The organism is Streptomyces sp. NPDC048643, assembly GCF_040650615.1.
Classification (GTDB): domain Bacteria; phylum Actinomycetota; class Actinomycetes; order Streptomycetales; family Streptomycetaceae; genus Streptomyces.
Map to the genome: position 1 here is coordinate 1 of NZ_JBEZHO010000045.1, position 56,220 is coordinate 56,220.

54 protein-coding genes and 1 pseudogene (1 of these 55 only partly in view) are annotated in these 56,220 nt (G+C 69.5%); 35 read left to right on the top strand and 20 right to left on the bottom strand.

Going from position 1 to position 56,220, the window contains the following annotated elements; all coding sequences use genetic code 11:
* Nucleotides 1-454: 454 nt before the first annotated feature.
* Entirely contained in the window at nt 455-2,878 is a 2,424-nt protein-coding gene (locus AB0C62_RS32105; protein ID WP_362979168.1) for an ABC transporter permease, read from the bottom strand.
* Entirely contained in the window at nt 2,875-3,567 is a 693-nt protein-coding gene (locus AB0C62_RS32110; RefSeq protein WP_362979170.1) for an ABC transporter ATP-binding protein, read from the bottom strand. The genes AB0C62_RS32105 and AB0C62_RS32110 overlap by 4 nt, the downstream gene beginning before the upstream one ends.
* A gap of 359 nt (nt 3,568-3,926) precedes the next feature.
* Between AB0C62_RS32110 and AB0C62_RS32115 the strand changes: the two genes are divergently transcribed.
* Together AB0C62_RS32115 and AB0C62_RS32120 are read left to right on the top strand one after the other, a co-directional pair.
* Entirely contained in the window at nt 3,927-5,165 is a 1,239-nt protein-coding gene (locus AB0C62_RS32115; RefSeq protein WP_362979172.1) for a histidine kinase, read from the top strand.
* Nucleotides 5,162-5,848 carry a response regulator transcription factor gene (locus AB0C62_RS32120; protein ID WP_362979174.1) on the top strand — a complete coding sequence of 229 codons (687 nt, stop codon included), beginning with the start codon at nt 5,162-5,164 and terminating at the stop codon, nt 5,846-5,848. Before AB0C62_RS32115 ends, AB0C62_RS32120 begins: the two co-directional genes overlap by 4 nt.
* A 98-nt stretch (nt 5,849-5,946) precedes the next feature.
* Here the strand turns inward: AB0C62_RS32120 and AB0C62_RS32125 are convergent, their stop codons facing one another.
* Entirely contained in the window at nt 5,947-7,065 is a 1,119-nt protein-coding gene (locus AB0C62_RS32125) for an FAD-dependent oxidoreductase (protein WP_362979176.1), read from the bottom strand.
* A gap of 269 nt (nt 7,066-7,334) precedes the next feature.
* Here AB0C62_RS32125 and AB0C62_RS32130 point away from each other — a divergent pair, with 269 nt between their 5' ends.
* On the top strand, nt 7,335-7,841 hold the full coding sequence (locus AB0C62_RS32130) for a cupin domain-containing protein (protein ID WP_362979178.1): 507 nt from the start codon (nt 7,335-7,337) through the stop codon (nt 7,839-7,841).
* A gap of 94 nt (nt 7,842-7,935) precedes the next feature.
* Nucleotides 7,936-9,024, top strand: coding sequence for an AI-2E family transporter (locus tag AB0C62_RS32135; protein WP_362979180.1), 1,089 nt, complete (start codon nt 7,936-7,938; stop codon nt 9,022-9,024).
* 53 nt (nt 9,025-9,077) lie between these two features.
* Here AB0C62_RS32135 and AB0C62_RS32140 read toward each other — a convergent pair whose 3' ends face one another.
* Complete coding sequence (locus AB0C62_RS32140; RefSeq protein WP_362979182.1) at nt 9,078-10,148, bottom strand: biotin/lipoate A/B protein ligase family protein; 1,071 nt, start codon at nt 10,146-10,148, stop codon at nt 9,078-9,080.
* 172 nt (nt 10,149-10,320) lie between these two features.
* Nucleotides 10,321-10,983 carry a lysophospholipid acyltransferase family protein gene (locus AB0C62_RS32145; RefSeq protein ID WP_362979296.1) on the bottom strand — a complete coding sequence of 221 codons (663 nt, stop codon included), beginning with the start codon at nt 10,981-10,983 and terminating at the stop codon, nt 10,321-10,323.
* Between the two features lie 371 nt (nt 10,984-11,354).
* On the opposite strand from AB0C62_RS32145, the gene AB0C62_RS32150 reads away from it, so the two are divergent.
* Nucleotides 11,355-11,573 (top strand): hypothetical protein, encoded by a 219-nt coding sequence (locus tag AB0C62_RS32150; RefSeq protein WP_362979184.1) that lies wholly within the window; start codon nt 11,355-11,357, stop codon nt 11,571-11,573.
* A gap of 58 nt (nt 11,574-11,631) precedes the next feature.
* On the opposite strand, the gene AB0C62_RS32155 is transcribed toward AB0C62_RS32150, so the two are convergent.
* Complete coding sequence (locus AB0C62_RS32155; RefSeq protein ID WP_362979186.1) at nt 11,632-12,645, bottom strand: pyridoxamine 5'-phosphate oxidase family protein; 1,014 nt, start codon at nt 12,643-12,645, stop codon at nt 11,632-11,634.
* 223 nt (nt 12,646-12,868) lie between these two features.
* On the opposite strand from AB0C62_RS32155, the gene AB0C62_RS32160 reads away from it, so the two are divergent.
* The 3 genes from AB0C62_RS32160 (at nt 12,869) to AB0C62_RS32170 (ending at nt 14,891) form a co-directional block, all read left to right on the top strand.
* On the top strand, nt 12,869-13,489 hold the full coding sequence (locus tag AB0C62_RS32160; protein WP_362979188.1) for a CGNR zinc finger domain-containing protein: 621 nt from the start codon (nt 12,869-12,871) through the stop codon (nt 13,487-13,489).
* Nucleotides 13,490-13,567: 78 nt separating this feature from the next.
* Complete coding sequence (locus AB0C62_RS32165) at nt 13,568-14,209, top strand: hypothetical protein (RefSeq protein WP_362979190.1); 642 nt, start codon at nt 13,568-13,570, stop codon at nt 14,207-14,209.
* Nucleotides 14,210-14,264: 55 nt separating this feature from the next.
* Nucleotides 14,265-14,891 carry a TMEM175 family protein gene (locus AB0C62_RS32170; RefSeq protein ID WP_362979192.1) on the top strand — a complete coding sequence of 209 codons (627 nt, stop codon included), beginning with the start codon at nt 14,265-14,267 and terminating at the stop codon, nt 14,889-14,891.
* Between the two features lie 80 nt (nt 14,892-14,971).
* Here the strand turns inward: AB0C62_RS32170 and AB0C62_RS32175 are convergent, their stop codons facing one another.
* Nucleotides 14,972-15,463 (bottom strand): hemerythrin domain-containing protein, encoded by a 492-nt coding sequence (locus AB0C62_RS32175; protein WP_362979194.1) that lies wholly within the window; start codon nt 15,461-15,463, stop codon nt 14,972-14,974.
* A gap of 357 nt (nt 15,464-15,820) precedes the next feature.
* Complete coding sequence (locus AB0C62_RS32180) at nt 15,821-16,642, bottom strand: AraC family transcriptional regulator (RefSeq protein WP_362979196.1); 822 nt, start codon at nt 16,640-16,642, stop codon at nt 15,821-15,823.
* 80 nt (nt 16,643-16,722) lie between these two features.
* Between AB0C62_RS32180 and AB0C62_RS32185 the strand changes: the two genes are divergently transcribed.
* From AB0C62_RS32185 to AB0C62_RS32195, 3 genes are all read left to right on the top strand, one after another.
* On the top strand, nt 16,723-17,331 hold the full coding sequence (locus AB0C62_RS32185) for a TIGR03086 family metal-binding protein (RefSeq protein ID WP_362979198.1): 609 nt from the start codon (nt 16,723-16,725) through the stop codon (nt 17,329-17,331).
* A gap of 95 nt (nt 17,332-17,426) precedes the next feature.
* The gene (locus AB0C62_RS32190; protein ID WP_362979200.1) at nt 17,427-17,909 is read left to right on the top strand and encodes a DUF2809 domain-containing protein; all 483 of its coding nucleotides are present in this window, start codon (nt 17,427-17,429) and stop codon (nt 17,907-17,909) included.
* A 357-nt stretch (nt 17,910-18,266) separates the two neighbouring features.
* Nucleotides 18,267-19,388 (top strand): PP2C family protein-serine/threonine phosphatase, encoded by a 1,122-nt coding sequence (locus AB0C62_RS32195; protein WP_362979202.1) that lies wholly within the window; start codon nt 18,267-18,269, stop codon nt 19,386-19,388.
* A 75-nt stretch (nt 19,389-19,463) separates the two neighbouring features.
* Here the strand turns inward: AB0C62_RS32195 and AB0C62_RS32200 are convergent, their stop codons facing one another.
* On the bottom strand, nt 19,464-20,024 hold the full coding sequence (locus tag AB0C62_RS32200) for a helix-turn-helix domain-containing protein (RefSeq protein ID WP_362979204.1): 561 nt from the start codon (nt 20,022-20,024) through the stop codon (nt 19,464-19,466).
* 148 nt (nt 20,025-20,172) lie between these two features.
* Here AB0C62_RS32200 and AB0C62_RS32205 point away from each other — a divergent pair, with 148 nt between their 5' ends.
* Nucleotides 20,173-21,081, top strand: coding sequence for an NmrA/HSCARG family protein (locus tag AB0C62_RS32205; RefSeq protein WP_362979206.1), 909 nt, complete (start codon nt 20,173-20,175; stop codon nt 21,079-21,081).
* 72 nt (nt 21,082-21,153) lie between these two features.
* Here the strand turns inward: AB0C62_RS32205 and AB0C62_RS32210 are convergent, their stop codons facing one another.
* Nucleotides 21,154-21,732, bottom strand: a complete 579-nt coding sequence (locus AB0C62_RS32210) for an ATP-binding protein (protein WP_362979209.1) — start codon at nt 21,730-21,732, stop codon at nt 21,154-21,156.
* A gap of 311 nt (nt 21,733-22,043) precedes the next feature.
* On the opposite strand from AB0C62_RS32210, the gene AB0C62_RS32215 reads away from it, so the two are divergent.
* The 5 genes from AB0C62_RS32215 to AB0C62_RS32235 all read left to right on the top strand — a co-directional run bounded on the left by AB0C62_RS32215 (nt 22,044) and on the right by AB0C62_RS32235 (nt 27,458).
* Nucleotides 22,044-23,144, top strand: coding sequence for an LLM class flavin-dependent oxidoreductase (locus tag AB0C62_RS32215; RefSeq protein WP_362979211.1), 1,101 nt, complete (start codon nt 22,044-22,046; stop codon nt 23,142-23,144).
* Nucleotides 23,141-24,541, top strand: coding sequence for an NtaA/DmoA family FMN-dependent monooxygenase (locus AB0C62_RS32220; RefSeq protein ID WP_362979213.1), 1,401 nt, complete (start codon nt 23,141-23,143; stop codon nt 24,539-24,541). The genes AB0C62_RS32215 and AB0C62_RS32220 overlap by 4 nt, the downstream gene beginning before the upstream one ends.
* Before the next feature lie 451 nt (nt 24,542-24,992).
* Entirely contained in the window at nt 24,993-26,201 is a 1,209-nt protein-coding gene (locus tag AB0C62_RS32225) for a S8 family peptidase (RefSeq protein ID WP_362979215.1), read from the top strand.
* Between the two features lie 92 nt (nt 26,202-26,293).
* Entirely contained in the window at nt 26,294-26,992 is a 699-nt protein-coding gene (locus tag AB0C62_RS32230; protein ID WP_362979218.1) for an HAD-IB family phosphatase, read from the top strand.
* Between the two features lie 7 nt (nt 26,993-26,999).
* Complete coding sequence (locus AB0C62_RS32235; RefSeq protein WP_362979220.1) at nt 27,000-27,458, top strand: PPOX class F420-dependent oxidoreductase; 459 nt, start codon at nt 27,000-27,002, stop codon at nt 27,456-27,458.
* Nucleotides 27,459-27,502: 44 nt separating this feature from the next.
* On the opposite strand, the gene AB0C62_RS32240 is transcribed toward AB0C62_RS32235, so the two are convergent.
* Nucleotides 27,503-28,090, bottom strand: coding sequence for a hypothetical protein (locus tag AB0C62_RS32240; RefSeq protein ID WP_362979302.1), 588 nt, complete (start codon nt 28,088-28,090; stop codon nt 27,503-27,505).
* Between the two features lie 624 nt (nt 28,091-28,714).
* A pseudogene (locus AB0C62_RS32245) lies at nt 28,715-29,065 on the bottom strand (helix-turn-helix transcriptional regulator); the annotation flags it as partial.
* 57 nt (nt 29,066-29,122) lie between these two features.
* On the opposite strand from AB0C62_RS32245, the gene AB0C62_RS32250 reads away from it, so the two are divergent.
* Nucleotides 29,123-29,581, top strand: coding sequence for a hypothetical protein (locus AB0C62_RS32250; protein ID WP_362979222.1), 459 nt, complete (start codon nt 29,123-29,125; stop codon nt 29,579-29,581).
* A 272-nt stretch (nt 29,582-29,853) separates the two neighbouring features.
* Here AB0C62_RS32250 and AB0C62_RS32255 read toward each other — a convergent pair whose 3' ends face one another.
* A complete protein-coding gene (locus AB0C62_RS32255; protein ID WP_362979224.1) occupies nt 29,854-30,672 on the bottom strand; it encodes an SAM-dependent methyltransferase in 819 nt (272 codons plus the stop codon).
* 185 nt (nt 30,673-30,857) lie between these two features.
* Complete coding sequence (locus tag AB0C62_RS32260) at nt 30,858-31,598, bottom strand: metallophosphoesterase (protein WP_362979226.1); 741 nt, start codon at nt 31,596-31,598, stop codon at nt 30,858-30,860.
* A 173-nt stretch (nt 31,599-31,771) separates the two neighbouring features.
* On the opposite strand from AB0C62_RS32260, the gene AB0C62_RS32265 reads away from it, so the two are divergent.
* From AB0C62_RS32265 to AB0C62_RS32280, 4 genes are all read left to right on the top strand, one after another.
* A complete protein-coding gene (locus AB0C62_RS32265) occupies nt 31,772-32,419 on the top strand; it encodes a CGNR zinc finger domain-containing protein (RefSeq protein ID WP_362979228.1) in 648 nt (215 codons plus the stop codon).
* Nucleotides 32,420-32,671: 252 nt separating this feature from the next.
* Nucleotides 32,672-34,048 (top strand): ice-binding family protein, encoded by a 1,377-nt coding sequence (locus AB0C62_RS32270; protein ID WP_362979230.1) that lies wholly within the window; start codon nt 32,672-32,674, stop codon nt 34,046-34,048.
* 299 nt (nt 34,049-34,347) lie between these two features.
* Entirely contained in the window at nt 34,348-34,905 is a 558-nt protein-coding gene (locus AB0C62_RS32275) for a DUF5819 family protein (RefSeq protein WP_362979232.1), read from the top strand.
* A complete protein-coding gene (locus AB0C62_RS32280; RefSeq protein ID WP_362979234.1) occupies nt 34,895-36,115 on the top strand; it encodes an HTTM domain-containing protein in 1,221 nt (406 codons plus the stop codon). The genes AB0C62_RS32275 and AB0C62_RS32280 overlap by 11 nt, the downstream gene beginning before the upstream one ends.
* Here the strand turns inward: AB0C62_RS32280 and AB0C62_RS32285 are convergent.
* The 6 genes from AB0C62_RS32285 to AB0C62_RS32310 all read right to left on the bottom strand — a co-directional run bounded on the left by AB0C62_RS32285 (nt 36,093) and on the right by AB0C62_RS32310 (nt 43,301).
* A complete protein-coding gene (locus AB0C62_RS32285) occupies nt 36,093-36,965 on the bottom strand; it encodes a helix-turn-helix transcriptional regulator (RefSeq protein ID WP_362979236.1) in 873 nt (290 codons plus the stop codon). The two genes, AB0C62_RS32280 and AB0C62_RS32285, sit on opposite strands and share 23 nt — an antisense overlap.
* A gap of 331 nt (nt 36,966-37,296) precedes the next feature.
* Entirely contained in the window at nt 37,297-38,076 is a 780-nt protein-coding gene (locus AB0C62_RS32290) for a hypothetical protein (RefSeq protein WP_362979238.1), read from the bottom strand.
* 470 nt (nt 38,077-38,546) lie between these two features.
* Complete coding sequence (locus AB0C62_RS32295; RefSeq protein WP_362979240.1) at nt 38,547-39,761, bottom strand: helix-turn-helix domain-containing protein; 1,215 nt, start codon at nt 39,759-39,761, stop codon at nt 38,547-38,549.
* A gap of 222 nt (nt 39,762-39,983) precedes the next feature.
* Complete coding sequence (locus AB0C62_RS32300; RefSeq protein WP_362979242.1) at nt 39,984-40,934, bottom strand: hypothetical protein; 951 nt, start codon at nt 40,932-40,934, stop codon at nt 39,984-39,986.
* Nucleotides 40,935-40,993: 59 nt separating this feature from the next.
* Entirely contained in the window at nt 40,994-42,553 is a 1,560-nt protein-coding gene (locus AB0C62_RS32305; RefSeq protein ID WP_362979244.1) for a DUF6801 domain-containing protein, read from the bottom strand.
* 115 nt (nt 42,554-42,668) lie between these two features.
* Nucleotides 42,669-43,301 carry a hypothetical protein gene (locus AB0C62_RS32310; RefSeq protein ID WP_081224133.1) on the bottom strand — a complete coding sequence of 211 codons (633 nt, stop codon included), beginning with the start codon at nt 43,299-43,301 and terminating at the stop codon, nt 42,669-42,671.
* 736 nt (nt 43,302-44,037) lie between these two features.
* On the opposite strand from AB0C62_RS32310, the gene AB0C62_RS32315 reads away from it, so the two are divergent.
* From AB0C62_RS32315 to AB0C62_RS32375, 13 genes are all read left to right on the top strand, one after another.
* A complete protein-coding gene (locus AB0C62_RS32315) occupies nt 44,038-45,048 on the top strand; it encodes an ATP-binding cassette domain-containing protein (protein WP_362979246.1) in 1,011 nt (336 codons plus the stop codon).
* Between the two features lie 26 nt (nt 45,049-45,074).
* Nucleotides 45,075-45,806: an ABC transporter permease gene (locus AB0C62_RS32320; RefSeq protein ID WP_081224556.1), complete on the top strand. Its 732-nt coding sequence runs from the start codon at nt 45,075-45,077 to the stop codon at nt 45,804-45,806.
* A 6-nt stretch (nt 45,807-45,812) separates the two neighbouring features.
* Nucleotides 45,813-46,619 (top strand): ABC transporter permease, encoded by an 807-nt coding sequence (locus AB0C62_RS32325; protein WP_326841161.1) that lies wholly within the window; start codon nt 45,813-45,815, stop codon nt 46,617-46,619.
* A gap of 100 nt (nt 46,620-46,719) precedes the next feature.
* Complete coding sequence (locus tag AB0C62_RS32330; RefSeq protein WP_362979298.1) at nt 46,720-47,928, top strand: MCE family protein; 1,209 nt, start codon at nt 46,720-46,722, stop codon at nt 47,926-47,928.
* Nucleotides 47,925-48,980 (top strand): MCE family protein, encoded by a 1,056-nt coding sequence (locus AB0C62_RS32335; RefSeq protein WP_362979248.1) that lies wholly within the window; start codon nt 47,925-47,927, stop codon nt 48,978-48,980. Before AB0C62_RS32330 ends, AB0C62_RS32335 begins: the two co-directional genes overlap by 4 nt.
* A complete protein-coding gene (locus AB0C62_RS32340) occupies nt 48,977-50,068 on the top strand; it encodes an MCE family protein (RefSeq protein ID WP_362979250.1) in 1,092 nt (363 codons plus the stop codon). Before AB0C62_RS32335 ends, AB0C62_RS32340 begins: the two co-directional genes overlap by 4 nt.
* Nucleotides 50,068-51,087, top strand: coding sequence for an MCE family protein (locus AB0C62_RS32345; RefSeq protein WP_362979252.1), 1,020 nt, complete (start codon nt 50,068-50,070; stop codon nt 51,085-51,087). Before AB0C62_RS32340 ends, AB0C62_RS32345 begins: the two co-directional genes overlap by 1 nt.
* Complete coding sequence (locus AB0C62_RS32350) at nt 51,087-52,331, top strand: MCE family protein (RefSeq protein WP_362979300.1); 1,245 nt, start codon at nt 51,087-51,089, stop codon at nt 52,329-52,331. Before AB0C62_RS32345 ends, AB0C62_RS32350 begins: the two co-directional genes overlap by 1 nt.
* Nucleotides 52,328-53,626 carry an MlaD family protein gene (locus AB0C62_RS32355; RefSeq protein ID WP_362979254.1) on the top strand — a complete coding sequence of 433 codons (1,299 nt, stop codon included), beginning with the start codon at nt 52,328-52,330 and terminating at the stop codon, nt 53,624-53,626. Before AB0C62_RS32350 ends, AB0C62_RS32355 begins: the two co-directional genes overlap by 4 nt.
* Nucleotides 53,623-54,162 carry a hypothetical protein gene (locus AB0C62_RS32360; RefSeq protein ID WP_362979256.1) on the top strand — a complete coding sequence of 180 codons (540 nt, stop codon included), beginning with the start codon at nt 53,623-53,625 and terminating at the stop codon, nt 54,160-54,162. Before AB0C62_RS32355 ends, AB0C62_RS32360 begins: the two co-directional genes overlap by 4 nt.
* Nucleotides 54,159-54,950: a hypothetical protein gene (locus AB0C62_RS32365; protein ID WP_362979258.1), complete on the top strand. Its 792-nt coding sequence runs from the start codon at nt 54,159-54,161 to the stop codon at nt 54,948-54,950. Before AB0C62_RS32360 ends, AB0C62_RS32365 begins: the two co-directional genes overlap by 4 nt.
* 26 nt (nt 54,951-54,976) lie before the next feature.
* Entirely contained in the window at nt 54,977-55,516 is a 540-nt protein-coding gene (locus tag AB0C62_RS32370; RefSeq protein WP_362979260.1) for a hypothetical protein, read from the top strand.
* A gap of 47 nt (nt 55,517-55,563) precedes the next feature.
* Nucleotides 55,564-56,220, top strand: the 5' portion of a protein-coding gene (locus AB0C62_RS32375) for a hypothetical protein (RefSeq protein ID WP_362979262.1). The gene runs 153 nt beyond the window's last position; 657 of the gene's 810 nt are visible here — the first part of the coding sequence; the start codon lies at nt 55,564-55,566; its stop codon lies off the right edge, out of view.

The window sequence follows — 56,220 nt, forward strand, 5'->3', positions numbered from 1 at the left end:
TCCCCAACATCATCCACCCACCCATCCTCACCACCCTCAACCTCACCCCCCAACGCGGAGCCACCACCTACCACGAAATCCAAAACAACCAAACCAACGACAGCAGCAGCACCGACACCACTGCCACTGCCTAAACCAGCACCAACTGACATCCCCGGCACCGGTTCACCGGTGCTGACCACGGCAACAAGTCGATGAGAGTGAGCTGTTCCGCGTCCGGCGCTCCCTCGTGTGACGGCGGAGACGCACGACGACATACGTCGCTGCCGAAGCCGGCACGAACCGGCGGACCCGACAGAAGAAGCGGTGTTCGCTGTCCACCCAGGTTGTCGCCGCCTGCCACCCGTACGGGAGAACCGAAGCGGCCAGGCTCCTTGCCGCCGTCGCGTGACCATCCCGTCCGCTGTCTCAAGACCCTTACCCTTCGTGCGAGTACCGCACAGCATCAGTGCCCTCACTCGGTCCGCAGCGCCGTAGCCGTACGGACCCTCGCCGCCCAACCCGCCGGAACCAACGCCCCCACAAGAGCGACGAGCACCCCGGCCAGACCCAGCAGCAGTAGTTGCCCGGTGCCGTACACATCGAGGACGGACGGCGGCAAACCAGTGCCCGCGGCCTCACCCATGACCGGCAACACGTAACCGTGCAGGGCAAACCCGGCCGGCACCCCCATCAGCCCACCGAACACACCGACCACGACCACCGAAGCCAGAACAAGACTCACCGTCTGGCGCGGAGACATGCCCAGCGCCTTGCACACTCCGAGATCGTGGGCGCGTTCCCTGGTGTCCAGGACAACGGAGTTGAGCACTCCAAGGCCCGCCACGGAGACCAGCATCAGGGTCAGCAACGCGGCCATCGCCTCCAGCACGAGGATCATGTTCTCCCCTTGCGAGGCCGATTCGGCGAGGACGTGGTCGCCGAACGGCTCGACCACGTCGTTGAGTTCGCGGGCATAGGTGGCCGGGGAGACACCCGGCTCGACCTCGATGTGGAAGACCTCGGGTTGCGCCGTGGTGAAGCTGGCCAGGTCGGCGTGGATCCGCATGCCGTCGTCGGAGGTGTCGAACGCCTCGCCGACGATCCGCAGGCGCTCCGTCTCCTTCTCCATGGTCACGCTCACGCTGTCGCCGATCTTGGTGTCGGTCGCCTCCAGGAAGTGCGTGGGAACCACGACCTGACCGCGGCCGGTGATCCAGTGGCCGGCGATCATCTCGTAGCTGCCGGCGCGTGAATCGCCCTGGTAGAGGCTGGCCCGTACCGTGCCGGAGACTCCGGACACCGTGGCGTCCCCCTGTGCCATGCCGTAGTAGAAGGCGGTGCCCGGCTGTGCCGCGATGGCGGTACGCAGCCGCTTCGCGTCGGCCGACGCGTCCTTATGAGCCGCCCCCGCCGCGGCGGGCTCTCGTTCCGGGCCGGCCGAGGACTGCTCCTGGTTCGGCCCTGCCCGGCGCGGTCCGTTGCCCGATGACGACATGCCGGTGATGGCGGTGACGTCGGCGCGTTCCTCGGGATCCTGCGCGCCGGCCACCGCGTTGAGGGACTGCGTCAGACCCACCGCGAACGTCGCGGCTGCCGTTCCGAAGGCCACCGCGAGGACCATCGCGATCGCCCGCACGGGGTGGGCGAAGGGGCTGGCAAGGCCGTACGTCAAAGGTCGTGGCAGCGGCAGCCGCCCCGCGACCCGGTGCGCCCACTGACCGCGTGCGGTGCGGGGCGCCCTGCCGACGGCGATGGCTTCGACGGTGTGCAGCCGGCCCGCCCGCAACGCGGGCACCAGCGCCGCGACGGCGACCACGAGCAGCGCGGCGGCGGGCACCAACACATCCACCCACCAGGCCACCGAGAGGGACACGGTGCCGTACACCGATTCGGTGTCCTCCAGCAGTGGCACGGCCAGCAGGTTGCCCAGGACGACTCCCAGCGCGATACCGGCGCCGGCCGGGATCAACGCCTGGGCCACATAAGCCCGTACGACCTCGCTCGGAGTGAAGCCGATGGCCTTCAGGATGCCGATGCGGCGCAGGCCGGTGCCGACGGCGCCGCTGATCACACTGCCGACGATGATCACCGACATCACGATGCCGAGGACGCCGAACGCGATCAGGAACGGAATCGTGGCCGCCGCTCCCTGATCGGCAGCACGTTTGGTGTCCAGCCAGGACTGGGTACCCACCAGCGCGCCGGAGGGCAGGGCGGCTGCAAGACTCTTGCGGTCACCGGCGATCTGCGACTTCGTGGCCGCGGAGTCGAAGCGGTAGAGCATCTGGGTCGTGAGGCGGCTGTCTCCGGTCGCCAGTGACCTGACCTGGGACGGCATCGCCCAGAGGTCGGCGCTCTCACTGGCCGACAGGGCGAAGCCGACGACGGTCAGGGTCTGGCCCTTGGCGGTGTCGGAACTGGTCAGCGTGGAGCCGAGTTTGAGGAACTCGCCGGCGAACGACGCGGACAGCACGATCTCTCCGGGCTTTCGCGCCCAGCGGCCCGACTTGAGCTCCAGTGCGTCGACGTCGCTCGACGGGCCGGACCGTCCGACCAGGGTCAGCGCGGGCAGGTGCCCGCCATGACCGTCAACCGGGCTGATCGAGGTGGCGGGGAAGGGGCCCGCGCTCGCCGTGACCCCGTCGACCCGGCCGGTGGCCCTCAGGTGGGCGGCGTTCGCCCGGGCGGGGTCGACGTCCGCGGTGAGGTGTGCGCCGCGCTGCTGGGCGAAGGCACGGTCGAAGGGGGCGTTCGTGGCGATGAGGAGGGAACCGGCGACCACCGCCGAGGCCACCGCCATCATCGTGGCCACGGCGATCACCAGGGTCTGGACGCGTCGTCTGCCGACCCCTGAGCGCACAACCCGCCCCAGCGGACCGCTGCCGAGCCGGATCATCGGACGGCCTGCGCACGCGTGTCGGCGGCGATGAGGCCGTCCACGAGATGGATGGTGCGCTGCGCGCAGGCCCGTGCCAGTTCCAGGTCGTGCGTGACCAGGACGACGGTCTGCCCGCCGCGGTGCAGATCCACGAGCAGTTCCCGCACCTCCTGTCCCGATGCGGTGTCCAGTGCGCCGGTCGGCTCGTCGGCGAGCAGCAGGGCGGGCTTGTTGACCAAGGCCCGCGCCACCGCGACGCGTTGGCGTTCGCCGCCGGACAGCCGGCCCGGGTAGGCGCGGGCATGCTTGTGGATGCCCAGCACCTCCATCAGTTCTCCGGCGCGGGATGCCGCGGTTCGGCGGGCGGCGCCGGTCAGTTGGGCAGGAAGCTGGATGTTGTCGGCGACGGTGAGGTCGTCGAGGAGGTTGAAGAACTGGAAGACCATGCCGATCCGTTCGCGGCGGAACCGGGCCAGTGCGTGCTCGCCGAGTCGGTCGACGCGCTGCCCGGCGACGGTCACGGTGCCTTCGCTCGGCCGGTCGAGTCCGGCGACGAGGTTGAGCAGGGTGGACTTGCCGCTGCCGGAGGGGCCCGTCACTGCCAGGGCCTCGCCCTCGGCCACTGCGAGGTCGAGCGGTCCGAGCGCCGCGGTGTCGGTGCCGCCGTACCGCTTGGCCACGCCCTGCAGTTCGATCACCTGAGTCATGGGGGTGTCCGTCCTTCGTGGTGGGAAAGCCGCTGTGCTGTGCGCGCCCGGCGAACGTACGGGCCGGCGTCGGCACGGCGCGTCGACCGCGGCACCGACATCGGGCCCTCCCCGCGGATGACCCGGCCGAGGGGTCATCCCCGAGGAGTACTCCTGGCGGACCGGAACCATGGCCGTGCAGGTGGAGGCGGACGCGTGTCGCGGGGCCGCACAATGTGCGGATGAAGACGGAGGACCCCGGCGGGCGGCCGTGTGAGGCGCGGTCGGCGAACATATGGCGGGAGCGGGTCAGGGACGTACTGCGACCGTGGACGTGGTGGGCGTATGTTCGCGACGCGTTGCGACCGGAGGGTGAGCCGGTGCCGCTGTCGCGGCGTGCGATCTGGGTGGACGCGACGCTGGCGGTCGTGCTGACCGTCGTCGCGCTGGTCGTGGCAGCGCGCTATCCCGGCGACGGACCGGTCCGGATCAGTTCCAAGGTCGTGTCGCAGAGCCCGGGCGCGCTGCCGTACCCGCCCACCGTTCCCGGTCCGGAGGTCGTGTACGAACCGGAACCGTCCGTGCCCTGGGTGCTGGTCGTGCTGTCGGCGCTGCCTCTCGTGGCCCGGCGCAGGTATCCGCTGCTCGCGTTCACGGTGGTGGCCTTCGCCGCCCTGGCGATAGGTGACGGCGTCTCCTGGATCAACGTACTGACCTGCAGTATCGGCGTGTACGGGGCCGTTGCGTTCAGCCGGTACCGGATGCGGGCGATGGTCGTGCTGGTCGTCACCGCGGTACTGGCGGGTGTCGCATTCAGGGAGTCGGACCCCGTGCTCCCCGGCTGGTCGAGTCCCGCTGTCGTGCTCCTGGTCGTCGGGGTGCTGGCCACCTTCGTCCGTCTTGGACGTCTGCGGCTGGAGGCCAGCCGGAAGCGCTTCACGGACCTGGAGCAGGCCCAGGAGACGGCGATGCGCCGGGCCGTCGAGGAGGAGCGCGCCCGTATAGCCGCCGAACTGCACGACGTCGTCACCCACAATGTGAGCGTGATGGTCATTCAGGCGGGCGCGGCGCGCAAGGTGATGGACGCGGCCCCGGAGCGGTCGAAGGCGGCGCTGCTGGCGGTGGAGGCCGGTGGCCGCGCCGCCATGTCCGAACTCCGCCATGTGATGGGCCTGCTCGCGGGCCCGGACACCGGCACGGCCGACAACGCGGCCGACGGCCTGGAACCGCAGCCCGGTCTCGAACAGCTCGACGCCCTGGCCGAGCGCGTGCGGGCCGCCGGGACACCGGTGGCCCTGACGGTGTCACTGCCCGCCGTTCCGCTGCCGCCCGGGGTGGAACTGACGGCGTACCGCGTCGTCCAGGAGGCGCTCACCAACACGATCAAGCACGCGGCGGGCGCCGACGCGACGGTGGCGATCGGCTGCACCGGCTCATGGCTGGAGATCGAGGTGCGCGACACCGGAGCCGTCCGGGACTCGCACACGGTGGACGGCAACGGCCGCGGCCTGATCGGGCTGCGCGAGCGGCTCGCTCTCTACGGCGGCGAGCTCACCGCCGGGCCCACACTCGCCGGCGGATACCGGGTTACGGCCCGGATGCCGTGGGAGGCGGTGTGAGCGGGCCCGCGCTGCGTGCCGTCATCGCGGACGACCAGGCCCTGGTGCGTACGGGGTTCGGGATGATCCTCGCCGCCGACGGCATCGAGGTGACGGCCGAGGCGGCGGACGGGGCCGAGGCGGTCGACGCCGTCAGGCGCACCCGGCCCGACGTCGTCCTCATGGACATCCGGATGCCGAGGATGGACGGCATCGAGGCCACTCGGCGCATCCTCGCCGGCGCACCTGACGGCACGGACGGAACCCGGGTCATCATCCTCACCACGTACGACCTCGACCACTACGTGTACGCGGCGCTCACCGCCGGAGCGAGCGGCTTCCTGCTCAAGGACGTCACCCCCGAGCACCTCGTGGCCGCCGTGCGCCTGGTGCGCTCCGGCGACGCGCTGCTCGCACCCGCCATCACCCGCAGGCTGATCGAACGGTTCGCGCACCGCCAGGAGTCCCCGCGGAACGGGCTCCGCCGCGACCTGTCCGGGCTGACCCCACGCGAGCTGGAGGTGCTGCGTCTGCTGGCGACCGGCCTCAGCAACGCCGAACTCGCGGACCGCCTGTTCCTCAGCCCGACCACGGTCAAGACCCACGTCGGCCGCATCCTGTCCAAGCTTGATCTGAGAGACCGCGTGCAGGCCGTCGTGCTCGCTTACGAGAGCGGTCTGATCTCCCCGCAGGACCCGCGCTGACAGGATTCACCGCACTGCCTCACCTCGGGTGAAGGGAAGTCCGAGCCGGCTTCGCCAACTCGGCGTCAAGCTCGCCTCGTTGTCGGAAGGCATCCGGTTCAGGGACGTCCGAGCCCGAAGCGGTCCGGACCAGGCTGCCCGTGGGTGAGAGAGGCTGCCAGCTCGCCGAGGACCGGGGCGAATTTGAAGGCGTGTCCGGAGCAGCCGCCCAAGACGGTGACGGGGCCCTGCCGGTCGGCGATGAAGTCGTGTTGCGTGGTGGTGGTGTAGAGGCAGGTGAGGGGTTCGGGCGCGGTGTGCTGCACGCCGGGCAACCAGCGTTCCGCGTACGCGGCGAGTGCCCGGACCGTCTCGAGGTCGGGCGTACGGTCGCGGTGCTCGGGGTCGACGACCGGGCCGATCCCGTGGAATCCGGCCTTCACGCCGTCGACGCTGCCGAGCCCGTAGACACCGTCCACGGTCGGGCCGACGGCCGGCAGGGCGGCGCCGGGATGGTGGATGAAACTGGGCCAGGACAGTGGGTCGGCGGCGGGGAAGTGCGCGGGCTGCTCCTGGGTGACGCGCAGCGCCGGAAGGCTGCGAAGGGGGCTGTCGGACCCGTTCGCGAGCAGACTGGCCGTCCAGCTCCCGACGGCCACGACCGCTGCGTCGGCCCGTATGTCGTCCTGGCCTTCGACGCGCACACGAACGCCGTCGCCCTGGACGGACACCCCGCTGACGCGCACTCCGTGCCGGACGTCGGCTCCGAGATCTCGCGCCGCCTGCTGGAATGCGGCGACCGATTCGTCGGCGTGCAGCCGTCCTGCCTCGGGGTGGTACAGGGCGCTGGTGTCGGCGCGCAGTCCGGGCCAGCGCTCGGCGACCTGTTCGGGAACGAGGCGTTCGGCCGGGCGTCCCAGACGGGTCAAGCCGTCGTGCAGCGCGTCGATGACGGCGGCCGGGCCGTGGTCGACGGCGCCGGTGAGCGTGAGGACCTGCCGGCCGGTGGCCGCCTCGAGCTGCTGCCACAGGGGCAGCGCCCGCACCGTGAGGTCGACATAGAAGGGATCGGCGTACGCGAGGCGGAAGATGCGCGAGGTGCCGTGGGAGCTGCCGCGGTCGTGGCCGGGCCAGAAGCGCTCCAGCAAGGTGACGTCATCGCCGCGTGCGGCGAGCCGCCACGCCGCCGCGGAGCCCATGGCGCCACCGCCGACTACAACAACTCGACGAACAGACACAGCTGATGGCCTTTCGTAGTGGTTCCGCGATCCATCGGGGCTGCCGGCGTGCCCGGGAGCTGGGTTGCGTGAGCCGATTCTTGCAGGTGGCGTCACCCTTGCTGCTCACCGGCCTGGTGACCCGGCGCGCGACCGACCGCGCACACGCGGGTGCTTACCGTCACGGTGCCCGTCATGCGCGTGATGGAAAGGGGCGGGAGGATGGTGTGATGGGAAGCGCGTGCAGGTGTGGCGAACCACATGCAGGGACGGCGAACATGAGTGATCCGATGGTGATCGCGGCGGGGCAGGGCCGACTGTTCCGTGGACCGACCGGTGCTCCGATGACGGTGAAGATCGACGGTACGGCGACGGGCGGCGCGTATTCCCTGATCGAGTATGCGCATGCGGCGGGAGCGCCCGGGCCGCCGCCGCACGTTCACGAACAGCACGAGGAGGCCTTCCGTGTCCTGCACGGCGAACTGACTCTGGACATCGGCGAACAGACCCTCACGCTGGGGGCTGGGGACTACGCGGTGGTGCCTCGGGGGATGGTGCATCGGCCGTACAACGTCAGTCGCGCCGAGGTCCGGTTCCTGTTCATCACCTCCCCCGCGCTGGACGGCTTCTTCGCCGAGATGGCCGATCTGAACGCGGCGACGGACGGCAATCCGCCGGCCGAGGCGCTGAAGGAACTGGGCGACCGCTGGGACTGTGTGTTCACCGACTTGCAGGCGGGACGCACGACGACGCGGATGGTCAACGAGTCGGCCGAGGCACGGTCCGAGATCGCCTGAAAACGGGCAGGCCGATCCCGGGCAGCCGGCGCGGCCGTTCTCCTCCGGAGGACGGGCTGACGGACCATCCCCGGTGCGCCCATAGGGTGATGGCATGACTGCCCCGTTGAGTTCCACGAGAACCCGTGCCGCCCTGCGGACATCCGCACGTCTTTCGGTCGAACTGCTGCTGATCCTCGTGATGGTTTGGGTGGCTCTGTGGGTCGTGGGGCAAATGTGGTCGGTGGTCTGGCCGTTGGTCGTGGCGTTGTTCCTGACCACGTTGACATGGCCCTTCGCTCGATTCCTGCGTCGGCGCGGCTGGCCGCCCGCGCTCGCCGCCTCCGCCGTGACCGTGCTGTTCCTCGTCGTCGCTCTGGGGGTCGTCGCTCTGATCGCGGTGCCGGTGGCGTCACAGACCGGAGAGCTGACCGACGGGGTCGTGCAGGGCATTCACAAGGTGCGGGAATGGGCTTCGGGTCCGCCGTTGAACATCGGTGACGACCAGATCTCCAAGGCCTCGGACGCGACGATCACCCGGATCCAGAACAGTGTCGGCAGCGTCGTCACCGCTCTGGTCACGGGAGTGAGCACGGTTCTGAACGGCCTGGTCACCGCTGTTCTGGCCCTGTTCCTGATGTTCTTCTTCCTCAAGGACGGGCCGCGGTTCCTTCCCTGGCTGACCCGCCAGCTCCCCGGGCGCCTGGCCACCGACGTTCCGACGGTCGCGGAACGGAGCTGGGACACTCTCAGCGCCTTCGTACGTTCCCAGGCGCTCGTCGGTCTGCTGGACGCCGTGCTCATCGGCGCCGGCCTGTGGATCCTCGGCGTTCCGCTGGTGCTTCCGTTGGCCGTGCTGACGTTCGTCACCGCTTTCGTCCCGATCGTGGGCGCGGTCTTCGCCGGATTCGTCGCTGTCCTCATCGCCCTGGTGTCGAACGGTCTGACCGACGCGCTGATCGTGCTGGCCATCATCCTGGTGGTGCAGCAGCTGGAGGGGAACGTCTTCCAGCCCATGATCCAGAGCCGTGGTCTGGGCCTCCACGCCGCGGTGGTGTTGCTGGCGGTGACTCTCGGCGGGTCCCTGGCGGGTGTGGTCGGCAGCCTGCTCGCCGTACCCGCGGCGGCGCTCGTCTCGGTGATCTGGAACTACCTGCGCGAGCAACTCACCGAGGTGACACCCCTTCCGGACCCGGAGGCCTGACCGTCGAGCGGAGCGGCGGTGGAGCCGGGGCAGCGCCTCCACCGCGGCCCTCGTCAGGGGACGCGAGCGGTCCACTCCGGCGAGGTGAACTTCGTACGAGCCAGCTCCTGCGCGCGAGCCAGTTCCGCGTCGGTCACCTTCCCGTCGGCGAGTCCGTACCGGAGGCGGAACGAGTCGATCATCCGCTCGATGACGGCCTCTCGTGAAAGGCCGGTCTGCCGACGCAGAGGATCGACACGCTTCTTCGCGCTCTTGGTGCCCTTGTCGGACAGTTTCTCCCGACCGATCCGCAGCACGTCGAGCATCTTGTCGGCGTCGATGTCGTACGCCATGGTCACGTGGTGCAGTACGGCGCCGGGGCCGCCGTCCGGTCCCACGACCCGCTTCTGAGCTGCCCCCGCGATCTTGCCCTGGTCGGTGGCGATGTCGTTGAGCGGCTGGTACCAGGCGGTGATGCCCATGTCACCGAGGGCACCGAGCACCCAGTCGTCGAGATAGGCGTAGCTGTCCTGGAAGGACAGTCCCTGCACGAGCGCTTCCGGTACCGAGAGCGAGTAGGTGATCGTGTTGCCCGGCTCCACGAACATCGCCCCACCGCCCGAGATGCGGCGCACGACGTCGATGCCGTGTCTCCGCGAGCCCTCGACGTCGACCTCGTTGCGCAGCGACTGGAAACTGCCGATGATCACCGCCGGGTCGGCCCACTCCCACACCCTGAGGGTCGGGGGCCGGCGCCCCGCGGCGACCTCTGCGGTCAGGACCTCGTCCAGGGCCATGTGCAGAGCGGGAGCCTGCGGCCCCTCGTGGATCAGCTGCCACGCGTAGTCGGTCCAGTCGGTGGCGTGCGCCAGCGCTCGTCGCACCGCGATGGCGACGCCCTCCGAAGTGAGCCCGTACATCACGGTGCCCTCGGGAAGGGCCGCCTCGATCCGCGCGGTCAGACCGGCCGCGTCGGTCTCGACGGGCGCGCCGTCCAGGGCGTGGTTCACCGCGTCGAGCGCCTCGTCCGGCTCCAGGAAGAAGTCCCCTGCCACCCGCGTGTTCCGCAGGACGCCGCCTGCTTCGTCTACGTCCACATCCACGACGACCAGCTTGCCGCCGGGAACCTTGTACTCACCGTGCACGATGTCTGCCTTTCTCCGCTGCTGGAGTCAGCATCCTGGGAGGTGTTGATGTTCCCGCCCCCACAGCAGGGACTCCTGGTGATCGGTGCACGACGCCGTGATGCCGGTCCGATGATGACGCGCGGCTGCGGTGTGGCTGGGCGACGAGTGCCGGGGGGAGCCGCCCAGCAGGCTATGCGGCGAGCGCGGCAGGGTCACCGACGTTCGCCGCGGCCGTCCTCCACGCGGCGGTCACCGCGGCGCGGGCCCGAGCCGTACGTACGGTGCTGTCGCCGGCCAGGACGATCGGGGCGCCCACATGGACGTGCAGGTCGGGTCGGCGCAGCGGCGCCGTGACAAGACCCGCGAGCTGCTTGATCATGCTGCCCGAGGTGACCCGGCGGGCACCGGCCTGACCCACGGGCACGACGGGGGCGCCGGTGAGCTCGGCGAGACGTGCCAGGCCGCTACGGAACTCTCCGGGAGCCGCATCCGCGGCGTCCTTACGACGGGGCAGGCCGCCTTCGGCGTAGATGAGCACGAGCCGCCCCTGCCGCAGGGCCTCTGCGGCAAGGTCGAGCGCACCGGCGGCCCGCCGGTCGCGTCGGTACACGGGGATGTGTCCTTCGCGGGTGAGGGCTCGGCCGAGCAGCGGGATGCGCCACATCCCCGCGGTGGCCATGACGACCGGCGAGACTCCGAGACGGTGCAGGGCGGCGATCACGACGGCGGGGTCCGCGAGGGAGCTGTGGTTCGCGGCGATGATGCTGCCCGGCGCGAGCCGCACGCCAGGGGCGCAGGTCACGGACAACCGTCCGACGGCGGGGATCAGGGTACGGGCGGCACGGCTGAGCACGAGCAGGCTCCCGGTCTTGACGATGGAGGACTTCATCGTCGGCGCTCGTCACGGCCGGGGCATGAGCTGCCGTACTCATCTTCCAGGCCGTCGTACCCGAGTCGTTCCCCCTGCCCCCGTGGGCGCGCCGAGGCATGGTCGGCTTGCGACGGGAGCTCGGGGCGGCGCCTTTGCCGTGTCGCCGGGGAGCAACGCCACCGGCATCACCGTTCGCTGCCCCCCCGCGACACAGCACCGGTCTTTTGCACCCGCGTCCTCACGAACCCAGTCGGTTGCGGTCCCCTCCGAAGACTCTGATAGGTACGAGCGGCTGCTGGGAATGAGAACAGCGCGAGGGGGCAAATACCGGAAACAACGGTGGGAGACGACGAGTGAGCGAGCAGCGGGCGCGCGACTGGACGCGCATGACCCCGGACGAGTTCGACCGGGACGCGCCGCTGCGCCAGGACGACGCCGGTCCGGCCGTCGTCCCGGCCGTGCCCGACGAGTGCGGGACGGCACCGCTGTTCGGTGATGAAAGGGCCGCCCGGCACGACCGTGGACCCGAGCGTCGTCGAACCCCGCTCGTCGAGCAGCCAAAGTTGTTCTGACCACCTGGACGCCGAAGACTCCGCGGAGTCTCAACGGGGCCGGCTCTTCGACGCCGGGTCACGACAGGCCGGTACCCACCGGGGCCCCTTTTCCCGCAACCGGCTCAGTCTCCGTCGACGTTCGTCGCAGCGGCGCAGGCCGCCCCGTGAGCGGTGGATTGTCGGGGGCTGCGGCGACGGAGTCGGCCTGCACCGGGAGCAGGCGCCCGGCCACCACGTGCCGCGGGGTGAAACGGACCCGTCGACCGGTGTGGTCATCGTCGCCGGGGGCACCTGGGTCGGTCCATTCGACGACGGCTCGACCGGACAGATGCAGCGTGCGACCGGTGGCGAAGTCACAGAAGAGCAGGGCGGTTTCAGGATCGGCTTCGATGTTGCCGAGGGTGTTGAACATGTTGTTGCCCGAGTAGTCGGGCCACCACAGTTCCCCGTCCTGGACACGGACGAATCCCGGCGATCCTCCGCGGTGCGACGCGTCGTTGCCGCGCGTGGGGTGCGTGGTGCCGACCAGGAGCGTGTCGGACAGGCCGATCAGGTCGACATCCTCCGATGCCAGAGCGCTTGCTCGCCGGACGGGCTCCACGCCGCTGGGTGAGACGTCGACCGTATGGAGGTGCCGCCTGTGGATGTACTGGGGACAGTTGCCGTACGCCTGCTCCACGTCGATGCGCAGTCCGTCGCTGCTCCTGCCTGACAACTCCCCGTTGATGCGCAGACGCCGGCGGACGGCGAACTCGACCACGATCAGTCCGACCGGCTGTCGCGCCGAAAGGTGTCGAAGCGGATCGCCCTCGACGGGCAGGGCGTGCACGTCCAGAGCGGTCGACGACGCGACGTCCAGGAACCCGGCCGAGCCCGTGAGCGGGGAGATCCACAGCGTGCCTCGCTCATCGCGTGCGGTGATCGCCGCGAAGGTCCTGTCCTCCAGGAACCGGGCGATTCCGCCGCCCAGCTGGGCGGGGGCCAGCATGCCAGCGAGTCGGGACGCGTCCCTTGTCACGCCGGCCCGATGCTGCACGGCCAGTTCGCCTTCGTGGAACCCTGCCGCGGGCTTGCGCGCCGGGATGGTCATCTTTCTCCCCTTCCGCATACGGGTGCAGGTGGGCGCCGAAACGACCGCGCCCTCCCGCCCACCAGGCGCTACCAGCCCGACGGGGGCGGCTCGCCCTTGCTCGCCGACCAGCCCTAATGGTTGCAGGCATATCCAACCATTAGAACAATCCTGACACGCGACGTGCGACATGTCAACGGATGACGCCTCCCCCAACCGTTAGAACCGCGATAGTCTCGATGGCATGGACACCAGCGCACCGCTCTTGGGCGAGCCCCTCCCCGTGGAGCTGATGAACACCATCTGGGCCGACCGGGACGGGGTGCACGACGCGCTGATCGACACCGTGGGCACCAAAGCGTGGCTGCGGGCTGTCGCTCCCCGGACGGATCTGATGACGCCGGACGATGTCGCCGCCCTGCCCGCTTCTGCCCTTGAGCAGTTCGGCCGCCGACTGACCGACCTTCGCGACGCTCTGCGTCGACTGGCCGAGGAAGCCACCGAGGACACGCGTTCGGCGGCCACGAGCGGAACCGGCGCGCTGCAGGGGGCGGTCGGCCGGCTCAACCGAGCCGCCGGTGACACACCCCACTGGTCCGCCCTGTCCTGGGCGCCGGGCCAGGAGCCCGCGCGGCACCTGCGGGCCAACGGCGAGGGCGCGGCAGCGGCCATCTCCGCCATCGCCGACGAAGCCGTCACACTCTTCAGCCAGGACACCCGCCACCAACTGCGCGCCTGCCTGGGGCCGGGATGCGTCCTGTACTTCGTCAAGAACCACCCCCGCAGGGAATGGTGCTCAGCCGGCTGCGGCAACCGCGCCCGCTCCGCCCGCCACTACCAGCGCCACCGCCGCACCCCCTCCTGACAGCTACGCGGGCGGCCGCACGCCCTTCCGCCGAGACTGGAATCGACCACCCCTTCCACCCAGGGCACGGGAGTCCGTATGAGGCGTCCGAACACCGTCGCCTACCGTCACCTGGCCACCGATCCCGTCCTCGGTGGTCTGATCGAGACGGTCGGCCGGCCCGACCCGTTCGACTGGGCGGAGCGCGACTTCCCGTCCTCCACCAACTTCGAAGCGATGGCCCTGCACATCGTCGGCCAGCAGATCTCCGTCGCCGCGGCGCTGACCATCTTCGCCCGTGTCACGGCGGCCGCCGGCGGTGCGGTCACCCCGAGCGGCCTCCTTGCCCTCACCGAAGAAGATCTGCGCACCTGTGGCCTCTCCCGCGCCAAGGCCGCCTATCTGCACGACCTGGCCCGACGCCAGGACGACGGAACGATCGACCTCGAGAACATGGACGATGTCGATGACACCACGGCGCTGACGGATCTGACCGCCGTGCACGGCGTGGGGCTGTGGTCCGCCCAGATGTTCCTCATCCATCAGCTCAAGCGCCCGGACATCCTGCCCGCCGGTGACATAGGCATCCGCCGCGCCGTCCAGAAGGCGTGGCAGCTCGGCGCCGACCCGGGCATCGAGGAGACGCGCCGCCGCGCACTGGCGTGGGCGCCCTACCGAACGTATGCCGCGGCCCTGCTGTGGGCTTCACTCCGCATCGACGCACCCGCGTCGGAAGCGTAGGGCGCTCCGGGAGCGGCGCGGCGGTCACGTTCCGTCCTGGTCGTACCGTGAGCCCATGACGGATGCGAGCGCAGAGGCAACGTCCCGGGCCGACACGGAACGGTTGGTGACGCTGTCCGACGGCATCTACGCCATCGCCATGACCCTGCTCGTCCTGGATCTGCACATCCCTCAGCACCTCAAGGGCGAAGCGTTCAAGGAGGCGCTGCGCTCGACGTGGCCCAACCTCGGTGCCGCCGCCCTGAGTTTCGCCGTACTTGCCGGCTTCTGGCGCGACCAGCGACGCATTCTCGCACCGCTGTCCAGCGTCTCCCCTCTGGTCACACGGCTCACCCTCCTCGGGCTCGGCCTGGCCGCCGTGCTGCCCTACCCGACCACACTGCTCGCCCAATACGCGTCACACCCACAGACCATCGCGCTCTACGCCGGCACCGTCGCGGCCGTGGAAACGGTGCACGTCATGGTCCTGCTTCTCACCCGGCATCAGACGCATGCGTCACCCGAGGCTCCCGCGTCCGCGGCGCGTCGCACGTTCACGGCGCAGCTCCTCTCCAGCGCGGTCGTCTTCGCGGTGTCGATCGCGGTCGCCTTCTACGACACCGACGTCGCGATGCTGACATGGCTCGCTGTCGTTCCGGCCCACCACTTCATCGCCTACCGAGGCCGGACCGGAAGGCGCTGAACAGCGGGGATCACCTCTACCGCCTCCACGAGGAGGCCGTCGGCGTTGGCGTGCCGACGGCCCACCGGATGCAGCGTCGATCACCCCTTCACGATGGCTCGCACAGCGTCCACGCTGCCGCAGTCCGCCGCCAGTTGCTTCTCGCGCTCCTGGAGAAAGGCGGCTCCGAGCTCCGAACGACGCTCGTCGGGGACGTTCTCCCGGGCGTCGTTGAGGATGGTGCGTTCCTCCTCGTCGAGGTGGTGCGACACCGCTTTCGCCAAGGCTTCAAGGCGGGTGTCCCAGGTGTCGGACCCGACCTCGGTCACCTCCAGGAGCGCCAGCAGGGCTGCGTTCCCTTCGTGATGTTCCTCGGCGCCGTGCTCCACCTCTTCGTTGTCGACGTCCTTGAACCGCTTCAGTGCGCCGTACACCTGGGACTCTTCGGCCTCCCCATGGGCGATGAGCAGGGCCGAGAACTGTTCCAGCGCCTTGGCGCGGTCCGCTTCCACACTCCGCATCCGGCGGAGGAGGTCTTCCATACGACGGTGGTCCTTGAGGATCACTGCCACGACATCGTGCTCGGCGGTCATGCTGTTCTCCCTGCTTGGTACGGCTGTTGCGGGCGAGTAGCCGGCTGTGGGGGTCTACCTGGCGAGCCTGCACCAAGGGCATCGTGCGTGGGCAGCGGACTCGCCGGGGCCAGGTGGCCTCCGTCCGGCGGAGCGGCGGGCTCCCGACTCCGCCACGAAATCCGCCTGGCAGACCCCGCGTACCCGTTATCAGCCAGAGCAAGGGGAGGAAAGGGTGAGGTGGACCCAGACCAACGGGAGGGAGAGGGCCGCGACGGCGGACCACCAAGCGCCTGGGGCAACGACGTGGCCTGGCCGCGCTCCATGAGGAGACCGCCGCGCACTACGGCGCCGGGCTCCTCGGATCAGGCAGAGCCCCTAGCCGCTCGGGTAAGCCGTCGGGGGGACCCCCACGGTTGCGTGGAAGTCCCGTACGAGGTGGGCCTGGTCGGCGTAGCCCAGGTCGGCGGCGAGGGCGGGCCAGTCGATGTCGTCCTGGCGGCCGGCCGTCTCCATGGCCTCGTGGATGCGGTAGCGCAGCACGCACCACTTGGGGCTGACGCCGACGTAGTCGTTGAACAGGCGTTGCAGCGAGCGCACCGACAGGCCCTCTTCGCGGGCGAGGTCGGCGACCCGGCGGACTCCCTGGCGCGGGTCGCGAATGCGGGCAACGAGCCGGCGGGCCAGTTCGGCCTGCGGGTCGGGGGCGGCGGGGGCGAGGGTGAGCAGGTAGGCGTCCAGCGCGGCGACGCGGTCGGGGTCGTCGGCGGGTTCGAGGATGGCGGCCGGGTCTGCGGCCTGCGGGAACACCTCCTCGTACGCCAACACCTTCCCCGTCCAGTCGGCGACCGGAACATCCGGGGCGAACGGTCGGAAGGCCCCCGGCCAGAACTTCACCCCACAGACCCGGCCGCGCCCGTGCAGCTTGCGGGTGTAGAGGCCGGGGGCGCTGACCCCGGTCAGTTCCCCGTAGGGCGGACCCTCGTCCTCCTCCCACTGGAAGGTGAGGTTCACGGAAGGGTGCGGGAGGACGTGCGAGGCGTAAGGAGCGGGCAGGTCCCAGTCGATCAGCCAGTACGTCTCCACGTACGGGCGCAGGACCGCAGCGGGTTCGTGCCGGCGGAACCGTACGCGGGTGAGCAGCGCGGAGGGATCGACGATTCCCCGGGTGTCCCGAGGCTGCTCGTCATGGGCGGACATGCCGGGATCGTACGGGGGCGAGCCGGCGGCTGGCGCGTTTGTTCAAGACGGCCCTGGCGTGTCGTCCGTACGGTCGAGGCATGGACGTGAACAAGCACAAGGACAGTCTTGGTGAGCTCCTCGACATCTCGGTGGCGCGGGCCGTGCCGGTGGTCGTCGCCCTGTCGGACGCCGATCTCGGCCGTCCCACCCCGTGTCCGGAGTACGACGTGAAGGGACTGCTGAACCATCTGCTCCACGTCGTGGTGGAGTTTCAGAAGTTGGCCGCGAAGGAGGAGTCGGACTTCACGAAGACGCCGGACCGGGTGGGCTCGGGGCCCGACTGGCGTGAGAGTTTCGCGACCGAGGCTCGTGCCCTTGCGGCGGCGTGGTCGCGGCCGGGCGCCGAGGACGGCCTGACCGGCGCAATGAACATGCCGGCCCGGCTCGTCGGCTCGATGGCGCTGCTCGATGTGACGGTGCACGCCTGGGACTTGGCCCGGGCCACCGGGCAGCAGTACGCGGACGACGCGGGTCTCGCGCCGGTCGTGGCTGAATTGGACGCATCGGTGGCCGAGTTGGGGGACACGGCCCGCTCCATGGGGATGTTCGGAACCGCGGTTGACGTTCCTGCGGACGCCCCTCCGCTGGCCCGCCTCGTCGCGGCAACCGGCCGCGACCCGTACGCGGCGGCCCGACACACGACGTGATCGAGGGCGTCCGGTGAGCTCCTCCCTCTCCCTCCCCACAACGTCCGCTCGGACACGCGCACTTGGGTCGGCCGGATCGGTGAGCGAGAGGCTCGATGCTCGGCACTGGATGGCGACCTGGTTCGGCTACCTTGGCGGACCTGGGCCGAATCTTGGAGGCGCTGGTGGCGACCAGGCGATGGTGGGCTTTCGGGGTAGCGGTAGTGACCGTCGTGGCGGGTCTCGGCATCAGGTCGCGGACTGGCGGGGCTTTCGCGAAGTGCGCGGGCGATGCCCTCTATACGGTGCTGGTGTGCGCCCTCGTGGTCTTGGTGGCACCTCGGCTGCAGCCGGTTGTCGCGGCCGGGGCGGCGCTGGGATTCAGCTGGGCCGTGGAGCTGTGGCAGATCGCAGGCGTCCCGACCGTTCTGCACCCGCTCTTCGGGGCGACTTTCAACGCGCCGGATCTGTTCTGGTACGTGGTGGGGGCTGTCCTGGGGTGGTGCCTCACCTTGGGAGGCCGGCGTGACGGACCCGTACGTCCGGCCGATCCCGACGCCCCGGCTGAGGAGGCCGCCTCGGCCCACTCCCGCCCGTGACCGCTGCTCCTGCCCGCGATCAGCGGCTCCGACGTCTCGTCCGTCCTTCGGCGTGAGCCCAGAGGGGCCGTCGGGCACGGATCCGGCGGGTCCGGCCGTCGATCAGGGAGGTATGCGCTCATGACATGCCGCTTGGTGGAGCAATGCCGGGTCCGCCATCACGCGGCAGGCGACGATGGGACTTGTGTCGAATCCGCGCCAGGGGTCCCGCGTCGAGGCTGAGGCCGTATGGCAGGCAGGTGGGTCACCCACCGCTACCTTCCGCTCAGCGAAGGCTGGTTGCGTCGACGGCACCCGACCGCAGGAGGCACTCGGGTGAAGGGGCTCGGCCACTCTCTCCAGGCACGGCAGGAGTCCTTGCCCGGACTGGACGGCGGTCAGGCACTGCCCGCGCTGCCGGCATGGGTGCGCTGGATGCCCTTGGCGTACGTCGCCGTCATCCTGGCGCTGGAACCCATGACTCCCGCGAACTGGCCCGTCAGTTTCGCTCTCATCGCCCTTCCTCTCGTAGCCGCCTTCGGTCACGGGTGCGCCGTCGTCGCCCTCGTCACCGTGTTCGCCATCGCGTTCGAGGGGGTTCTTGCCGGTACCCCGTGCTGCGCGGGCCGCGACGTGGGCTACCTCTGGGATCGCCACTACGTGGCCGCCTACCTCTGTACGGCTCTGGTCGGCGCCCTGGGCACCCTGTTGGCCCTGCACCGCACCCGGCGCGAATCCACCCTCGCCGATGTGCGCTTCGTGGCGGAGATCGCGCAACGCGTCCTGCTGGGACCAGTTCCCCGTCGGATCGGTGACGTCCACGTCGAGAGTTTCTACCTCTCCGCCGCCGCCGAGGCACACATCGGCGGCGACCTCTACGGAGCCGTCCCCACCGACTACGGTGTGCGCCTGGTCATCGGGGATGTGCGCGGCAAGGGCCTGACCGCGGTGGAGACCGCCGCCGCACTGCTCGGGGCGTTCCGCGAAGCCGCCCATGACGAACCAGACCTGGCCGCCCTCTCAGGACGAGTGGAAACGAGCATCGCCCGCAGGGCTTCCCAGCTGGCGGGCAGCGACATGGACGAACGCTTCGTCACCGCGATCTTCGCCGAGATCAACCCGGAGCAGCACACTCTTCGACTCGTCAACTGCGGGCACCCGCCACCCCTGATCATCCGCGACGGCGACGTCAGGGAACTGGAGGCCAGCAGTCCCGCACCACCGCTCAATCTCGGCGTGCTTGTCAGCGAGCCCTACCGCGTCGATCAACACAGCTTCCTCAACGGTGACCAGCTTCTGCTCTACACCGACGGGGTGACCGAAACCCGCAACACGGCCGGTGAGTTCTACCCTCTCGCCCAACGGGTCCGTGCCTGGGGCACCCTCCCACCCCGACAACTTCTGGAACACCTCCACCAGGACCTCATCGCCTACAGCGGCAACCAGTTGCACGATGACACCGCCGCGCTGACAGCCGGCCTCCTCCACGAAGACGGCTAGATCGGCCAGCGGTCAAGGTCGCGGCCGGATACGGGGCGAGGACCGCCTCGGTCACCGGGTTCGCGCACCTCGGCCTCACCCCTGGGGGCTGACCCCTCGCACCGTCAAGGCGAGTAGCCGGTTCGCCTCGGCAGCTGGGTCCGGATGGCGTTCCGTGGCGAGGGCGATGCCTGTGACCAGGGAGATCAGGTCGGCGGTGGTGACGTCAGGTGTCACAGCGCCGGCGCGGGCGGCTCGGTGCAGGAGGGGGTCGACCGCGCCGCCGAGCCGCGCCGAGCAGACGTTCACGTGGTCCGCGTCCGCCGTCCCGTCCTGGAGCAGCGCGTCGGCCATACCGCGCGCGGAGGTGGCGTAGGCGGTGAGCGCGTTCAGCCAGTCGAGCAGTGCCGCGCGCGGATCGTCGGCGTCGCAGAGGTCCTCAGCCCGGGTGCACAGGGCCTGGATCCGCTCGCTGAACACCGCCTCCAGCAGGGCTCGCCGGTTGGGGAAATGGCGGCGCACGGTGGCCGATCCGACTCCGGCGGTGCGGGCGATCTGCTCCAGCGAGGCGTCGGCGCCATGCGCGGCGACCTCTTCCTCGGCCACGGCAAGGATCCGGGCGTAGTTGCGCCGGGCGTCTGCGCGCTGGGCCGTCATGGCGTTGTCTCCGAAGCTTGCTAAGTGGCGGGGCCCTCCGTATCGTACACGGAGCCGGAAACGGCGGACCCCGCCGTTTCTGCTCGACTGCCACCGCCGACCCGTCCGACCCACGCTCAGGCGCACGACAAACACCCCGAGGAGCAGCATGACCACCAAGCCCGCCCCCGTCCTGGTCGTCGGTGCAACAGGTCAGCAGGGCGGCGCCACCGCCCGTGCGCTGCGCTCGGCCGGCGTTCCCGTCCGGGCGTTGGTCCGCGACCCCACGACAGCTCGGGCGAAGGCCGTCGAGGCGCTCGGCGCCGAACTGGTCATCGGCGACCTCGACGATCGCGCATCGGTGCGGCGGGCGGCGGCCGGAGTGCGTTCCGTCTTCTCCGTCCAGATGCCCGACATGGCTGGCCGCGGCTTCGAGGGCGAGGTTGCCCAGGCGGCCAACCTGATCGCGGGTGCGCGGGAGGCGGATGTCCCGCAGTTCGTCCACACCTCCGTGTCCGGCGCGGGGCAGCACGTCAACTGGGTCAAGGGGCCTTGGGCCTGGATGGAGCCGTACTACACGGCCAAGGCCGGGATTCAGGACCGGGTTCGTGCCGCGGGCTTCGCACAGTGGACGCTCATCAAGCCGGGCTTCTTCATGGAGAACTTCCGTCCCTCCGCGCAGATCATGTTCCCCCGCGGGGTCGAGGGCGGCCTGGTGAGTCTGCTGAAACCCGCGACACGCCTGTCGTTGATCGCCGTCGACGACATCGGAACGGCAGCCGCCGCGGCCGTCGCGGCGCCGGAGCAGTTCGCCGGCGTGGAGCTTGAACTGGCGGGCGACTTCCTGACGATGACGGACGTCGCCGCGATCCTCTCCCGCACCCTGGGCATCGAACTGGCCGCGCCCGACATGACCGCGGAGGAGGCCACCGCCGCCGGGATGCCCGACATGGGGTTCGGGCAGGCTCGCATCAACGAGTATCCGCAGCCCGCCCGCCCCGAGTTCGCACGTGACCTAGGTCTGCCCCTGACGAGTTTCGAGGTCTGGGCACGGGACCATCTGCGCGACAGCGTGTGACGCCGACCCGTACGGTCGTCCATTCCCTCCCCGGGGCCGACCGATCACCCGGCCCGACCACAACCGGCGCGCTCAGCGCGTGGACCGGGCCGGGGACTCCTCAGCCAGGTACGCCCGGGCCCTCGTCACGTTGGCGGCCAGGTCCTCGGTCGCGTCAAGCACGAGCCTTGGTTCCCCCCAGGGCTCGTACTCCGCCCGTCGCCGCTGTACCGCTTCCCAAGTCGGCTCCTCGAAGCCCGAAATGCCTCTGGAGCGTCCCTCCAGCCGTCGGCGGTGCACCCGTTCGTCCGAGCACACGACCTCGATGAACGCCGCCTGCACACCGTGCCGTTCGGCCAGCGGCCGCCACTGTCGGCGCGCCGCATCCACCGCGTTGACGGCATCGATGATCGCTGTCTGCCCGAGCGCCAGCACCCCGTCGGCCACAGCCTCGGCGACGAGATAGGCCGCCAGGCCCGTCGGTTGACCGCGGTCCACGCCGGCACGCAGCATCGCCGCCTCGACCGGGTCGACGGAGACCACGGTGGCGGGAAGCGCCCGTCCCAGCCGCTCGGCGACCGCACTCTTTCCCGTACCGGGGAGACCGGCCATGACGATCAGCATGACGGCACTGTCGCACACCCGCAGCCGGTGGCTTGTACGTCCGCGCACCGGTGAACGCTGTCGCCGCGTCCGTTCACGGCGAGGCGGATACTCCCGAGCCCGCACCAATGCTCTTGACACCCGCATCAGCGCACGACGTACGGTGAGCCTGCACGCTCCGAACGGGTGGAGGCCCTCGATGCACGTACCTTGCGCGGCGCCCCACGGTGCCTGCACGGGTACGCGTCTGATCATCCGGCGGCACGTCGACTACTGCCGCACCTCCTCCGCGGTCTGTCCTTCCGTACACGTCTGATTCCCTCCGCCGCCTCGCCGTGCCCTGGCGGCCGCCTGCTCACGTGTACTCGGAAGGATCACCCATGTCCGGCCCCGCCCTGTATCTCGCCGTCGAACTCGACGGCGACGGCGCTCATCCTGCGGCCTGGCGCCGCGCCGCCCACTCCCCCGACCAGCTCCTCTCCCCACGCCGTGTGGCCGGCGTCGCCGCCGTGGCGGAGAATGCCGGCTTCACGCTGATCACCCTGGACGACGGCACGCTGCCGCCCGGTGTCTCACCGAACCCGGTGGGCCGTATCGGCGCGGTGGAACGCGCCGCCTTCGTCGCGGCGTCCACGACCACGATCGGCATCGCACCGGTCGTCGCGGTCACCTACGCCGAACCCTTCCACGTGTCCAGCCAGCTGGCGTCCCTGGACCACATCTCCCAAGGCCGGGCGGGCTGGGTGGTGGCGGAAGAGGACCGCCCCGAGGCGGCCCGGACCTGGGGGCGGCCGGAGGTGTCCGATCCGGCCGCACGCACCCGGGAATCCCGCGACGGAGTGGGGGTCGCGCGCGCTCTGTGGGATTCGTGGGAGGACGACGCGGTCATCCGGTCCGTGGCCACCAGTCGCTACCTCGACCGCGACCGTCTCCACTACATCGACTTCACCGGGGACACGTACGCGGTGAAGGGCCCGGCTATCGTGCCACGCCCGCCCCAGGGGCAACTGGTCGTCATCGGCCGACCGGACTCGGTGCCCGCCGCGCAACTCGACGTCGCGCTCGTGGCCGGGCGCGACCTCACGACGATCACCAGCGCCGCGGCTTCCGCCGGCACTCCCCTGGTCCTCGCCGACGTCGAGGTGGCGCTCGACACACCGGACGCCACCGGTGCCGAGCGTGTCGCCGATCTGGAGCGGTACGCACCGTGGACCGACCACGGGCGGCTGCGACTCACCGGCTCGGCCGAACAACTGGTCGCGCTGTTGGCCAAGTTGAGCGCGGTCGTCGACGGCGTACGCCTGCACCCCCTGGTGATCGACGAGGACCTGTCCGTCCTCTCCCAGCTCGTCCTGCCCGCACTCAGCGACCGGCGCCTCGTCACCCGGCCTCTGCCCGGCACGTCCCTGCGCTCGACCCTGGGGCTGGAACGTCCCGCCAACCGCTTCGCCGCCGCGGCCGTCCAGGAGGAAGCCCGATGACCCGCACCGATCCGCTCGACGTCCCCCGCCCGGACGCCCAACTCCACTTCGGGGTCTTCTTCCAAGGTGTCAACCACTGGACCATCTGGTCCGCGCCCGACAGTGGCTCCCAGATCGACCCCGCCTCCTTCCGACGAGTCGCCCAGACCGCCGAACGGGGCCTCTTCGACGCGTTCTTCCTCGGCGAGGGACTGCGACTGCGTGAGGTCGACGGCCGCATCCACGACCTCGACGTGGCCGGACGGCCCGATGCGATCACCCAACTTGCCGCTCTTGCCGCCGCCACCCGGCGCATCGGCCTGGTGAGCACCTCCAACTCCACCTTCAACGAACCCGCCGATCTCGCCCGGCGCCTGTCCGGCCTCGACCTGCTCTCCGAAGGCCGCGCCGGCTGGAACGTGGTGACCACCGACAACGCATGGACCGGTGCCAACTTCCGGCAGGGCGGCTACCTCGACCACGCCGACCGCTACCGGCGCGCCGAGGAGTTCCTCACCGTGGCCCGCGCGCTCTGGGACAGCTGGGAGGACGACGCCATCGCCGGTTCCACCGGCACGCCCGCCTGGTCGACGCCCTCCGCCGTGCGCCGCGTACGCCACCAGGGAGCGCAGTTCGACGTCGATCTCGCCCCGACCCTGCCGCGCAGCACCCAGGGGCACCCCGTCATCTTCCAGGCCGGCGACTCAGGGGAGGGGCGCGACTTCGCCGCCCGCAACGCCGACGTCATCTTCTCCGCCCACGGCTCCGACTTCGACGACGCACTGGCGTTCGCCGAGGACATCCGCCGCCGGCTGCGCGCCGTGGGGCGACCCGACGACGATGTGCGCATCCTGCCCGGCACCGAGATCATCATCGGCGCCACCGAAGCGGAGGCGCTGGAGAAGAAGCGCTGGATCCGACTGCAACAGGTCACTCCGGCAACGGCGTTGGGCATCGCCGGGGCACTCTGGGGTATCGACCTGTCCGACCGTGACGCCGACGGACCACTGCCCAAGGAGGACCCGGTCGTCAGCGAGAACGACGGGTCCTTCGGCTCCCGACGGATCGCCGATCCACGGTCGGTCGTGGCCGAATGGCGCGCCAAGGCAGAGGCCAACGGGTGGTCGCTGCGCGAGGCCGTCATCCATCTCGGTCCGCAGCGCGGCCACGTCGGCACACCGTCCGGCCTCGCCGACAAGTTCACCCGCTTCGTCCGGCACGGCGCCGTCGACGGCTTCAACGTCACCCCGTACCTGATCCCGGACGGCCTCGACGACATCGTCGACCTGCTCGTCCCGGAACTCCAGGAACGCGGCGTCTATCGCACGGAGTACAGCGGCACGACGCTGCGCGAGCACCTCGGCCTGCGCGAGCCCCTCACCCGTCGCTCCGCAACCGAGCAGCGGCAGGCGGGCTGACCGTTCTGTCAGCGAGCAGGGGGCTCCCGACGTCGAGTGTCGGCGAGCCCCCTGTTCTCTCTGTCCGCTGCCGACGGTCGGGGCGGGCAGGACCATCCCCCGAACCTGGGCCGTCAGAGGTCGGCGGGACCGCCACCGTTGTCCACGGTCACCCCGCCGGGCTGCACACGCGCCGGCGCACCTCTCGGCTGGATGATCAAGGACCGAGTGTTTCCACAACTGGTGTTCTGTGAAGCGGGCATGACGCTCCGTTTCCTGACATGCACGCGCTATGGCAGGGATATGACAAGTGTCGATTTCCCTTGTCCCTCCCCTCCGCGTTGGTCAACGGTGGGCAAACCGCAGGTGCTGACTCCGGCCTCCGGCGATGTGCATGAAGCGAACCCCCACCGAGCGAACCCCATCGAGCGCCCCCACACGGCGCACCCCCCTTTCAGGAGGAATCCTCGCGATGACACTCATCCACACCACCCGGCGGCGCCTCGCCGCAGCGATCGCCACGATCGCAGCGGCCGGGGCAGTGGCAGCGGGAACCGAACTCCCGGCGAACGCGGCACCGGCCGAGGGCCAGGTCTTGCACGCCGGATCGGCCGAGGCCGTCCCGGGCAGCTACATCGTCACCCTCAAGAGCACGGCGGGCTTAAAGGCCGCCTCCTCCAACGGCAAGGACCTGATAGCCGGCTACGGCGGCAAGGTCCGGCGCACCTTCCACTCCGCGCTCAACGGCTACGCCGCGAACCTCACGGCCGGGGAGGCTCGCAGACTCGCCGCGGACCCCTCCGTCGCCGCCGTCGAACAGGACCAGAAGGTCCACGTCGACGCCACCCAGTCCAACGCCCCTTGGGGTCTGGACCGTATCGACCAGGCAGCCCTCCCGCTCAGCGGCACCTACACCTACCCCGACACAGCGGGCGGCGGAGCCACCGTCTACGTCCTCGACACCGGCGTCCGGATCACCCACAAGGAGATCAGCGGCCGGGCCTCCTACGGCTACGACTTCGTCGACAACGACGCCACGGCCCAGGACGGCTACGGCCACGGAACCCACGTGGCCACCACCGTCGCGGGCAGCACCTACGGCGTCGCGAAGAAGGCGAAGATCGTGGCCGTCCGTGTGCTCGGAAACGACGGCTCCGGCACCACGGCCGGGGTCATCGCCGGAGTCGACTGGATCACCGCTCACCACACCAGCCCGTCCGTGGCCAACGTCTCCCTCGGCGGCGGCGCCAGCACCAGCCTGGACACCGCGGTCCGCAACTCGATCGCGTCGGGCGTGACCTACTCCATCGCGGCCGGCAACTCCGGTGCCAACGCCGCGAACTACTCCCCCGCCCGGGTGAGCACCGCCCTCACCGTCGGCGCCACCACCAGCACCGATGCGAGGGCGAGTTACTCCAACTACGGCTCGATCGTTGACCTGTTCGCTCCGGGATCGAACATCACCGCCGGGTGGAACAGCTCCGACACCGCCACCTACACCGGCTCGGGCACCTCGTTCGCCGCCCCGCACGTATCGGGTGCGGCCGCCGTCTACCTGACCAGCCATCCCTCGGCCACCCCGGCCCAGGTCGCCACAGCACTGGTCAACGGCGCCACGTCCAACGTACTGACCGGCATCGGAACCGGTTCACCGAACAAGCTCCTCCGCCTCGTCCCGTAACACCTGGCCCACCGAGCGTCCGCCCGCCGGGAACGCACCGTTCCCGGCGGGCGGGCGGGCGACGTCGGAGGTACGCGTGGCATCCTTGGCCCGTGTTCTCATCCGATCCCGTGGGCGCCGTGTTCTTCGATGTCGACGGCACCCTCGTCCCAGGCACGAGTTCGTCCGTCTTTCTGGCTGGATTCCTGGGCCATCGGGACGACCTGGCCGAGGCCGAGGACTCCTACGCATCGGGTGAACTGGACAATCGACAAGTCTCCGAACTGGACGCCAAGGGCTGGGCGGGTGTGCCCGAAGAACACGTCTCTCGCTGGCTCGACGACCTTCCCTTGGTCTCGGGCATCACGGAAACCGTGGGCTGGTGCCGACGGAACGGATTGGTGCCCGTGCTGGCGACTCTCGCCTGGTCGCCGGTCGGCACCTACCTCACCGACCGTTTCGGCTTCCACGCGTTCAGCGGACCTCGGCTGGAGACCACCGGTAATCGGTTCACGGGCCGCGTCGCCTGCCACTTCGACGAGTACGACAAGCGAGATGTCGCCCTCGCACAGGCCCGGGAGCTGGGGTTGACCGCCCGCTCGTGCGGGGCCGTCGGAGACAGCCGCTCCGACCTGCCCCTGTTCGCGTCGGTCGCCGTGAGCGTGGCGTTCAACGCCTCGGCAGGAGCACGGGCCGCGGCGACCGTCACGGTGGACGACGACGACCTGCGTGGCGTGGTCCCCGCCCTGAGCCGCTTGGTCACGGGCACTCGTCCTGGGAGCGTGGAATGCCCACCGTCGCAGGCAAGTTGAGCACGACATGACTCAAAGCCCAGCACCTCGGACCCTGTCGGACGGCGCGCTCTCCGAACTTCTGAGCAGTCAGCAGTTCGGCACCCTCGCCACCAACAAGACCAATGGCCATCCTCATCTGACCACCATGGTCTACAGCTGGGACGCCGAGGGGCGAATCGTCCGCTTCTCCAGCACTGCCGACCGCGTCAAGGTCAAGCAACTCCGGCGTGACCCGCGCGCGGCCCTGCATGTTCCGGGCGGCGACGTGTGGTCGTTCGCCGTGGCGGAGGGCGAGGCCGAGGTCTCCGAGATCACGACGACACCGGGTGACGCGACCGGGCGAGAGCTGCTCGCGATGATTCCGGAGGTCGCGAAGCCACAGGATGAGGGCGCCTTCCTGGCGCAGTTGGTCGCCGAGCGCAGGGTGGTCATCCGGCTGAAGGTGTCACGGCTGTACGGAACAGCACTGGACCTCAACGACTGACGACCGATCACAGCTGATCGTCGACGACTCTCTGCCGAGCATGCCTAGCCTTCGTACGGGACCCAGGCGCGGCTGCCTGCTTCGTTCGTGCCGTACCAATAGCGCGGCATTCCCTTGATGCCGGTGGTGCGGAACGGACGGCCATGGTCGTCGACGCGGATCGTGCCGTTGCGGCCCTGCGAGGACCAGTCGAGTTCGAGGTACCACCGGGCGTCGTACGTCCGGGTCGTCGCGTCCACCACCAGCACCTCCGGGTCCTCGGCGGAGACGCGGAACGGGAAGTGGACCGCCGGTTTGGTGGGTTTGCTGTCGGCGCCGGTCCCCCGGTGAACGATCGGGCGGTCGACATCGAGGTTCACGGTGAAGCGGCGGGACGTGAGTTCGCTGCCGCAGCCCTGGTCCATCGCGTACGCGCTCCCGGCGGCCGGGGTGCCGCGGCTGACGACGCGGACGCGGAGCGCCTTGAGGACCACGGCCGTGGACGACCTTCCCTGCACCGAGATCTGCACCATCGTCTGTCGTCCGTGCACCGCGCCCTGCGTCGCCACCCACACCCCCGCGTCCTGCTGCACCGGCGGAGGAGGCACGTGCCCGGGCGACTTCGCGATGACGTAGTCGTGGCTGCACCCCATGTCCCAGACCTGGGAGTCGGCGCTCCAGGTGAGTGGCAGGCCGGTAGTCGGGTTCGCGGCCGAGGCGGAAGGTTCGGCCGCGGACGGAGCGGCTCGCTGGTGGGGGCCCGACGGCTCGGAGGTGGAAGACGACTCAGAGGGAGCCGAGGTCGTCCCCGCGCGCTCCGATGCGACGGGGGAGGCAGACCGCGAAACCGTGGAGCCGGAGGAGTCCGCTCCGAAGGAACTCCCGTGCGACACCGCAAAGGTGATCCCCACCGTGGCGAGCGACGCACAGGTGACGGCGGTGCACGCCAGGGCCAGTCGGTGGCGGTACCGAAAGCGAGGAGCGGGGGCAGGAGCGGCCGCGGGCTCGTCCGGATCGGGATCGTCCCCGAGTTGCTCCGGAATACTGCGGTCCGCCAGGAGCGTCCCGTCCGGGTGCGGTACCGGGTCTGGGTCCGGTACCGCTGCCGGGTCCCGGTCCGGTGTCAATGCCGGTGCGGGTGCCGAGGCCACCGCCCCGGCCGATCCAGTCGTGGGCGCCCGCTGCCGAGCCGCCGCCGCGGACAACCACAGCCGATGCAGCTCTAGCCGTTCCTCCGCTGTCGCCCCGCAGAAAGCAGCGAGCCGTTCCACAGGGGCAAAGTCCTGCGGCACCACCTCGCCGGCGCAATACCGGTGGAGCGTAGAGGTGTTCATGCCGAGCCGACGAGCCAGGGAGGCGTAGCTCCGGTCCGTACGGTCCTTCAGTCGGCACAGCAGCTCCGCCAATTCCTCGACATCGGTCTGAATCGACACCGTTCCCCCGTCGTCCGCCCGCGATCCGGCATCCCAGGCTGTCGTATACCTGCACGTCAGATGGCCTGGGATGGTTCCACCACGCTCAAAGGCGCGGCAGCCGTTGCTCTGGACTCCCGTGACCGCTGATGCTCTTGGTGTCGCCCCGACCAGGCCGGACCGACCAGCCGGCACCGGGCGACGTCCCCTACACATTCAGCGCACTCCGTCACGGGGACACCCATGTCCAAGCGTTCGGAACAGGGAGCAGAAATGAACAGCACGTCGCGCACCGCCGTCACTGCCGGAGTCCTCGCCGTCGCCCTCGGCCTCGGCGCCACCGTCCAGGCCTCCGCCGGCACCGCGCGCAGCGTCAGCGGCAAGCCGTCCGACAACATCACCCGCATCGCCGACTTCTACGGCGCCTACATCGACGCCGTGACGGACGAGGACAGCGGCAACCTCGGGGAGGCCCTGCGCGGTCACTACCTCAGCGCCGCCTTGCAGAAGGAGCTGGACGCCTGGGAGGAGAAGAACCACGCCAACGGCGTCCTGCGCGCGCAGAACGTGCCGCTCGCCTGGAAGGTCACCGACAACGGCACCGCCGACTACACGGAGGCCGTGATCACACTCACCTGGGGCGGGTCCACCACGACCAAACTGGTCGTCGACATGTCCCGCAGCACCCACAAGATCTTCCACATCGGCGAGAAGGGATCCAGGAAGAAGTGACGGCTGAGGTTGCCGCCGGGCGCTGTGGCTCCACCGTGAAGCCTCGCGCCCAGCGGTGCACGGCACCAGACCCCGGCGTCTGACCGGCCTGACTCGACCGAGGATCAAGCGGGTGTGTCCGTCCGCTCACCTGACTGTTCCGTGTCCGGATCGACCGCTCGGGGAAACACCGAGCGGTCGTCATCCGCCGGACGAGGGCGGCTGCCTCTGCTTCACCACACAGCGGACACGGCCGGCACCGACGAGCTACGAGAACGATGCCGGCGTGCTTGTCAGGCCTTGCGAGCCATCCCCGCGGCGATGAGCTGCTCCCAGACGGTGAGCTCCCTTTCGCCACTGTCGTTCCACGCCTTGCCGGCGGTTTGCGGGCGCCACAGGGGGGCGGGGACGACTCCGGGGTCGAGGATCTCCAGACCGTCCAGCAGGTGCGCGATCTGCGCGTCGGTGCGCCAGCGGCCACGGCCGAACGTCTTCTGGAGCACTTGCTCCGCCTCGGCCGTCTCGGGGTTGTCTCCGGAACGGAAGTGGCTGACGAAGAAGTAGCTTCCGGAAGGCACGCGGTCCCGCCAGTAGCGAACGATCCCGGCCGGGCCTTCCTCGTCGTTGACGTGGTGGAGGACGGCACTGAACATGACGGCCACGGGGCGTTCGAAGTCGATCAGTGCCCGGGTTTCGGGATGGTTGTAGACGGCTTCGGGGTCGCGGACATCGGCCTCGATGACCCTGGTCCGGTCGTTCTCCTCCAACAGGGCGCGTCCGTGGACGAGCACTTGAGGGTCTATGTCGACGTACACGACGCGGGATTCGGGAACGTGCCGTTGCGCGACCTGGTGAACGTTGTCGGCGGTCGGCAGGCCACTGCCCAGGTCGATGAACTGGGTGATGTCCGTGGTCGTGGCGATCTCCGCGACCGCACGGGTCAGGGCGGCACGATTGGCGAAGGCGATCGCCACCGATCCGGGGAGGTCGCGTTTGAACACATCGCCGATCTCCCGGTCCACGGCATAGTTGTCCTTGCCGCCCAGCAGGTAGTCGTACACCCGCGCGATGCTGGGCTTGGTGGCATCGATCGAGGTGCCTTCGCTCGTCATGGTGACCATCCTCCCTTGTGAGGGAACCCGCTGCCCAGACTTTTGGACCATCAAACGGACAGCGCAGTATGGAGAGTTGACCTCCTGGTCGACCACCTCGCCCCGCAGCAGGACACCCCTGCTCTTGGCTGACTCGTTCAGCGACTCCACGGACCGCGATGCCTTCGTAGAACGCGAGCGGAAGATCAGAGCACGACGCGGTAGTGGGTGGTGAGGCGCCGGTCGTCGTCCAGGATGTGGAACGCGAGGCCGGGCGGCTGGTCACGGTCCGCGGCCTGGTCGCCCTCCCAGGGCATGCGCAGGGTCCAGGTGATGGCCGGTCCGATGATCAGCGGACGTGCGGCGAAGGTCGAGGCGGCCGCGGTGTGGGCGTGGCCCGTGAGGACCGCGACGACCCGTGGGTGCGCGTCGAGCAGGTCCGCCAGACGGCCGGGCTCTTGGAGCATGCCGGAGTCGGGCAGGGGGTGGTGGAGTTCGACCGGCGGCTGATGGAAGGCGATCAGCGCCGGGGTGTCCTGCGGCAGAGCGGTGAGCGTGGTGTCGATCCAGGCGAGTGTCTGGGTGTCGAGGCGTCCCTCGTCGCGGCCCGGAATGGTGGAGTCGCACATCAGGATGGTGGTGCCGCCGATGTGGTGGACCCGATTGATCGGACCCTGGTCGGGCGCCTCTCGGAGCAGGGCCTTGCGGTAGGCCGGTCGCGCGTCGTGGTTCCCGGGGCAGGTGAGCACGGGGAAGGGGCCGGTCAGGAGCCGAGCGGCTTCCTCGTACTCGGCCTCGTCGCCATGATCGGCGATGTCCCCGGTGACCAGCAGCGCGTCGACGGGATGGGGCAGCGCTCGCAGGTAGTCCATGACTCGGGTGGCACGTCGAGTCGCTCTCTCACTGCCGTCCAGGTGCAGGTCGCTGATGTGCGCGAGCAGCGTCATTCGCAGTCTCCCCCCAGTGGCGGGTTCAGCCGCCGTCCTGTGCCGGTTCGGGCGTCTTCGCCCGCTCCGATCTCTAACGGAAGTTCTCAGTTTTCCGTTAGGAACCTTAGAGTGTGCCTCGGGACACGTTCAAGTGGTCGACCACCTGGCACCGGCGCGGAAGGGGCTGCCTCATGGAGCGTTGGCTGGCACTGGAACTGGCGAGCACGATCCGCCACGACGGAGAGGGCGGCGTCGCCGATGACCTCGCCACGGTCCAGGGAACGACGCACTGGATCCAAGAGCAGGGAGATCTGCTGGCCGGCCACGTTTCGGCTGGTGAACTCACGGCCGATGAAGACCTCAGGCTTGGAATCGTCGAGCTGCGGCAGGCAGTCCGGGCCCTGTTCGCCCGCGTGGTGCGCCCCGCTCCCCCCAGCCCGGCGGACGCGCACCGCCTGATGAGTCCCGACCAGGCAAGGGCCCATCTCAACGCGGTGGCCGCGCGAGAAATGGTCGCCCCGCAGTTGGATTGGCCTGACGAAGGAGCGCCTGGCGCCCGACTGTTGTCGGCGGAGACCGATCCGCGTGTTCGGCTTGTCGCAGCGCTGGCCCGAGCCGCCATCGACTTTCTCACCGGCCCGGAGCACACAAAGCTGCGTTCCTGCACCGCACCCCGCTGCGTGCGCTATTTCGTCAAGAGCCACGGACGGCAGGAGTGGTGCAAGCCGTCGTGCGGAAACCGCGCCCGCGCGGCTCGCCACTACAGGCGCCAACGCACGGTGGCCGATGACGGTTCCACGGCTCCTGCCGCCACATCTGCCGGGCCGAACTCTGGTTGACGGTGTCGGCGTCCATCTCCACTCCCTTTTTTCCGTTTATTCGGGCCATTCATTTTGATCGAATGTCGCATCATCGGAAAGGGATATCACTACGGCTGTTTGAGCGGCCAAAAAGGGGAACTCCCCGATCCGGCATCCTGTCTGACGCGTTCCCGAGAATCTTCCTGCGTAATATTCCGCAGCAGAAACAAGGCTTCCCGGGCTGTCGGTTGGGCCCGGTACGCCACGGCTCTCACAGGAAATGGCCCCTCGATGAAGCTGAAAATCCATCAAGCGGCGCGCGGCCGTGCGTGGTCCGGCGTTCTGGCCCCGGTCCTTGCCGGAACGGTTGCCGCCGCGATGGTCGTGCTGACTCCGGCGCAGGCAAGTGCCATTACAACGCCAGTTCCTCTCGGCGCTGCCACCAGCTTCGCGGAGCTGGGCGGCGCGGCGGTCACCAACACCGGTTCCTCGCTGATCAGCGGAGACGTCGGGGTGTCACCCGGGACTTCGGTCACCGGGTTCTGCACACCTCCGGCGCCTGCGACCCCCGCGCCTCCGCCGTGTGCCAACGTCATCAACGGCACCATCCACATCACGGACGGCCCCGCCAACGCCGCCCACGCCGCACTGCAGAACGCGTACACCGTGGCCGCGGCCCGGACCCCCGTCGATGGCACCCTGGGCTCGGAACTCAGTGGAGCGGGCGGCCCGACGGGGCTGGCTCCCGGCTTGTACGGCTTCGTCGATGGCGTGGTCACGAACTCGGGGACTCTGACACTGAACGGTGGCCCCGACTCCGTCTGGGTGTTCCAGGTCCCCTCCGGACTCACGCTGGCACCCAACAGCCGCATGCAGTTCACGGGCGGCGCTACGGCGTGCAACGTCTTCTGGCAGATCGGGAGCTCCGCCACCTTCCAGGCCAACTCCTTCTCCGTGGGCACCTTCATGGCCCACACCTCGATCACCATGACGAACGGCGCGGCGGTCGAGGGCCGCGTTCTGGCCGGCGCTGTGGCCGAGTCCGGGATCGTGACGATGGACACCAACACCATCACCCGGCCGACGTGCGGGACCAGCACCACCGGCGGCACGACGACCGGCACCACCACCGGTACGACGACGGGCACCACCGCCGGAACGACGACCGGCACCACCGCGGGTACCACCGGCGGCGGGCTCCTCAGCGGCGGACTGGTCAGTGGGGGGCTCCTGGGCGGCCCCATCGTCAGCGTCACGAGCGGCGGCACCTCGGGCAACACCGTCGGTAACACGGCCGGCAACACCGCGGGCAACACGGCCGGCAACGCCACCGCCGGAAACACCGTCGGCGGGAACACCGTGGGCGGAAACGGCAACGGTGGGCACGGCGGCAAGCCCGAGGGACACGGTCACCACCAGAAGCCCGAAGGACCCGGTCACGGCGGCAAGCCCGAGGGTCCGGACCACGGCGGCAAGCCCGAGGAGGGAGGCCACCACGGTAAGCCGGAGCACGGCCACGACAACGCGCCCGGCAAGCCCGAGCACGGCAAGGACCACGGCAAGGACCACGGCAAGGACCACGGCAAAGAGCACGACGAGAACTACGGCTACGCCGACACGCCCTACGGAAACGCGTCCAAGGACCGCTCCATGAGCTACGAGGGCTAGGCAGCACACCCCAGAAATCCCGCTCGCCGATCGACGGCGCGTGGCGGAATCAGGATCGTATCCGCCGCGCGCCGTCGATGGCGGTCCGCAGAAGGCGTCAGACGCGAGTAGCCGATATGAAAAAGACAGGGTGGGGCATGTCGAGGGGAATCGGACCAGCGGACGTGCAGGAAATCCGAAACTCCGATATCGGGCCGACCCCACAGGAATGTCCCGCTGAAGCACCCCGGACGACCGGCGGCCGGTCGATTCTTCCCCGGGCGGGGAAAGCAGGTCTGACCACCGCGGTGATCCTGTGTGTGGCGACGACTCTCGTCCATGTTCTCCTGGTATTCCTGCATGTAGCGCCCACCAATACTCTCTCCAAGCGATACAGCCCACTGATCAATGCCTGGGTGTATCCCTTCTTCGAACAGAACTGGCGGCTTTTCGCCCCGGACCCCGACTCCGTCAACCGGCAGATCCTGGCGCGGACCGCACACACCGGTTCGGGCGGATCGTCACAGGTCAGTGGCTGGTTCGACCTGACCGCCGTGGACGACGCCGCCGTGGAACACGACCCGTTCCCGAGTCACACGGCGCAGAACATGCTGCGCCGCGCGTGGACCTCCTACGTCGACACCCACGGCAGCGACGACAAGGCGCACACGGAACGCGCCTTGATGATGCAGAAGTATCTGAGCAACATCGCAGCGCAGCGCGTCGCCGACCGCCGCGCCGGCACGTTCGACTTCATCCAGCTCCGCGTTGTCACGCGGCCCATCGCCGCCTCCGGGCCCGTTGCCGGCAATCGCCCACCGACGCCCACCGAGAACCGGCTTCTGCCCTGGTGGAAGGTGACCCCCCATGGGAACTGAGCGGGACTCCCGCAGCGCTGCCACGTCAACAGGCCCCCAACCGCCGGGCGATCAGCACGACGCGCTCACGTCTCCTGTGCGGTGGCTCCTCGACCGGATCACCGCCGTCGGCGAGCTGGTCACCGGCCGGCCGGTGTCCCTGTACGCCGCCGCGGTGCTGCGCATCGGCTACGGCCTGCTCTACCTGACCTTCCTGTTGCGCGAGTTCTCGCACCGAGAGGAGATCTGGGGCCCTGAATCACCTTGGACACCCGCTCTGGCCCAGCAGCTCTTCGCCCAGACAGGATGGACCAGCATCCTGACCCTGTCCGACAGCCACGTCTACTTCGAACTCTGCTACGCGCTGGCCGTCGCCACGTCCGTGCTGTTCACGCTGGGTTGGCGAACCCGAGCCCTGTCCTGCCTCTTCGCCGTCGTGGTGACGTCGTTCCATGCCCGGGCGATCTTCATGACGGACGGGGGCGACAACCTGGTCCTGCTGATGGCCCTCTACCTCGTCCTCACCGCCTGCGGCCGACGCTGGTCCCTGGACGCCCGCAGGATCCGGCTGAGAGCTGCACGTCACGGCACTCCCGCGCCCGGGGGACCAAGCAATGCCTGGCAGCAAATCCGGCGTGGGGGCGCCACCTTGACCACGGTGGTCCACAACTGCGGCATGTTCGTCATCGCGGCCCAGGTCTGCTTCCTCTACGGATCAGCCGGCCTGTACAAGGTCCAGGGCGCTTCCTGGGGCGCGGGCACCGCGCTCCATTACGTCCTCAACCTCCAGCTGTTCCAGCCCTGGCCCGCCCTCTCTCACCTCGTGGACGAGCACACGGTCGTGATCGCGATCGCCGGCTACCTGACCGTGCTCCTGCAGGTGGCGTTCCCCTTCGTCCTCTTCGGCAGGCTCAAGTACCCCGTCCTCGTCATGCTGTTGGCCATGCACACCGGCATCGCCCTGCTCATGGGCCTGCCCCTCTTCTCCGGCGCGATGATCGTCGCGGACGCCGCGTTCCTTCCGGACCGCTTCTACGCCGCCCTGCCCGCGTTGTTCCGACGCGCGGTGCTCCGGTCGGGCCCGCGGCAGCCGGCGTCGTCCCGCACGACGCCGGGAACCGGCTCCGTACCCGCCCAGGCCACGTCCGGGGACCCCGGACCGAAGCGCCGGCACCCTCTGCCGGACCACGGCGGCGACGCGACCACGCTCAGGACGGGACCAGAGCGTTGATGAACGTCTTGGTCGCGGCCGTGATGAAGTCGCGGCTCTCGACGGGGCCGAGGGCCCGGGCCTGGAGATGGTCGTACATCGAGGCGAAGTCCCGCACGTCGGACGGCTTCTCCAGGTGGAGATCGCTGGTGAACCGTTCCAGGTACACCACTCCCGCCGGGGGCCCCTCGGTGAACTCCAGAAGGGAAAACTGTCCTGAGGAGCCCCAGGTGACGCCTGCGGCGTACGGGAGGACCTGCACCGTGATGTGCGGCTCCGCGCCGAGTGCGTTCAGGTGCTCCAGTTGTTCACGCATCACGTCGGGACTCCCCACGACACGACGCAGTACCGATTCGTCAAGGACGGCCCACAGGCTCAGCGGGCGCGTGGGATCGAAGATCCGGTGCTGCCTGCGGAGCAGCACCTTGAGGCGTGCGGCGACCTGTTCGGCGGTGGGCAGAGGGACCGCATCCTCCGTCACGGCATGCGCGTAGGCAGGAGTCTGCAGGAGGTCGGGGATCGCCGTGGGCCCGAAGACGTGGATGGCCTCGGCTTCCGTCTCGAGGCCGAGATAGACGCTGTTGGACAGGTCACCGTAGGCGTGCCACCAGTCGCGCTGGCCGGACTCCTTGGCCATCTCCATCAGAGAGTCGACGATCTGCTGGTCCGTCACTCCGTAGATCGTGCACAGGTCGCGGACGTCGCGGGGTCTGATGGCGCGATTGCCGTTCTCCATATGACTGATCTTCGGCTGGGAGACCATGAGCCGCTCGGCCACTTCTGTGCTCTTCAGCCCACTGGCCGTGCGGAGCCGGCGAAGCTCGGCACCCAGCCGACGCCTCCTGATGGTGGGGTTGCTTTTCGCCGCCACGCGCGGTGTTCCTCCGGTTCCACATCACACACTTGGGTCGAAGGTTGCCATGAGGTAAGGGTTACCGGTCGCACGCCATGCCGTCGTGATCACAGGCGGCCGTATCTGACCGTTCGAGCCCGCTTGCGAGTGCGCGGAGGAGGTTCGGCAGCAAGGGGGATCAGCTTCGCGACAGTCACTCGAAGTCGGGGACTGGGACGACGAGCGACCTGACCGGTTGCGGGGCCTCGGCAACCAGGTGGTCCCGGGCCGGGGACGGGGCTGAACGTTCGCTGAGCTTCTGGCGAGACGACTGGGCAGCGTCGCGGATCAGGTGGTGCGAGGCCTTCTCCTACGAAGAGGGTTGAAGGGCCTCCTTGATGGCCTGAACGATCTGGCCGGGGTGCGCGAGCGGGTCGAGCAGATCAAGGTCGATGACGTGCGCGTCGTCCCAGAATCGACGGCCGCATGCGTCTGCCTGGGAAGCGTCTTCGGCGAAGAGCGACCAGTGGGCGTCGCCGTAGGCGAGGTAGTACAGCTCCCTTCCGCTGCGGATGCGGAGGGTGCAGCCGCAGCCGTAGGTAGTGGCATCGGGGTGATGGTGACCCGCGAGAGGGGTCAGTTCCGCGGGGGGTCCGATGCGCTCGGCGACGGTGATCATATTTTCGTGAACGGTGCGAGGAAGTCGGCGTGCGAGGGGCGCTGCTTCAAGGGCCCGGGTGGCGGACGCGATGTCTGGCGCTGTCGCTGTCTGCCCGGAGGCTTTGCCGGCCAGCTCGCGGAGGATGCCGGCAAGACCGGCTCCGGCGCTGGAGGCCAGGTCGAGATCTCCGCGGGCCGCGATCTGGCCGACGGCCACCGTCAAAAACTGCAGGTTGGCCATCGTCTGCGTGAGCGTGACCTGTAAGGCCGCGGTGACGGCGGCGGCCTCCTGCGGCGTGTAGAGGGCCCACTCCTCTTGCAGCGCCAGGGCCAGCCCCTCGGACGCGGTGGCCGCCGAGGCCGCCATCATCAGCGTGTCCCGTGGACCTGCGAGGCCCTCGGCTCTCAGAACCTCGTTGCCGAGGTCGTTCAGATAGCCGGACGCACCGGCCAGTTGCTCGTACCTTCTGCGCCATTGCGGCTCTGCCATGGTCTCTCCCTTTCAAGTGAGTGCGCTGCGGCGCTCACACTGCGGGCAATCCGGTAGAGGTCTTCTGTGCAGACTCACGCGGGCCGATCTCCCAGCCGGCAGGTGGATTCGACACCGGACAGGTAATCAACGTCCTACGGGGCCCGTGGGCACGTTGCCGGGCGCAACAGCGTGTACCGCGCGCGGGAATTTCCGGATTCACCCTGGGATGCGCCCCATCGACCGCTCCGACCGGTGGAGGCTACCGCCCGGTCGGCATCCCGAATCGGGCTGCGGACTCGACGGAACCACCCGGTTGATCCTGGACGGGTCACCGCAGTGGTGTCCGCCAGTCCGACGGCACGTGGTGCGTCCCGTACTGCGGCTCGCCGGCGGGACGCGGCGGGCAGGTCAATCGGCCGTCCTCCGCAGTGGATCGCTTGGCGCGGCGAATCAGCGGTTGTCGCCGTCGCATCCCGACGCGGAGATGGTCACGACCCCGTACCTGTGTCGTCCTGCAGATGCAGTGAGCGCAGAGCGGCTTCGAGTGCGAAGCGGTGGTCCGGGTCGGTGAGGCGTTCGCCCAGGCGGGCGTCGAGGCCGCGCAGGCGGTAGCGGACCGTCTGGGCGTGGACACCGAGCATGTCGCCGACCTGCTCGGCCGGCGCGCGGGTCGATATGTGGACCCGGAGCGTTTCCACCAGCCGCTCGCGTCGGCTGGCGGGAAGGCCGGCCAGGGGGGCCAGCTCACGGGCGGCGACCTCCCGTACCAGCGGCGGGTCCGACAGCAGCCACAGCGTGGTGAGGTGGTCCTCGCAGCGGACGACGGGGGCGTCGGGGACGATGCCGTCGTCGATGAGCTGCAGGACGCGACGGGACCAGCGCAGGGAGTCGGCCGCCTGCGCCGTCGGCAGCGTCAGACCGATGACGGCGCGGGTGCCGTCGAGGGCCCGGCCGAGCATGGTCTGTCGTTCGGTGGTCAGCGGTCCCGGGACCAGGAGGTGAGCGTGGGGAGCGTCGAGTTCCGTCAGTACGTCGTCGGCCAGGTCGGCCTCGATGCTGTCGGGCACCGGTGAGCGGAGCGCGATGAGGGTGCACTCGGCCGGCAGGGGCCAGGCCGCGGCCTCGCACAGGTCCGTGACCGTGGGCTGGGGCAGTGGGGGTGCGCCCAGTATCAGGTGGAGCAACTGCCGTCGCAGCATGGCCACTTCGGAGGTGCCGCGGGCCTGCACCTCGCTGTAGCCCTCGCGGGACACCTCGGCCAGTTCCTCCACGTAGGCGAAGAGGGCGTCGGCGAAGGCGAGGATCAGGGTGGGCGAGAGACTGTACTGGCGGCCGACCGACTGCGCGCGCCGCAGGGCGATACGGGCTCCCAGTCGGTAGGCACCCTGGAGGGACTCCAGGTCGCGTCCTTCGTACGCCTCCACGCGGCCGAACCGGCGCAGCAGTGTGTCGCGGAGCGTGGAGGGTTTGTCGGGTTCGGCGACCCGGTCGACGAAGGCGGTGATGGCCTGTTCGACGCCCTGCCGGATGGTGTCCGCGTCCGGTCCGTCGAGGAGGCGGCCGTATACGGGATAGGCACGGGTGACCTCGGTCCGGATCTCCTTGACGAGACTGGGTAACTCCGGTCTCATCAAGGCGGCGAACCCGATGGGCAGTGGATCGAGCGGCTCACCGACTTCCGGTGTACGCGCGGGTGAAGGCATCCGTGGTCCCTCGCTCTTCTTGTGCCCAGGAGAGGTCGCCGGCACGGACACCGAGGTCCCGAACGAGCGGGTTCGGCGTCCGGTCCGGACGTCGGACGCATGACGTCCTTGGCAGCTGAAAGTAATTCAACTTCTCCAGTGCGTACACACTTTGGGCACAGATTGGTCTGCCGAGGCGACTGTGTGTTGCCGGGGTGGCTGAGAACAGTCGCCTCGCGGCCATTACTTGACGGCGCTGTGCCAGTTCTTCGAGAGGTCCTTGCCCGCGTCCGGTGCGGCGGTTCCCGGGGCGCCCAGACCGGCCAGGGATGTGGACGCGCTGTTGAGTGTCAGGCTGTTGTTCCCGGCGGCGGAGGGCAGGCCCGTCTTCAGGTTCACGGCGGCGTCGATCAGGCCCAGCAGGCCGAGTCCGCAGCCGCTGGCACCCGGAACGGCGAAGGTGCTGTCCTTCTGGGTGGCACCCAGAAGGTTGACGCGGCTCATGGTGCCCTCGTCGTTCAGGTTGCCGGCCCCGTCGAAGAAGGTGAGCCCGAAGTCGGGGTAGTTGACGTTGCTCGGGCGCAGCACGACCGGCTTGGACGCCGTGCCGATGTAGCACTTGCTGCCCAGGAACGGGTTCTCCAGGTGGATGCGGACCGGGATGGAGACGATGGGCAGGTCGGTCAGGGCGCCCGCGCTCTGGTCGAAGTTCGAGGGTGTGCCGACGGACTCCACGGTTGCCGTGATCTTGTTGAGGCTCACGTTGCTGATCTGGTTGCAGATCGCGGTGATCGCGGGCACGTTGCTCGGGCACATCAGGCCGAGCAGACCGCCCGGCACGGTGGCGGAGTCGGCGATGAGGGCGCCGCCGGGCGGTGCCACCACGGTGCTGCTGCCGTCGGAGTTCTGGATGACACCTATCTGCAGATCGGTGCGGCCCGTGGTCACCGTGGTGTTGCCCAGCTTGATCGAACCGCTGGCCGAGGAGGACGCCACGCACTGCGGGGTCCGCTCCAGGCCGTCGGCGGCGACCATGGCGGGGGCGTCGACGGGACACCTGGTGAACGGGGCCCACTCGCCGTTCAGCTGAGCGGTGGCCGCGGTGGCGGTGCCGATGGAGGCGAAGGCGCCGACGGCGGTGGTCAGCGCGGTGGCGACGGTGGCGGATCTGGCCGAAAAGCGCAGGCGGGTCATGAGGTGCCTTTCGTGACGGAAGGGGTGGTGCGGGGGCTGTCGAACGGTTCGGGGGTGTTTCAGCGTTCGGGTACGGGGACCTTGAGGGGCTGGCGGTCCTCGGTGCATTCGTCGGGGTTGGGCACCTCGGCGGCGGCGAAGCAGGTCTGGCCCTGCATCTGCTTGATGTAGTTGCCGGTTCCGGACACGGCGGCGGTGAACAGGCGGTCCAGGTTCTCGCCCGCGTTGTTGCAGCCGTGGAAGGCGGGGATGGTGACCTCGCCGGTCAGTGGTCCGCCGGAGAGCAACTGGTAGCCGGTCGCCGGCTCGCCGGAGTTCTGTTCTCCTCGGCCGTGCAGCACGAGGTGGTCTCCGGGGAACTTGGCGCTGTCGGGCTCGGGCGACTTCAGCGAGCCGTTGGTGCGGCAGGTGGGGCCGACGTTCAGCGGTGTGCCGTCGACCTCCAGTTTGGTCACCCGCAGGACGAGGGGCACCCGGATGTAGGTGTCGGTGCTGGTGAACACGAAGTCGGTGGCGCCGAGCGAGTCGACTGTCAGGGGGCCGGCCTGCTCGAGCACCATCGTCGCCTTGGCGGGCATGAAGCGGAAGGTCAGCAAGGTCGCCGTGAACGGCATGCTCTCCTTGCGGCCGTTGTTGTAGAGGTCGCCGGTGGAGTGCTGGCGGATGACACCGCCGCTCCAGTCCGGATAGGGCTCGAACTCGGGCGATCCCTGTTCGAGCATGGTGCAGAACGGCGGGATGAGTGCCGCGGCGTTCTGCTTGCGCACGTTGGAGTACCCGGCGACGTAGCTGTTCAGGGACATCGGACCGAGCGGATAGCCCGCGTCGTACTTGCACGGTGGCGCCGCCGGACGGTCGTCGGCCTGAACGGACGGCCGGCCCGCGACCTTCGGGGCGCGCTTGTCCTGGCTGCCGCCCGTCGTCTCGTCCTCCTGGCCCGGCGTGCCGGACGGGGAGGCGGAGGACGACGCGGTCGGTGATCCGTCCGGTCCACCCGTGCCGGCGCCGACCGCGACGGTGGCCAACAGAGCGGTGGCGTCCTTGCCTGGCGTGCACTCCAGAGTGAGTGACGTGGGGTCGGCTTCCGGTGTCGCGGCGGTCAGCGCCAGGTCCACGCTGAGCGCCCCGGCGGTGAAGGTCAGGTCACCGTCGTCCTGTCCGGTGACGGTGGGGACGTCCCCCGTGGTCTTCAGTGTCAGCGGTCCCGCCGACGGGACAGGTTGTGGGTTCGCGGAGCCGCGCCAGAGTGCTTGTGCGCTGGAGTCGCCCTGCGCCACGTCCACCGTGAGCCGGGTACCGGCCGTGACGGCGGTCGTCTCCTTGTCGGTGAGCTTGTGCACCGCTTCCTCGGACAGTTCGACGGAGGTCTCCACGTCGGCCGCCTGGATGGCCTGCCCCACATCGACCCGGCCGGGCAACGACGCGGAGACGCGTACGGTCGCCTCCACATCTCCGGACGGCAGGGTGCAGGCGTAGGGCAGCGAGACGTCGACCGTCTGGTCGGCGGCGACGACGGCTCCGGCGGGCACCATGGCGGCGAGGACGACGAACGCGGCGATCGTGGCGTTGCGGCCACGGGTGTTCCGCCGGGTGGCGCCCACCGTCAGGTGCAGTCTCATCAAGTAGCTCCGCTCGTTCGGATCAGGGGTGTGCGGTGGTACGGGGTCGGGCGCGCTGACGACCCGGATGCGCCCGACCGGTGGTCCGGCCGGGCGCATCCGAGCACGGGACGACCTACGGGTTGGAACCCTTGATGGTCGGGATGGTCGTCGTGTTCTTGACCTTCACGGCGTAGTTGCCCTTGAAGGTGGGCTTGGTCGAGGTGGTGACGACCGTGCCGCAGCCGGTCGCCGTGGTGACGGTCAGCTCACCGGAGACACTGGCGACCGCGAGGATGCCGGTCGAGTTGGTGTAGGTGGCGGACGCCTTGCCGACGACCTTGAACACACAGGCGCCGACGGTGATGGTCGCGTTCACGTTGCCGATGTAGCCCTTGGTCACGCCGGTCGCGGCGGTGTAGTCCTGGGCGACGACGGTCCACGGGGTGGTGGCCACGGTCGTCACGTTGCCGAGGACGCTGGTGCAGGGCGCACCGCTGGTGCCGAAGTTGATGGCGGAGATGCTGGCGACCGTCGCGGGGTTGCCGGTGGCGCTCGCCATCGTGCCGGAGGCGGAGGACGTCGTACACGTCATCGGGATGTTGGCCGTCAGCACGATGTTGCCGCTGTTGGTGGCCGTGAAGCTGGACGGTGTCGGGTTGACGGTCCAGACGGTGGACGGCACGGCCGACGACGGACCGATGGCCAGACCGAAGGCAGCAGCAGCCGCACCCGCGATGACTGCGGTTCTCTTGAGGGACTTCTTCATAACTCTCGGACGCTCCTTGTGGATTGACCGGCAGAGGGTGCACATCGCCCGCCGGTAATTTACGGGCTTCTGGCTCCCGCGGCTCTGGATTCCTCGACCGCGCTCCGACGTTACTTGCGAGAAACATGGCTGAACAATGGCGCAGACCATGATTCTTTTGGCTCTTTTCTGGACTGTTTCCCAGGTGAGCGGTCCAGTGTCGGCCTTAGTCATCCGATGCCAAATCCCGGCAACGGGACAATCGTTGGCCGAACAGCCACGCATCACACCGCCACAAGCCGCTCCCTGCGCGCCGGAAACGGTGGATTGCGCACCGGGTGACAAGGTTTCGGACGCTCTTTGTCTCCTGGCACACACAACGGGTTTGGCCGAAGCCCGTCGTTCTAAAAACTCGGCAACTGGTATTGCCCGGCCAGGTTACTGGGCCGTAATGTTCCGGTGCGCAGCTGCGGTCCAGGTCGGCGCCCCTGCCGGCCGGACTCACGACGGGCGGTTTCGGCCTCACCCTCCTTCGAGGCCGGATCCCCCGTCAGCAGGGCCTCGTACAGCCGACCCCCCGGAGGTACGAGGCCCTGCTATCTCCGCGGAGACAAGATCCGATCCGGCTTTTGTCTCCGCGGTGACAAAGTCGAGGAGCACCCCCGAGAGCGGGTTCCCTACCCATTGTCAACGAACGACAGAACCACCTAGCGTGCGCCACACGGTGCACACGCGAACCGCGCCTGCTGGAGGTGAAATGGGCATCGAAGTCGTGGTCGAGGGACTGACCAAGTCTTTCGGCCGGCAGAACATCTGGCAGGACGTGACGCTGACTTTGCCGGCCGGAGAAGTGAGTGTCATGCTCGGTCCGTCCGGCACCGGAAAGACTGTTTTCCTGAAGTCGCTCATAGGGCTGCTCAAACCCGATAGGGGACGTGTCCTCATCGACGGAGTGGACATGGCGAACAGTCGGGAACACGAGATATACGAGACCCGGAAAATGTTCGGGCTCATGTTTCAGGACGGTGCTCTGTTCGGCTCCATGTCGTTGTTCGACAACATTGCCTTTCCGCTGCGCGAACACACGCGGAAGAAGGAGTCGGAGATCCGCCGCATCGTCATGGAGCGGATCGAGGTGGTCGGCCTGCTGGGCGCCGAGGGCAAGCTGCCCGGCGAGATCAGCGGCGGCATGCGCAAGCGGGCGGGGCTCGCCCGTGCGCTGGTGCTCGACCCGCAGATCATCCTGTGCGACGAGCCCGACTCCGGTCTGGACCCGGTCCGCACCGCCTATCTGTCGCAGCTGCTCATCGACCTGAACGCGCAGATCGACGCGACGATGCTGATCGTCACCCACAACCTCGACATCGCCGCGACCGTGCCCGACAACATGGGGATGCTCTTCCGGCGCGAGCTGGTCACGTTCGGCCCCCGCGAGGTGCTGCTGACCAGCGAGGAGCCGGTGGTGTCGCAGTTCCTGCGCGGTCGCCGCGAGGGCCCGATCGGCATGTCCGAGGAGAAGGACGCCGCGACGCTGGCCGCCGAGGCCGCCGCGACCCGTCACCCGGAGCAACCCCGCGAGATCGTGCCCCAGTTGGAGCCCTCCCCCGGTCTCCCCCAGCGCCGTGCCGTCGCCCGGCGGCGCGAGCGGGTGCTGGGCATGCTGGACCGGCTGCCGTCGCCCGCCCGGGCCGCCATCGAGCGCACCTACGCGACGAACGACTCCAACGCCCCTACCGTGCCGATCCCTGTCTCGGGGAGCGGCGCGTGAACGCTGCACTGCGCCAGACCGGACTGATGTTCGCGCTGGCCGCCGAAGTGTGCCGGGCCGCGTTCCGACGCCCGTTCCAGTTCCGGGAGTTCGTCGAGCAGTTCTGGTTCGTCGCGAGCGTCACCATCCTTCCCTCCGCGTTGGTCGCCATCCCGTTCGGCGCCGTGATCGCCCTCCAGGTCGGGTCGCTGACCGAGCAGCTCGGCGCCCAGTCCTTCACCGGCGGCGCCAGCGTGCTTGCGGTCGTCCAGCAGGCCAGTCCGCTGATCGTCGCCCTGCTCATCGCCGGCGCGGGCGGCTCCGCGATCTGCGCCGACCTGGGCTCGCGCAAGATCCGCGAGGAGCTCGACGCCATGGAGGTGATGGGCGTCTCGCCCGTCCAGCGCCTGGTCGTCCCCCGCGTGCTCGCCACCATGGGGGTGGCCGTGCTGCTCAACGGGCTGGTCTCGGTCGTCGGCACGCTCGGCGGCTACTTCTTCAACATCGTCCTGCAGGACGGCACGCCCGGCGCCTACCTGTCCAGCTTCTCCGCACTGGCCCAGCTGCCCGACCTGTACATCAGCGAACTCAAGGCCCTCATCTTCGGGTTCATCGCCGGCATCGTCGCCGCCCAGCGGGGCCTGAACCCGCGCGGTGGACCGAAAGGCGTCGGCGATGCCGTGAACCAGTCGGTGGTCATCACCTTCATGCTGCTCTTCTTCGTGAACATGGTGCTGACGGGCCTGTACCTGCAGATCGTCCCCCCGAAGGGAGGCTGAGCGCCCGTGGCCTCCCCGCTCGTCTGGCTCGACCGCTCCGGCGACCAACTCATCTTCTACGCCAAGACCTTGTTGTGGATACCGCGCACCCTGCGCCGGTATCTCAAGGAGGTGCTCCGGCTGCTCGCCGAGGTCGCCTTCGGCTCCGGCGGACTCGGAGTCATCGGCGGCACCGTCGGCGTGATGGTCGCGATGACCGCGTTCACCGGCACCGTCGTCGGCCTCCAGGGCTACGCCGCCCTGGACCAGATCGGCACCGCCGCGTTCACCGGATTCGTCTCCGCGTACTTCAACACCCGTGAGATCGCACCCCTGGTGGCGGGACTCGCCCTGTCCGCGACGGTCGGCGCGGGCTTCACGGCGCAGCTCGGCGCGATGCGCATCAACGAGGAGGTCGACGCGCTGGAGGGCATGGGCATCCGTTCCAAGCCCTACCTGGTCAGCACCCGTGTCATCGCCGGGGTGATCGCCATCATCCCGCTGTACGCCGTCGGGCTGCTCACCTCCTACCTGGCCTCCCGGTACGTCACCGTGCTCTTCAACGGACAGTCCCGGGGCACGTACGACCACTACTTCAACCTGTTCCTCTCTCCCACGGACGTCCTGCTGTCGGTACTGAAGGTGCTGCTGTTCAGCGTGATGGTGATCCTCGCGCACTGCTACTACGGCTACCGGGCCGACGGCGGTCCCGCAGGAGTCGGTGTCGCCGTCGGACGGTCGGTGCGTCACGCCATCGTGCTGATCAGCGTGACCGACTTCTTCCTGTCGCTCGCGCTGTGGGGCGCCACCACGACCGTGAAGGTGGCGGGCTGAGATGAGCGCGGTTCTGCTCCCCGAGGAGCGACGCCAGACCCCGCCGCCGCCCAAGCGGCGTCGAGGAGGCTCGTCCACCGCGGTGCGGCGTTCGGCCGGTCTGGCCTTCCCGCTGGTGACCGCCCTGCTGATCTACGGCACGATCGCCGTCTACGACAAGAAGTTCGTGGACTCCGACCCGATCACGGTGGAGACGGGCAGCGTCGGAAACGAGATGCACCGGGGCGCCGAGGTGAAGCTGCGCGGCGTGGTCGTGGGCGAGGTCCGCGAGATCAGCTCCGCCGGGAACGGCGCCCGGCTCAGCATCGCCCTGCGGCCCGGCGTCCTGCACGACATCCCCTCGGACGTGCGCGCGCAGATGCTGCCGACCACCCTGTTCGGCGAACGCTACGTCGCCCTCGTACCGCCGGCCGCGCCCTCCTCGACGTCGCTGGCCAAGGGCGCCGTCATCCGGCAGGACCACTCGGCCAACGCCGTCGAACTCCAGCAGGTGCTCGACGACGTCCTGCCGATGCTCACCGCGGTGCGGCCCGCCGAGCTGTCGCAGACCCTGTCGGCCGTCTCCCAGGCACTGGAGGGACGCGGCGAGAAGCTCGGCGCCACGCTGAGCAAGCTCGACCGGCACCTGGCCCGCTTCAATCCCCAGCTTCCCGCCCTCAACGAGGATCTCAAGGAACTCGTGAAAGTGAGCCACGTGTACGCCGACGCGGCGCCCGACATCCTCACGGCGCTCACCGACTTCACGACGACCAGCGGGACGATCGCCGAGAAGGAGGGCGACCTGTCGCGAACCTTCGGCGCGACGACGCGCACCGCCGAGGACGTGACCAGCTTCCTGCGGCAGAACAAGGACAACATCATCCGGCTCTCCGCGACGTCCCGGCCCACACTGCGTCTGCTGGCCGAGTACTCCTCGGAGTTCCCCTGCACCCTGCGCACGCTCGCCGAGTTCGTCCCCGCGATGGACAAGGCGCTCGGCAAGGGCACCGACCGGCCCGGGCTGCACGTGGACGTGACCAGCGAAACGAGCCGCGGCGCGTACACCGCCGGCCACGACACCCCGGTCTACAACTCCGGCGGCGGTCCGAAGTGCTACCCGGTGCCGTATCTGGGCACCGGTGTCCGCCCCGCGACCACGGTGTCCGCCGACGTCGAGCAGGATCTCGGCCCGGCTAACTCCCCGCAGGAGAACGCGCTGGTGAACGAGCTGATCGCGCCGGCCGCCGGGAAGCGGGCCGAGGACCTGCCCGACTGGAGCAGCCTGCTGGTCGGCCCTGCGCTGCGCGGGACGGATGTGACGCTCAAGTGACTCCCTCCGACGCGCACATCCGGCGCCGCCCCCTGACCGGTCCCCTGCTGAAGTCGCTGATCTTCATCGTGGTCACCGCGCTGGCCACCACGATCCTCGGGTACAGCGTCGCCGGTACCGGCGTCGGCTCCTCGGGCCGCACCTACCGGGCGCTGTTCAGCGACGTCACCGGGCTCGTCGACGGCGACAGCGTCCGTGTCTCCGGCGTCAAGGTCGGCGAGGTCACCGGCGTCCGTGTCGTCGACCGCCGTACCGCGCAGGTGACGTTCACGGTGAGCGAGGACCGGACGCTGCCCCGCTCGACGACGGCGGCGGTGAAGTACCTCAACATGGTCGGCCAGCGGTATCTGTCGCTCGACCGCGGCACCGGCGGCCTGTCCGGGACACTCGCGGCGAACTCGACGATCCCACTGGACCGCACCACGCCCGCGCTCGACCTGACCCTCCTCTTCAACGGCTTCAAGCCGCTGTTCGAGGGGCTGTCCCCGAAGGACGTCAACGAACTGGCCGGCTCCATCGTCCAGGTGCTCCAGGGCGAGGGCGGCACCGTCGACAGCCTGATGCGGCACATCGGCTCCCTCAGCAGCACCGTCGCCGCCAAGGACAAGGTGATCGGCGCGGTCGTCACCAACCTGAACACCGTCCTGAAGACGCTCAACGACCGCGAGGACTCCTTCGACAACCTCGTCGTGACCCTCAAGGAACTCGTCTCCGGATTCAACGACGACCGCAAACCGCTGGGCCGGGCCGTCACCGCCGTGGGATCACTGACCACGGTCACCGCCGATCTGCTGCAGGACGGCCGCGCACCCCTCAAACAGGACATCAGGCAACTGGGCCGGCTCTCCGACAACCTCGGCGACGGCACCCCGCAGATCGAGAACTTCCTCGACCGGACCCCGGCGAAGCTGACCACGCTGTCCCGGCTGGCGTCGTACGGGTCCTGGTTCAACCTCTATCTGTGCGAGGCGAAGGTGACCGGCGTGCGGACCTCCGACGGCTCGAAGCCGCCTACCGGGATCCCCGTCACGGAATCGAGGTGCGGCGCATGACGGCGCCCGTGCACGGCCGCCGGCCCGCGCGACGCGCGCCACGGTTCAAGCCCGTGAAGGAACGCAACCCGGTGGCCGTGGCTCTCGTCGGCCTCTCCGCTCTGACCGTCGTCGGCCTCCTGGCCTACAACGTGCAGGCACTGCCGTTCATCGGTTCCGGCACCACGTACAGCGCCGACTTCAGCGAGGCGGCCGGTCTCAAGGACGGCGACGAGGTACGGATCGCCGGTGTGAAGGTCGGCGAGGTCACCGGTGTCTCGCTCGACGGCGCGAAGGTGAAGGTGACCTTCGCGGTGAAGGACGCCTGGATCGGGGACCGCACGACCGCCGCCATCGCGATCAAGACGCTGCTGGGCGACAAGTACGTGGCTCTCGACCCGCTCGGCGGCGCCCGCCAGAGTCCCGGCGTGCGGATCCCGCTGTCCCGCACCACCTCCCCGTACGACGTCACCCAGGCGTTCCAGGATCTCGGCGGAACCATCGACGACATCGACACGAAGCAGCTCGCCGCGAGTTTCGAGACGATCTCGCAGACGTTCGCCGACTCACCCGCGCACGTCCGCAGTGCGGCGACCGGTCTCTCGGCGCTGTCGAAGACGGTGTCCAAGCGGGACCAGAAGCTGGCGGACCTGCTCAAGGGGAGCAACAAGTTCACGAAGACGCTCAAGGACCAGAAGTCGAGCTTCGAGACGCTCATCGACGACGGCGGCCCGCTGCTGGGCGAACTCACCGACCGGCGCGACGCCATCAAGGCGTTGCTGACCGGCAGCCGCAAGCTCGGCAAGGAGTTGAGCGGTCTCGTCGAGGACAACGACAAGCAGCTCGGCCCCACCCTCAAGGCACTGAGCCGGGTGACCGGGGTGTTGGAGGCCAACAACGACCAGCTCGACAAGACGCTGGCGCTCGTCGGCCCCTACTACCGGCTCGTCGGCAACACGCTGGGCAGCGGGCACTGGTTCGACAGCTACCTGTGCGGGGTCGTCCCGCCGGAGTACCTGCCCGAGGCGTCCCGGCCGAAGTCGGGCTGCGTGCCGCCCCGGATGACGGGCGCCGGGCAGTCGGCCGCGTCCACGGAAGGCGGCCGGTGATGAGCAGGCGCAGAACACTCCTCGCGGCCGGTGCGGCCCTGGTGGTGCTGGCCGGTGGCATCACGGCCACCGCGCTGGCCGACGACTCGGACGGCATCCGGCTGACCGCCTACTTCGATCGGGCCGTCGGTGTGTACGCCGGGTCCGACCTGCGCATCCTGGGGGTTCGCGTCGGTGAGGTGGAGTCCGTGCAGCCGCAGGGCACCAAGGTGCGGGTGCGGCTCGCGCTCGACGAGGGCATCCATCTGCCCGTCGACGCGCGCGCCGTCGTCGTCGCGCCCAGTGTCGTCGCCGACCGGTACATCCAACTGACCCCGGCCTACAGCTCCGGTCCCCGCCTCGGCGACGGCGCGGTGCTCAGCGCGACCCGCAACCGCACCCCGATGGAGATCGACCAGCTCTACGACCAGATCACCGAGCTGAGCAAGACGCTCGGTCCGGACGGTGTGAACTCCGCGGGGGCCCTGAACAAGCTGCTCGCCACCGGCGCCGCCAACCTGGACGGCAACGGCGCCGCGATCGGCGACACCGTCGAACAGTTCGGCAAGGCGGCCAAGACCCTGGACGGCAGCAGCGACGACCTGTTCACCACGCTCAGCCAGCTCCAGTCCTTCACCTCCATGCTCAAGAAGAAGGACACCGGGGTCCGCACGACCCAGGAACGCCTGGACGAGATCGTCGGCTTCTTCGCCGACAACAAGGACGACCTGGCCGGCGCGCTGAAGGAACTCGGCATCGCGCTCAGCCAGGTCAAGACGTTCATCGAGGACAACCGGGGCGAGCTGAAGAAGAACGTGGACAAGCTCGTGCCCATCACCCAGACGCTCGTCAAGCAACGGGCTTCCCTGGCGGAGGCCCTGGACGTCGCGCCGCTGGCCGCGGACAACCTGGTGGGCGCCTACGACCCGGACACGCGCCGGCTCAACGGGCGCGCCGACCTCAACGAGATCAGCGTCCTGCCGCTGCCGGTCGCCGGTGACAGCGCGGCTTCGACCTCGGCGGGGGGAGCGGGCCGATGATGCGCAGAAAAGAACGGGAGAGCTCGGCGGAGGTCAGCCGCGGCGCGAGCAGCACGGGCGTCGCCATCGGCTCCAGCCTGCGTGGCCTCATCGCCGTCGGCATCGGCCTCGTCCTGACCGTGGGGGCCGCGGTGGTGGTGCTGCCCGGCTTCGACGGCATCGAGGACGTGCCGCTGCCCGGCGGCGCCGACCTGGGCTCGCACCCGTACCGCGTCACAGCGAACCTGGACGATGTACTGAGCCTGGTCCCGCAGGCCGCGGTGAAGGTCAACGACGTCGCCGTCGGGCGCGTGACCCGGATCCGGCTGAACGAGAACTGGTCGGCGCGCGTCACCCTGGAGATCAACGGGTCGGTGCGCCTGCCGGCGAACGCCGGTGCCCGGCTGGAGCAGTCCAGCCTGCTCGGCGAGAAGTACGTCCAGCTCGTGGCGCCGTCGAAGTCCAGCGGTACGGGACGGCTCGCCGACGGCAGTGTCATCCCCGTCTCCCGCACCAACCGCAACACCGAGGTCGAGGAGGTGTTCGGTGCGCTGTCCCTGCTGCTCAACGGCGGCGGCATCAACCAGCTGAAGACCATCACCACCGAGCTGAACTCGGGGCTCGGGGGCCGTGAACCCCAGATCCGGTCGACGCTGAAGCGGGTCGACACCCTGGTGACCGACCTGGACGAGCACCGCGGCGACATCACCGACGCGCTCGACGGCGTCAACCGGCTCGCGTCGACGCTGGCCACCCGCAAGGAGGACGTCAGCACCGTCCTGACCGACCTCTCCCCCGGCCTCAAGACGCTGGAGGACCAGCGCGGCTCCCTGCTGACCATGCTGCGCTCGCTCGACACGCTGTCCGACACCGCCGTCTCCACCGTCAACGCGAGCAAGGACGACATGATCGCCGATCTCAAGGCCATCGCCCCCAGCCTGAAGGCACTGGCCGACGCGGGGACCGATCTGCCCGACTCCCTCCAGGTCCTGCTGACGTACCCGTTCACCGACGAGGTGCTCAGCGGTGTGAAGGGCGACTACCTGAACGTCTATCTGACGATGGCCGCACCCCAGGGCACGACGATCATCCCGCCGCTGATCCCCGCGCAGTCGTCGCCCACCCCGACCCCCACGGCCGACCCGCCCGACGCGTCGTCCGAGCGTTCCGCGCGCAAGGCCTCGTCGTTGCCGCTGCCGTCGGTCGACACCGTGGAGTCGGGCGCCGCCGCTCCGACGGCGACCACCGGAGGTGAGGAGCGGTGATCACCCGGGCCGTCTGGCTCAAGAACGTCGCCTTCCTCGCGCTGTCGGTCACCGTGCTGGGGTTCCTGGGCGTCCGGTACGCCGACCTCGGCCGGTATGTGGGGGCCGCCGACTACTACACGGTGGACGTCGAACTCCCGGCGACGGGCGGCCTGTTCACGCACTCCGATGTCACCTACCGGGGTGTGTCCGTGGGCAGGGTCGGGCCGTTGAAGCTCACCGACGACGGAGTGGTGGCCCAACTGCGCATCAAGAAGTCCGCGCCCCGGATCCCCTCCGACACCAAGGCCGTCGTGGCGAGCCTGTCGGCGGTCGGGGAGCAGTACATCGATCTGCGGCCGGCCAGTGACGACGGCCCGTATCTCGCGGACGGTTCTCACGTGGACCGCGCGGACACCCAGGTTCCGGCGCCGGTCACGGACGTTCTCACCAGCGTCGACGACCTCGTCACCTCGGTGCCGCTGGACGACCTGAAGACGGTGGTGGACGAGTTCGGCAAGGCGTTCCAGGGGCGGGGCGACGATCTGCAGGTGCTGCTGGACAGCAGTTCCTCGTTCGTCGACGCCGCCGACGACGCGCTGCCCGCCACGACGCGGCTCATCACGGACTCGGAGACGGTCCTGCGGACCCAGGCCGAGGAGGGCGACGCGATCCGGGACTTCGGGTCGGGGGCGGTCGAACTGGCCCGCGCTCTGAAGGGTTCGGACACCGACCTGCGTCGACTGCTGGCGACGGCTCCGGATGCCACAGCCCAGGTCAGCGGACTGCTTCGGGACGTCGATCCCAGCCTCGGCGTGGTCCTGGCGAACCTCCTGACCACCTCGGAGGTCGCCGTCACACGGCAGCGCGGCGTCGAGGAACTCCTGGTGAAGTACCCGGCGGCCGTCTCCGCCGGCGCCACGGCTGTCGACGGGGGGAAGGTCAACCTCGGTCTGGCGCTGACCTTCTTCAAGCCGCTGCCCTGCACCGAGGGCTACGGCGCCACCCGCTACCGCAACGGGCTCGATCTGGGGACGGCGCCCGCCCTGAACACCGGTGCGTCCTGCAGCGCGTCCGCGTCGAGCGGCCTCAACGTCCGTGGCTCGGCGAACGCTCCGAGCGGCGGCGGCGTACCGACGCCGGCCCGTCCCGGCTCGCTGCCGTCGGGGTCCTCGTCGGCTTCGGGAACGGCTCAGGGCACATCCCAGAAGGCCTCACCGGCACTGCCCGGCGCTCTGGCTCTGCCCGACGCCGGCGGCACCTCACCGACCGGTATGGCCGGGCTGCTGGGGCTCGACGCGGGGAGCGGTCGATGAGGCGGGCGAACGTGTTGACCGGCATAGCGCTGGCCCTGGCGCTCGGATTCTGCGCCACGGGCGCGTGGACGTACGCGCAGGCCCGGGGCGACGACTCGCTCGCCTATGGACAGGCTCGGGACGCGGCGCTCGACGACGGACGGCACGCTCTGGCCGTGCTCAACACGCTCGACGCCTCGACCCAGAAGCGTGCCGAGGTCGGCGTACGGGCGTGGCGGACCGTCGCCACGGGGCCGCTGCGCGACGAGCTGGGCAGCACCCGTCCGCAGACGGGGCCGTCGGCGCGAGGCGCTGTCACGGAAGCCGCCGTCACGGCGCTCGACACCCGGGCGGGCACGGCGAAGCTGATCGCGACCGTGCGGGTCGACGTCACGCCCATCGGGTCGAAGACAGCCACCCCGGAACGCAAGCGGCTGGAGGCGGTCCTGGCACGTGACGGCGACGGGCAGTGGCGCGTACGCGCCCTCAGCGCGGTCCCGCAGGCGGACGGCGGCACGAGCGCGTCTGCTTCGCCGAGCAGGGGGGCCACCTCGTGAACCGGCTGTGGGGCGGGACGCGGACCGCGTCCCGGGAGAACACCGAAGACTCGGCAGACGTCCTCGCGGGCGAATCCGCCACCGCGACGGAACACGAGGCAGCGGACTCGCCCGAGGGAAGGATCGAGGACGACTCTCAAGCTGAACCTCAACTTGAGACTCAGCCGGAATCCCCGTCCGAAGCGGACGCCGAACAGTCCCCGTCCGACACCGCCGAACGCGGAGTCAGCGACGACGAGGACGACGCGCCCGAGGCGGCGGCCGCCGCTCCCGGGCGTACGAGTCGGGCGGTCGACCGGCGCCGTATCGCTCTCGTCGCGCTGACCGTCGTCCTGATGGCCGCAGGCGTCGCATTCCTGTACGAGGCCCATCAAACCCGGTCCACGCCGTCAGCCGAGAACCACGCCCTCACCGACACCGAGGCGACCAACCGCGTCGCCGGTGACGTCGACAACGCCTTGGCGCGGATCTTCTCGTACACCCCGAAGGGAACCGACGCGACCGAGAATTCGGCCCGTTCGGTGCTCACGGGACGTGCCGCCCGGCAGTACGGCGAGCTCTTCGACCGGGTCCGTTCGGATCTGGCCGAGCAGAAGGTCAGCCTGACCACGGTCGCGGTGCGCACCGGCGTGGTCGAACTGCACGGGGGAACGGCGAAGCTGCTCGTCTTCCTCGACCAGACCTCACGACGCGGCGACGCGAAGGAGAGCTACGCGGCCGCCCAACTGTCCGTCACAGCCCGGTTCGAGAACGACCGCTGGCGCATCGCCGACATCCAGACCCGCTGACCACCAGCGCTAGACGGGAGCACCTGATGAAGAACCCGGCACGGGCCCTGACGGGACTGCGCGCCATCTCGGCCGCGGCCCTCGCCCTCGCTCTGGCGGCCGCGGGAACCGCCGCGTGGGCCGGCACCGACTGGTACCGGGCCGCGCACGACGACTCCGCCGCCTACGCGGTCCAGCGCGACCAGGCACTGACGGCGGGCGAACAGGCCGTACAGAATCTCAACACCCTCGACCACACCAACGTGGACGGCGGCCTGGACCTGTGGGAGTCCTCGACCACAGGCGACCTGCACAAACAGCTCGTCGACGGACGCGCCGCGTTCAGCAGGCAGGTGAAGGCGGCCGGGACGGTCACCACGGCCCGCGTACTGTCCGGCGCGGTCACCGAACTCGACGAACGGGCGGGACGGGCCCGCGTCCTGGTGGCGCTGCGCATCACCGTCCGGGCCTCGAAGGGCAGCACCGACAAGGACAGCCGCATGCTCGGTGAGCTCACCCGCACGGGCGGCCGGTGGAAGCTCAGTGACCTCGGCCAGGCCCCCGTGGGCTCGGCGTTGAGCGACTGAGCCCCGTCCGCCCCGCCACCCGGCCGCACCGAGAGGACCCGCGCACCATGTCCAGCACCCGGCACCACATCAACCACCAGCGCCGCCGCCAGGCCCGCGCCGATCGGCCGGACGCGGCCGTGGACGCCGGCCCCCTGGCCACCGTCACCGCAGGCACCGACACCGCGGCGAAGCCGAGCCCGACGAACGAGGGGGCGCGCCGCTTCGTCCGGGTGCCGCTCCGCTCCCCCACCCCGGCAGACACCGCACGCGGCGAGGACAGTGGTCCGGAGTCGGACGCAAGCGCGACTGCGGACGAGCACACGAAGGCTGCTCGGCGTTCGCGACGCACCCTCTGTCTCGTGGGCGCGCTGTGCGTCCTGACGCTGCTGCTCGGCGGCTTCGCGGGGTGGGCACATGCCCGGGCCGGCACACTGCGGGATCAGCCGGCGCGGCAGAACACGGCGCTCACGGACGTCTCCGCCACGAGCGAGATCAAGGGCCAGACCTCGCGGGCGGTGGCCGCTCTCTTCTCGTACGACCACGCACACCCGGGGACGTTCGACGACGCCGCCCGCAAGCTGCTCACCGGAAAGGCGGTCACGCAGCACCGCGACCTCTTCGCCGCGGTGCGCGATCGTGCGGACCAGCAGAAGGCCGTGATCACGACGACGGTCACCGACAGCGGCGTGGAGCGGATCGACGGCGACCGCGCCCGGGTGCTC

Bases quoted from the DNA above. Each gene is read 5' to 3' on its own strand.
- AB0C62_RS32105 (WP_362979168.1), bottom strand. From the start codon at position 2,878: ATGATCCGGCTCGGCAGCGGTCCGCTGGGGCGGGTTGTGCGCTCAGGG.
- AB0C62_RS32110 (WP_362979170.1), bottom strand. From the start codon at position 3,567: ATGACTCAGGTGATCGAACTGCAGGGCGTGGCCAAGCGGTACGGCGGC.
- AB0C62_RS32130 (WP_362979178.1), top strand. From the start codon at position 7,335: ATGGTGATCGCGGCGGGGCAGGGCCGACTGTTCCGTGGACCGACCGGT.
- AB0C62_RS32135 (WP_362979180.1), top strand. From the start codon at position 7,936: ATGACTGCCCCGTTGAGTTCCACGAGAACCCGTGCCGCCCTGCGGACA.
- AB0C62_RS32155 (WP_362979186.1), bottom strand. From the start codon at position 12,645: ATGACCATCCCGGCGCGCAAGCCCGCGGCAGGGTTCCACGAAGGCGAA.
- AB0C62_RS32160 (WP_362979188.1), top strand. From the start codon at position 12,869: ATGGACACCAGCGCACCGCTCTTGGGCGAGCCCCTCCCCGTGGAGCTG.
- AB0C62_RS32165 (WP_362979190.1), top strand. From the start codon at position 13,568: ATGAGGCGTCCGAACACCGTCGCCTACCGTCACCTGGCCACCGATCCC.
- AB0C62_RS32170 (WP_362979192.1), top strand. From the start codon at position 14,265: ATGACGGATGCGAGCGCAGAGGCAACGTCCCGGGCCGACACGGAACGG.
- AB0C62_RS32175 (WP_362979194.1), bottom strand. From the start codon at position 15,463: ATGACCGCCGAGCACGATGTCGTGGCAGTGATCCTCAAGGACCACCGT.
- AB0C62_RS32180 (WP_362979196.1), bottom strand. From the start codon at position 16,642: ATGTCCGCCCATGACGAGCAGCCTCGGGACACCCGGGGAATCGTCGAT.
- AB0C62_RS32185 (WP_362979198.1), top strand. From the start codon at position 16,723: ATGGACGTGAACAAGCACAAGGACAGTCTTGGTGAGCTCCTCGACATC.
- AB0C62_RS32190 (WP_362979200.1), top strand. From the start codon at position 17,427: ATGCTCGGCACTGGATGGCGACCTGGTTCGGCTACCTTGGCGGACCTG.
- AB0C62_RS32200 (WP_362979204.1), bottom strand. From the start codon at position 20,024: ATGACGGCCCAGCGCGCAGACGCCCGGCGCAACTACGCCCGGATCCTT.
- AB0C62_RS32205 (WP_362979206.1), top strand. From the start codon at position 20,173: ATGACCACCAAGCCCGCCCCCGTCCTGGTCGTCGGTGCAACAGGTCAG.
- AB0C62_RS32215 (WP_362979211.1), top strand. From the start codon at position 22,044: ATGTCCGGCCCCGCCCTGTATCTCGCCGTCGAACTCGACGGCGACGGC.
- AB0C62_RS32220 (WP_362979213.1), top strand. From the start codon at position 23,141: ATGACCCGCACCGATCCGCTCGACGTCCCCCGCCCGGACGCCCAACTC.
- AB0C62_RS32225 (WP_362979215.1), top strand. From the start codon at position 24,993: ATGACACTCATCCACACCACCCGGCGGCGCCTCGCCGCAGCGATCGCC.
- AB0C62_RS32235 (WP_362979220.1), top strand. From the start codon at position 27,000: ATGACTCAAAGCCCAGCACCTCGGACCCTGTCGGACGGCGCGCTCTCC.
- AB0C62_RS32240 (WP_362979302.1), bottom strand. From the start codon at position 28,090: ATGGGGTGCAGCCACGACTACGTCATCGCGAAGTCGCCCGGGCACGTG.
- AB0C62_RS32250 (WP_362979222.1), top strand. From the start codon at position 29,123: ATGAACAGCACGTCGCGCACCGCCGTCACTGCCGGAGTCCTCGCCGTC.
- AB0C62_RS32255 (WP_362979224.1), bottom strand. From the start codon at position 30,672: ATGACGAGCGAAGGCACCTCGATCGATGCCACCAAGCCCAGCATCGCG.
- AB0C62_RS32260 (WP_362979226.1), bottom strand. From the start codon at position 31,598: ATGACGCTGCTCGCGCACATCAGCGACCTGCACCTGGACGGCAGTGAG.
- AB0C62_RS32265 (WP_362979228.1), top strand. From the start codon at position 31,772: ATGGAGCGTTGGCTGGCACTGGAACTGGCGAGCACGATCCGCCACGAC.
- AB0C62_RS32270 (WP_362979230.1), top strand. From the start codon at position 32,672: ATGAAGCTGAAAATCCATCAAGCGGCGCGCGGCCGTGCGTGGTCCGGC.
- AB0C62_RS32280 (WP_362979234.1), top strand. From the start codon at position 34,895: ATGGGAACTGAGCGGGACTCCCGCAGCGCTGCCACGTCAACAGGCCCC.
- AB0C62_RS32290 (WP_362979238.1), bottom strand. From the start codon at position 38,076: ATGGCAGAGCCGCAATGGCGCAGAAGGTACGAGCAACTGGCCGGTGCG.
- AB0C62_RS32295 (WP_362979240.1), bottom strand. From the start codon at position 39,761: ATGCCTTCACCCGCGCGTACACCGGAAGTCGGTGAGCCGCTCGATCCA.
- AB0C62_RS32300 (WP_362979242.1), bottom strand. From the start codon at position 40,934: ATGACCCGCCTGCGCTTTTCGGCCAGATCCGCCACCGTCGCCACCGCG.
- AB0C62_RS32305 (WP_362979244.1), bottom strand. From the start codon at position 42,553: ATGAGACTGCACCTGACGGTGGGCGCCACCCGGCGGAACACCCGTGGC.
- AB0C62_RS32310 (WP_081224133.1), bottom strand. From the start codon at position 43,301: ATGAAGAAGTCCCTCAAGAGAACCGCAGTCATCGCGGGTGCGGCTGCT.
- AB0C62_RS32315 (WP_362979246.1), top strand. From the start codon at position 44,038: ATGGGCATCGAAGTCGTGGTCGAGGGACTGACCAAGTCTTTCGGCCGG.
- AB0C62_RS32320 (WP_081224556.1), top strand. From the start codon at position 45,075: ATGTTCGCGCTGGCCGCCGAAGTGTGCCGGGCCGCGTTCCGACGCCCG.
- AB0C62_RS32340 (WP_362979250.1), top strand. From the start codon at position 48,977: ATGACGGCGCCCGTGCACGGCCGCCGGCCCGCGCGACGCGCGCCACGG.
- AB0C62_RS32345 (WP_362979252.1), top strand. From the start codon at position 50,068: ATGAGCAGGCGCAGAACACTCCTCGCGGCCGGTGCGGCCCTGGTGGTG.
- AB0C62_RS32350 (WP_362979300.1), top strand. From the start codon at position 51,087: ATGCGCAGAAAAGAACGGGAGAGCTCGGCGGAGGTCAGCCGCGGCGCG.
- AB0C62_RS32360 (WP_362979256.1), top strand. From the start codon at position 53,623: ATGAGGCGGGCGAACGTGTTGACCGGCATAGCGCTGGCCCTGGCGCTC.
- AB0C62_RS32370 (WP_362979260.1), top strand. From the start codon at position 54,977: ATGAAGAACCCGGCACGGGCCCTGACGGGACTGCGCGCCATCTCGGCC.